Annotated in this window: 57 protein-coding genes, 1 tRNA gene and 2 pseudogenes (1 of these 60 cut by a window edge); 28 read left to right on the top strand and 32 right to left on the bottom strand. The window is 69.0% G+C overall.

What is annotated here, in order from left to right; all coding sequences use genetic code 11:
* On the bottom strand, positions 1-412 hold the start of the coding sequence (locus ACW5F0_RS07805; protein ID WP_456965500.1) for an NAD(P)/FAD-dependent oxidoreductase. It extends 857 nt beyond the left edge of the window; the window shows 412 of its 1,269 coding nt (coding positions 1-412); its start codon is at positions 410-412; its stop codon lies off the left edge, out of view.
* 54 nt (positions 413-466) lie between these two features.
* Between ACW5F0_RS07805 and ACW5F0_RS07800 the strand changes: the two genes are divergently transcribed.
* On the top strand, positions 467-1,288 hold the full coding sequence (locus tag ACW5F0_RS07800) for an NYN domain-containing protein (protein WP_456965501.1): 822 nt from the start codon (positions 467-469) through the stop codon (positions 1,286-1,288).
* A gap of 135 nt (positions 1,289-1,423) precedes the next feature.
* Here the strand turns inward: ACW5F0_RS07800 and ACW5F0_RS07795 are convergent, their stop codons facing one another.
* Positions 1,424-3,646, bottom strand: coding sequence for a primosomal protein N' (locus ACW5F0_RS07795; protein ID WP_456999458.1), 2,223 nt, complete (start codon positions 3,644-3,646; stop codon positions 1,424-1,426).
* A 439-nt stretch (positions 3,647-4,085) separates the two neighbouring features.
* On the opposite strand from ACW5F0_RS07795, the gene ACW5F0_RS07790 reads away from it, so the two are divergent.
* The 5 genes from ACW5F0_RS07790 (at position 4,086) to ACW5F0_RS07770 (ending at position 10,501) form a co-directional block, all read left to right on the top strand.
* Complete coding sequence (locus ACW5F0_RS07790) at positions 4,086-5,549, top strand: DUF3106 domain-containing protein (RefSeq protein WP_456965503.1); 1,464 nt, start codon at positions 4,086-4,088, stop codon at positions 5,547-5,549.
* Positions 5,550-5,553: 4 nt separating this feature from the next.
* Entirely contained in the window at positions 5,554-6,918 is a 1,365-nt protein-coding gene (locus ACW5F0_RS07785; protein WP_456999456.1) for an MATE family efflux transporter, read from the top strand.
* 75 nt (positions 6,919-6,993) lie between these two features.
* Positions 6,994-8,889: a signal peptide peptidase SppA gene (gene sppA / locus ACW5F0_RS07780; RefSeq protein ID WP_456965505.1), complete on the top strand. Its 1,896-nt coding sequence runs from the start codon at positions 6,994-6,996 to the stop codon at positions 8,887-8,889.
* A gap of 5 nt (positions 8,890-8,894) precedes the next feature.
* Entirely contained in the window at positions 8,895-9,671 is a 777-nt protein-coding gene (locus ACW5F0_RS07775; protein ID WP_456965506.1) for an SDR family oxidoreductase, read from the top strand.
* Positions 9,672-9,745: 74 nt separating this feature from the next.
* Positions 9,746-10,501: a UPF0149 family protein gene (locus ACW5F0_RS07770; protein WP_456965507.1), complete on the top strand. Its 756-nt coding sequence runs from the start codon at positions 9,746-9,748 to the stop codon at positions 10,499-10,501.
* Between the two features lie 25 nt (positions 10,502-10,526).
* Here ACW5F0_RS07770 and ACW5F0_RS07765 read toward each other — a convergent pair whose 3' ends face one another.
* The 11 genes from ACW5F0_RS07765 to ACW5F0_RS07715 form a co-directional block, all read right to left on the bottom strand.
* Complete coding sequence (locus ACW5F0_RS07765) at positions 10,527-10,907, bottom strand: YchJ family protein (RefSeq protein WP_456965508.1); 381 nt, start codon at positions 10,905-10,907, stop codon at positions 10,527-10,529.
* Between the two features lie 21 nt (positions 10,908-10,928).
* Positions 10,929-11,336 (bottom strand): hypothetical protein, encoded by a 408-nt coding sequence (locus ACW5F0_RS07760; RefSeq protein ID WP_456999455.1) that lies wholly within the window; start codon positions 11,334-11,336, stop codon positions 10,929-10,931.
* Complete coding sequence (locus ACW5F0_RS07755; protein WP_456999453.1) at positions 11,333-12,151, bottom strand: S1 family peptidase; 819 nt, start codon at positions 12,149-12,151, stop codon at positions 11,333-11,335. The genes ACW5F0_RS07760 and ACW5F0_RS07755 overlap by 4 nt, the downstream gene beginning before the upstream one ends.
* Positions 12,152-12,176: 25 nt before the next feature.
* Complete coding sequence (locus ACW5F0_RS07750; RefSeq protein ID WP_456999452.1) at positions 12,177-12,812, bottom strand: DUF6624 domain-containing protein; 636 nt, start codon at positions 12,810-12,812, stop codon at positions 12,177-12,179.
* Between the two features lie 27 nt (positions 12,813-12,839).
* Positions 12,840-13,448, bottom strand: a complete 609-nt coding sequence (locus tag ACW5F0_RS07745; protein WP_456999451.1) for a DUF1294 domain-containing protein — start codon at positions 13,446-13,448, stop codon at positions 12,840-12,842.
* Between the two features lie 2 nt (positions 13,449-13,450).
* On the bottom strand, positions 13,451-13,708 hold the full coding sequence (locus ACW5F0_RS07740) for a hypothetical protein (RefSeq protein ID WP_456999450.1): 258 nt from the start codon (positions 13,706-13,708) through the stop codon (positions 13,451-13,453).
* Positions 13,709-13,766: 58 nt separating this feature from the next.
* Positions 13,767-14,255 carry an AAA family ATPase gene (locus ACW5F0_RS07735; protein WP_456965513.1) on the bottom strand — a complete coding sequence of 163 codons (489 nt, stop codon included), beginning with the start codon at positions 14,253-14,255 and terminating at the stop codon, positions 13,767-13,769.
* A 145-nt stretch (positions 14,256-14,400) separates the two neighbouring features.
* Positions 14,401-14,634, bottom strand: coding sequence for a hypothetical protein (locus ACW5F0_RS07730; RefSeq protein ID WP_456965514.1), 234 nt, complete (start codon positions 14,632-14,634; stop codon positions 14,401-14,403).
* A 111-nt stretch (positions 14,635-14,745) separates the two neighbouring features.
* Positions 14,746-15,042 carry a hypothetical protein gene (locus ACW5F0_RS07725; protein WP_456965515.1) on the bottom strand — a complete coding sequence of 99 codons (297 nt, stop codon included), beginning with the start codon at positions 15,040-15,042 and terminating at the stop codon, positions 14,746-14,748.
* Positions 15,043-15,192: 150 nt separating this feature from the next.
* Positions 15,193-16,275, bottom strand: a complete 1,083-nt coding sequence (locus tag ACW5F0_RS07720) for a glycerophosphodiester phosphodiesterase (protein ID WP_456965740.1) — start codon at positions 16,273-16,275, stop codon at positions 15,193-15,195.
* Between the two features lie 121 nt (positions 16,276-16,396).
* On the bottom strand, positions 16,397-16,897 hold the full coding sequence (locus tag ACW5F0_RS07715) for a hotdog fold domain-containing protein (protein ID WP_456999449.1): 501 nt from the start codon (positions 16,895-16,897) through the stop codon (positions 16,397-16,399).
* Positions 16,898-17,069: 172 nt separating this feature from the next.
* On the opposite strand from ACW5F0_RS07715, the pseudogene ACW5F0_RS07710 reads away from it, so the two are divergent.
* Both ACW5F0_RS07710 and ACW5F0_RS07705 read left to right on the top strand, forming a co-directional pair.
* Positions 17,070-17,441 (top strand): annotated as a pseudogene (locus ACW5F0_RS07710) (endonuclease/exonuclease/phosphatase family protein); the annotation flags it as partial.
* Between the two features lie 44 nt (positions 17,442-17,485).
* Complete coding sequence (locus ACW5F0_RS07705) at positions 17,486-17,773, top strand: hypothetical protein (RefSeq protein ID WP_456999448.1); 288 nt, start codon at positions 17,486-17,488, stop codon at positions 17,771-17,773.
* 6 nt (positions 17,774-17,779) lie between these two features.
* Here the strand turns inward: ACW5F0_RS07705 and ACW5F0_RS07700 are convergent, their stop codons facing one another.
* A complete protein-coding gene (locus tag ACW5F0_RS07700; RefSeq protein WP_456965518.1) occupies positions 17,780-19,381 on the bottom strand; it encodes an SDR family NAD(P)-dependent oxidoreductase in 1,602 nt (533 codons plus the stop codon).
* 154 nt (positions 19,382-19,535) lie between these two features.
* Here ACW5F0_RS07700 and ACW5F0_RS07695 point away from each other — a divergent pair, with 154 nt between their 5' ends.
* The 7 genes from ACW5F0_RS07695 to ACW5F0_RS07665 all read left to right on the top strand — a co-directional run bounded on the left by ACW5F0_RS07695 (position 19,536) and on the right by ACW5F0_RS07665 (position 24,050).
* Positions 19,536-20,090, top strand: a complete 555-nt coding sequence (locus tag ACW5F0_RS07695; protein WP_456999446.1) for a DUF6630 family protein — start codon at positions 19,536-19,538, stop codon at positions 20,088-20,090.
* Between the two features lie 47 nt (positions 20,091-20,137).
* On the top strand, positions 20,138-21,166 hold the full coding sequence (locus ACW5F0_RS07690; protein ID WP_456999445.1) for an ABC transporter substrate-binding protein: 1,029 nt from the start codon (positions 20,138-20,140) through the stop codon (positions 21,164-21,166).
* The gene (locus ACW5F0_RS07685) at positions 21,163-21,777 is read left to right on the top strand and encodes an SCO family protein (protein ID WP_456999443.1); all 615 of its coding nucleotides are present in this window, start codon (positions 21,163-21,165) and stop codon (positions 21,775-21,777) included. Before ACW5F0_RS07690 ends, ACW5F0_RS07685 begins: the two co-directional genes overlap by 4 nt.
* Positions 21,778-21,814: 37 nt before the next feature.
* Positions 21,815-22,270: a cupredoxin domain-containing protein gene (locus ACW5F0_RS07680; RefSeq protein ID WP_456999442.1), complete on the top strand. Its 456-nt coding sequence runs from the start codon at positions 21,815-21,817 to the stop codon at positions 22,268-22,270.
* Complete coding sequence (locus tag ACW5F0_RS07675) at positions 22,267-23,022, top strand: ABC transporter permease (protein WP_456965523.1); 756 nt, start codon at positions 22,267-22,269, stop codon at positions 23,020-23,022. Before ACW5F0_RS07680 ends, ACW5F0_RS07675 begins: the two co-directional genes overlap by 4 nt.
* The gene (locus ACW5F0_RS07670; RefSeq protein ID WP_456999441.1) at positions 23,012-23,782 is read left to right on the top strand and encodes an ABC transporter ATP-binding protein; all 771 of its coding nucleotides are present in this window, start codon (positions 23,012-23,014) and stop codon (positions 23,780-23,782) included. Before ACW5F0_RS07675 ends, ACW5F0_RS07670 begins: the two co-directional genes overlap by 11 nt.
* Positions 23,783-23,885: 103 nt before the next feature.
* Entirely contained in the window at positions 23,886-24,050 is a 165-nt protein-coding gene (locus ACW5F0_RS07665; protein ID WP_456999440.1) for a hypothetical protein, read from the top strand.
* Between the two features lie 81 nt (positions 24,051-24,131).
* Here the strand turns inward: ACW5F0_RS07665 and ACW5F0_RS07660 are convergent, their stop codons facing one another.
* The 9 genes from ACW5F0_RS07660 to ACW5F0_RS07620 form a co-directional block, all read right to left on the bottom strand.
* Entirely contained in the window at positions 24,132-25,403 is a 1,272-nt protein-coding gene (locus ACW5F0_RS07660) for a hypothetical protein (protein ID WP_456999439.1), read from the bottom strand.
* 210 nt (positions 25,404-25,613) lie between these two features.
* Positions 25,614-26,276 carry a DUF4124 domain-containing protein gene (locus ACW5F0_RS07655; RefSeq protein WP_456965526.1) on the bottom strand — a complete coding sequence of 221 codons (663 nt, stop codon included), beginning with the start codon at positions 26,274-26,276 and terminating at the stop codon, positions 25,614-25,616.
* Positions 26,276-27,019, bottom strand: coding sequence for a DUF4124 domain-containing protein (locus ACW5F0_RS07650; protein WP_456999496.1), 744 nt, complete (start codon positions 27,017-27,019; stop codon positions 26,276-26,278). The genes ACW5F0_RS07655 and ACW5F0_RS07650 overlap by 1 nt, the downstream gene beginning before the upstream one ends.
* A 110-nt stretch (positions 27,020-27,129) precedes the next feature.
* On the bottom strand, positions 27,130-27,777 hold the full coding sequence (locus ACW5F0_RS07645) for a DUF1579 domain-containing protein (protein WP_456999438.1): 648 nt from the start codon (positions 27,775-27,777) through the stop codon (positions 27,130-27,132).
* Positions 27,778-27,874: 97 nt separating this feature from the next.
* Complete coding sequence (locus ACW5F0_RS07640; RefSeq protein ID WP_456999436.1) at positions 27,875-28,438, bottom strand: Sua5/YciO/YrdC/YwlC family protein; 564 nt, start codon at positions 28,436-28,438, stop codon at positions 27,875-27,877.
* 94 nt (positions 28,439-28,532) lie between these two features.
* Positions 28,533-31,052: a DNA topoisomerase I gene (locus tag ACW5F0_RS07635; RefSeq protein ID WP_456999435.1), complete on the bottom strand. Its 2,520-nt coding sequence runs from the start codon at positions 31,050-31,052 to the stop codon at positions 28,533-28,535.
* Positions 31,053-31,202: 150 nt separating this feature from the next.
* Entirely contained in the window at positions 31,203-31,676 is a 474-nt protein-coding gene (locus ACW5F0_RS07630) for a DUF494 family protein (protein ID WP_456965530.1), read from the bottom strand.
* 28 nt (positions 31,677-31,704) lie between these two features.
* The gene (gene dprA, locus ACW5F0_RS07625) at positions 31,705-32,853 is read right to left on the bottom strand and encodes a DNA-processing protein DprA (RefSeq protein ID WP_456965531.1); all 1,149 of its coding nucleotides are present in this window, start codon (positions 32,851-32,853) and stop codon (positions 31,705-31,707) included.
* A gap of 75 nt (positions 32,854-32,928) precedes the next feature.
* The gene (locus ACW5F0_RS07620; RefSeq protein ID WP_456999434.1) at positions 32,929-34,044 is read right to left on the bottom strand and encodes a LysM peptidoglycan-binding domain-containing protein; all 1,116 of its coding nucleotides are present in this window, start codon (positions 34,042-34,044) and stop codon (positions 32,929-32,931) included.
* Positions 34,045-34,242: 198 nt separating this feature from the next.
* Here ACW5F0_RS07620 and def point away from each other — a divergent pair, with 198 nt between their 5' ends.
* The 3 genes from def to rsmB are packed head-to-tail and all read left to right on the top strand — an operon-like array spanning position 34,243 to position 37,001.
* Entirely contained in the window at positions 34,243-34,755 is a 513-nt protein-coding gene (def, locus tag ACW5F0_RS07615; protein ID WP_456965533.1) for a peptide deformylase, read from the top strand.
* Between the two features lie 39 nt (positions 34,756-34,794).
* Positions 34,795-35,712: a methionyl-tRNA formyltransferase gene (gene fmt, locus ACW5F0_RS07610; RefSeq protein WP_456999433.1), complete on the top strand. Its 918-nt coding sequence runs from the start codon at positions 34,795-34,797 to the stop codon at positions 35,710-35,712.
* Positions 35,709-37,001, top strand: a complete 1,293-nt coding sequence (gene rsmB / locus ACW5F0_RS07605) for a 16S rRNA (cytosine(967)-C(5))-methyltransferase RsmB (protein WP_456965535.1) — start codon at positions 35,709-35,711, stop codon at positions 36,999-37,001. Before fmt ends, rsmB begins: the two co-directional genes overlap by 4 nt.
* A gap of 23 nt (positions 37,002-37,024) precedes the next feature.
* Here the strand turns inward: rsmB and ACW5F0_RS07600 are convergent, their stop codons facing one another.
* A complete protein-coding gene (locus ACW5F0_RS07600) occupies positions 37,025-37,798 on the bottom strand; it encodes an FkbM family methyltransferase (RefSeq protein ID WP_456965536.1) in 774 nt (257 codons plus the stop codon).
* A gap of 177 nt (positions 37,799-37,975) precedes the next feature.
* On the opposite strand from ACW5F0_RS07600, the gene ACW5F0_RS07595 reads away from it, so the two are divergent.
* From ACW5F0_RS07595 to ACW5F0_RS07585, 3 genes are read left to right on the top strand one after another with little or no spacing between them, the layout of a single operon-like run.
* The gene (locus tag ACW5F0_RS07595; RefSeq protein WP_456965537.1) at positions 37,976-38,800 is read left to right on the top strand and encodes a glycosyltransferase family 25 protein; all 825 of its coding nucleotides are present in this window, start codon (positions 37,976-37,978) and stop codon (positions 38,798-38,800) included.
* Positions 38,801-38,831: 31 nt separating this feature from the next.
* Positions 38,832-39,647 carry a glycosyltransferase family 2 protein gene (locus ACW5F0_RS07590; protein ID WP_456999432.1) on the top strand — a complete coding sequence of 272 codons (816 nt, stop codon included), beginning with the start codon at positions 38,832-38,834 and terminating at the stop codon, positions 39,645-39,647.
* Positions 39,648-39,682: 35 nt separating this feature from the next.
* Complete coding sequence (locus tag ACW5F0_RS07585) at positions 39,683-40,720, top strand: CDP-glycerol glycerophosphotransferase family protein (RefSeq protein ID WP_456999431.1); 1,038 nt, start codon at positions 39,683-39,685, stop codon at positions 40,718-40,720.
* On the opposite strand, the pseudogene ACW5F0_RS07580 reads toward ACW5F0_RS07585, so the two are convergent.
* The 4 genes and pseudogenes from ACW5F0_RS07580 to ACW5F0_RS07565 all read right to left on the bottom strand — a co-directional run.
* Positions 40,674-41,303: pseudogene (locus tag ACW5F0_RS07580) on the bottom strand (glycosyltransferase family 2 protein); the annotation flags it as partial. The gene ACW5F0_RS07585 and the pseudogene ACW5F0_RS07580 overlap by 47 nt on opposite strands.
* A 130-nt stretch (positions 41,304-41,433) precedes the next feature.
* Positions 41,434-42,927, bottom strand: a complete 1,494-nt coding sequence (locus ACW5F0_RS07575) for a PH domain-containing protein (protein WP_456999430.1) — start codon at positions 42,925-42,927, stop codon at positions 41,434-41,436.
* A complete protein-coding gene (locus tag ACW5F0_RS07570; RefSeq protein ID WP_456999495.1) occupies positions 42,914-43,369 on the bottom strand; it encodes a PH domain-containing protein in 456 nt (151 codons plus the stop codon). Before ACW5F0_RS07570 ends, ACW5F0_RS07575 begins: the two co-directional genes overlap by 14 nt.
* A gap of 158 nt (positions 43,370-43,527) precedes the next feature.
* Positions 43,528-44,454 carry a lauroyl acyltransferase gene (locus tag ACW5F0_RS07565; protein WP_456965541.1) on the bottom strand — a complete coding sequence of 309 codons (927 nt, stop codon included), beginning with the start codon at positions 44,452-44,454 and terminating at the stop codon, positions 43,528-43,530.
* Between the two features lie 45 nt (positions 44,455-44,499).
* Here ACW5F0_RS07565 and dtd point away from each other — a divergent pair, with 45 nt between their 5' ends.
* The 3 genes from dtd to ACW5F0_RS07550 all read left to right on the top strand — a co-directional run bounded on the left by dtd (position 44,500) and on the right by ACW5F0_RS07550 (position 47,048).
* Complete coding sequence (dtd, locus tag ACW5F0_RS07560; RefSeq protein ID WP_456965542.1) at positions 44,500-44,940, top strand: D-aminoacyl-tRNA deacylase; 441 nt, start codon at positions 44,500-44,502, stop codon at positions 44,938-44,940.
* Between the two features lie 54 nt (positions 44,941-44,994).
* Positions 44,995-46,887 (top strand): RNA polymerase sigma factor RpoD, encoded by a 1,893-nt coding sequence (gene rpoD, locus ACW5F0_RS07555; RefSeq protein WP_456965543.1) that lies wholly within the window; start codon positions 44,995-44,997, stop codon positions 46,885-46,887.
* 85 nt (positions 46,888-46,972) lie between these two features.
* Positions 46,973-47,048: transfer RNA gene (locus ACW5F0_RS07550), tRNA-Ile, on the top strand.
* A gap of 139 nt (positions 47,049-47,187) precedes the next feature.
* Here the strand turns inward: ACW5F0_RS07550 and ACW5F0_RS07545 are convergent.
* The 3 genes from ACW5F0_RS07545 to ACW5F0_RS07535 form a co-directional block, all read right to left on the bottom strand.
* Positions 47,188-48,270: a peptidoglycan-binding domain-containing protein gene (locus ACW5F0_RS07545; RefSeq protein ID WP_456965578.1), complete on the bottom strand. Its 1,083-nt coding sequence runs from the start codon at positions 48,268-48,270 to the stop codon at positions 47,188-47,190.
* A complete protein-coding gene (locus ACW5F0_RS07540; protein ID WP_456999429.1) occupies positions 48,221-48,415 on the bottom strand; it encodes a hypothetical protein in 195 nt (64 codons plus the stop codon). Before ACW5F0_RS07540 ends, ACW5F0_RS07545 begins: the two co-directional genes overlap by 50 nt.
* 62 nt (positions 48,416-48,477) lie before the next feature.
* On the bottom strand, positions 48,478-49,491 hold the full coding sequence (locus tag ACW5F0_RS07535) for an XAC2610-related protein (RefSeq protein WP_456999428.1): 1,014 nt from the start codon (positions 49,489-49,491) through the stop codon (positions 48,478-48,480).
* Between the two features lie 56 nt (positions 49,492-49,547).
* On the opposite strand from ACW5F0_RS07535, the gene ACW5F0_RS07530 reads away from it, so the two are divergent.
* Entirely contained in the window at positions 49,548-49,925 is a 378-nt protein-coding gene (locus tag ACW5F0_RS07530) for a hypothetical protein (RefSeq protein WP_456965581.1), read from the top strand.
* 131 nt (positions 49,926-50,056) lie between these two features.
* On the opposite strand, the gene ACW5F0_RS07525 is transcribed toward ACW5F0_RS07530, so the two are convergent.
* Positions 50,057-50,398: a YnfA family protein gene (locus ACW5F0_RS07525; protein WP_456965582.1), complete on the bottom strand. Its 342-nt coding sequence runs from the start codon at positions 50,396-50,398 to the stop codon at positions 50,057-50,059.
* 200 nt (positions 50,399-50,598) lie between these two features.
* Between ACW5F0_RS07525 and fabA the strand changes: the two genes are divergently transcribed.
* The 3 genes from fabA to ACW5F0_RS07510 all read left to right on the top strand — a co-directional run bounded on the left by fabA (position 50,599) and on the right by ACW5F0_RS07510 (position 53,574).
* Positions 50,599-51,114 carry a bifunctional 3-hydroxydecanoyl-ACP dehydratase/trans-2-decenoyl-ACP isomerase gene (gene fabA / locus ACW5F0_RS07520; protein ID WP_456965583.1) on the top strand — a complete coding sequence of 172 codons (516 nt, stop codon included), beginning with the start codon at positions 50,599-50,601 and terminating at the stop codon, positions 51,112-51,114.
* The gene (gene fabB, locus ACW5F0_RS07515) at positions 51,114-52,322 is read left to right on the top strand and encodes a beta-ketoacyl-ACP synthase I (protein WP_456965584.1); all 1,209 of its coding nucleotides are present in this window, start codon (positions 51,114-51,116) and stop codon (positions 52,320-52,322) included. Before fabA ends, fabB begins: the two co-directional genes overlap by 1 nt.
* Before the next feature lie 139 nt (positions 52,323-52,461).
* The gene (locus ACW5F0_RS07510; protein WP_456999426.1) at positions 52,462-53,574 is read left to right on the top strand and encodes an alkene reductase; all 1,113 of its coding nucleotides are present in this window, start codon (positions 52,462-52,464) and stop codon (positions 53,572-53,574) included.
* Positions 53,575-53,687 lie beyond the last annotated feature (113 nt).

The following is a 53,687-nucleotide window of genomic DNA, read 5'->3' as shown; positions in this document are numbered from 1 at the left end:
GACGGATGTCCAGCGCGTCCCCCAACGTCTTCAGGCCGGGCGCGTGCGCGGCCCACGCGTCGTTGCCGAAATAGGCGTGGGTGGCGCCGGCGGCCAGCAGCAGGTAGTCGTAGGCAAGGTGGCTGCCGTCGGCCAGGTGCACGCAGCGGGCCTGCGCATCGACCGTGGTCACGTCCGCGAGCCGGACTTCGACGTTGGGTTGCCGCCGCAGGATGTGGCGCAGCGGCGCGGCGATGTCGGGGGCCGACAGACCCGCGGTCGCCACCTGGTAGAGCAGGGGCTGGAACAGGTGGTGGTTGCTGCGGTCGACCAGGGTGATGCGCACGCGCTCGCGGGCCAGTGCACGCGTGGCCCAGAGGCCGGCGAAGCCACCGCCGACCACCACCACCCGTGGAAAGGACGAAGCATCCATTGCGCTATTGTGCTCGCAACGCGCCCGGTTCGGCGCACCGCCAGAGCCTACGCAATGCCCGATGACGAGAAACGCATCGCACTCCTGATCGACGCCGACAACGCGCCGGCGTCGAAGATCGAAGTGATCCTTGCCGAGATCGCGCGCCATGGCGTGGCCAACGTGCGCCGCGCCTATGGCAACTGGAAAAGCCAGCACCTGGTGGGTTGGGAAAAGTGCCTGCACACCTGGGCCATCCGCCCGATCCAGCAGTTCGCCTACACCAGCGGCAAGAATGCGTCGGACATGGCGATGGTGATCGATGCCATGGACCTGCTGTACGCGCGCAACCTCGACGGCTTCGCCATCGTGTCGTCGGATGCCGACTTCACGCCGCTGGTGATGCGCCTGCGCAACGACGGCGTGGCGGTGTACGGCTTCGGCCAGGAGAAGACGCCGGAGCCGTTCGTGCGCGCCTGCTCCACCTTCCTGTACCTGGAGAAGCTCGGCGAACCCGACGACGACAACGGTGACGCCAGCCCCGCGCCGTCGCCGGCGCAGCTGCAGCACGATGCCGACCTGGTGCGCCTGCTGCGCGGCGCGGTCGACGCCACCCAGGGCGAGGACGGTTGGTCGAAGCTGGGCGCGGTCGGCAGCCACGTCGGCAACCAGGGCTCGTTCGACTCGCGCAACCACGGCTACCGCAAACTGAGCGATCTGATCGAAGCGATCGGTCTGTTCGAAGTGCGCCGCCAGGGGCAGGTGATCGAGGTCCGCAACCGCAGCGCGCGCGGGCGCAAGCAGCCAGCGCCCAGCGCGACCCCGGCGCCCAAGGCGGCGAAAGCCATCGGCGCGGCCAAGGCCCCTAGGCCTCCCAAGACCCCACCCAAACCCTGACCCACCCGCCGGAACAGCCCCCCTTTCCTTGTGGGAGCGGCTATAGCCGCGATACCGACTCCGCAGGATGTTGGGGCAATCGCCGCTATAGCGGCCTCCCACATAAGATCTGCTCCCACAGGATCGGATCACGCCTCAATAGAGGTCGATGGGATCCACGTCCAGCGACCAGCGCACGCGCCGCGCCACCGGCAGCGCGTGCAGTCCAGCGATGACCGCATCGAGCACCACGTGCAGCGCCCGCCGCTCCGGCGATGACAGCACCAGTTGGACGCGGTGCATGCCCGCGCGCCGCGGCATCGGCGCCGGCACGGGGCCCGCGAGCATCAGCGCGCGTGACTGCGCCAGCGGCAATGCATCACGTGCCTGGCCGAACGCGGCGGCGGCGGCCTGCAGGAAGGCTTCGGGCAGTCCCGGCTTCTGCGCCTCGGCGCGCAGCATGGCCATGTGCGCGAACGGCGGGAACGCGGCGGCTTCGCGCTGGCCGAGTTCGGCGTCGGCGAAGGCGCGATAGCCGCCGTGCACCAACACCTCCAGCAGCGGATGCCCGGGATGGTGCGTCTGCAGCAGCACTTCGCCCGGACGCTCGGCGCGGCCCGCGCGCCCGGACACCTGCACCAGCAGCTGGGCGAGCTTCTCGCTGGCGCGGAAGTCGGCCGAGAACAGGCCTTCGTCGATGCCGACCACGCACACCAGCACCAGCTTCGGCAGGTCGTGTCCCTTGGCCAGCATCTGCGTGCCGACCAAAATGCCCGGCCCGTCATCGAGCTTCGCCAGTTCGCGCGCAAGGCCATCGCGGCGTCGCGTGCTGGCGCTGTCGATGCGCAGCACCGGCACATCGCCGAAGCGCGCGGCCAGCAGTTCCTCGATGCGCTCGGTGCCCACGCCCTGCGGCTGCAGCGCCAGGCTCGCGCAGTCGGGGCAGGCCATCGGCACCGGCCGCCGTGAGCCGCAGTGGTGGCACTGCAGGCGACGGCCGCCGGCGTGCACGGTCATCGGTGTCGCGCGCTCGGGTGCGCTGCAGCGTTGACAGGCGGCACCCCAGCCGCAGTCGTGGCACAGCAGCACCGGCGCGTAGCCGCGGCGGTTCTTGAACACCAGCACCTGGCCACCGCCGTCGAGCGCGCTGCGGATGCCCGCAAGCAGCTCTTCGGACAGCCCGGCCTGCAGTGGTCGCTTGCGCACATCGAGCACGCGCACCCGCGGTGGCTTCGCTTCGCCCGCACGCGTCCGCAGGCGCAGGTGCGCATGGCGGCCGGCGCGGGCGTTGTGCAGCGTCTCCAGCGACGGCGTGGCGCTGCCCAGCAGCACCGGGACGTCCAGCGCCTTGCCGCGCACCAGGGCGACGTCGCGGGCGTGGTAGCGGATGCCGTCCTGCTGCTTGTAGCTGCCGTCGTGCTCTTCGTCGACGACGATCAGGCCGGCATTGGGCAGCGGCGCGAACACCGCCGAGCGCGTGCCCACCACCACCTGCGCCTCGCCGCGCCAGGCGGCGGCCCAGGTGCGCGCGCGCTCGCCATCGTTGAGGCCGGAATGCAGCGCGTGTACGGGTACGCCCAGGCGCGTGCGGAAGCGGGCCAGCATCTGCGGCGTGAGCCCGATCTCGGGCACAAGCACCAGCGCCTGGCGGCCGTGGGCGAGGCAGCGTTCGATGATGGCCTGCAGGTAGACCTCGGTCTTGCCGCTGCCGGTCACGCCTTCCAGCAGCATCGGAGCGAAGCCGGCCGCCGCGCGCAGCGCCTCGAGCGCCGCGGCCTGTTCGTCCGTGGGCACGGGGCCGGGCTGCACGGGTACAGGCGATCCCGGTCCGTCCACCACCACGCGCTCGACCAGTCCGCGCTCTTCCAGGCTGCGCGCCGCCGTGCGCCAGCCATCGATCGCGTCGTCGAGCAGGTCGTCGGCCTGCGGTCCGCCACGCAGCGCCTCGGCCAGGCGCCGGGGGCGCCCGCCTGCGCGCAGTCCCTCGATCGCCGCCATGCCGGCGGCGGTGAGCGCGCGTCCCCAGGTGGCGGTGTCGGGCAGCGGCTCGCCGCGACGCAGCGCCGCCGGCAGGGCCGTGGCCAGCACCTCGCCCAGCGGCGCGTGCAGGTAGCGCGCCAGCCATCGGGACGTCGCCAGCAGCTCGCCGTGGATGAGCGGCTCCGGATCCAGCCAGGCCAGGGCGTCGCGCAGCGCCGGGGCGTCGTCGGCCACCGGCCCGACTGCGGCGACCACCCCCACGAGTTCGCGCGGGCCGAAGGGCACGCGTACGCGCCGGCCGACGTCGTCGGGCGAGGCTTCGCCGCCCTCCGGGGCGAGGTAGTCGAACAGGCGTGGCAGCGGCAGCGGCAGGGCGATGCGCAGGACATTTGCGGGCATCGCGGCAGTCTAGCGACTCGCTCGGCGGCCTTTGATGCCGGTTGCAGGCCATAGCTGCCTTGCAAACTACAATAAGGCTGCAAGTTGCGGACACATAAAGGAATTTTGTTTATCCACACAAGCTGTGGATAAGTCTGTGCATGGTGTCCGCGGGGCATGCCTGAAAGCGCATGGGAACAGCGTTCAGGCTGCGTTGGCGAAAAATTCACCATTCCTGCAAAGGTCAGTCGATTCAACAACTTGCCCGTGAAACATGGCGGTCCCGATGCTCCACGTGGGCGTGAAGGCTGGATCAATGACATTTGCGTGACTGCTGTGAACAACCTTTTGCAGTGCGGAATGCGCACTGAGGGCGTCCGGACCGCAAAGTGTGCGCCCCGTCAAGGGCGGCGGTCCCGGCGGGCGCGGCTATGATGGCGCCCTGCATGCGTCCGGCCCCATGACCCCACGACACCCGACAGAACCTGCCGAGGCCGCCGCGCCGACCGCCCTGGGCGCCTTCCTTCGCGGCGTCGAGCGCCGCGGCCTGGTGTTCGCGCGGCTGCTCGCGGGGTCCCGCGAGGCCGGTGACGACGCCCTGGCCTGGGCGCTGCAGCGCTTCGCCGACGAGGCCGGCAAGACCGCATTCGGTGAATGGCCGCGCCGCTTCTGGTCGCTGCTGTTGGCCGCGCCGAGCCTGCGGCTCACGCCCGCGGCGCCAGGCTGGGAGCCGGGGTTCGAATGGCTGTCGCGGATCGGCCACGGCCCGCGGGCCGCGCTGCTGCTGCGCCTGGTCGCGGGGCTGGCGGAATCCGATGCCGCGAGCGTCCTCGGCATCGCGCGGCCCACGTACCGCCTTGGCCTGCAGCGTGCGCTGCCGCACCGCGCCGACGGCAGCGCCGACGTCGACGCCTGGCACGCGCTTGGCCGGGCGGCGCAGGACATGCAACGTGCGCTGCCGCCGGGCTCCCTGGCGCTGTCCCTGCGGGCCGAAGGTGGCGTGGACGGCGCCGCGGCCACGCCCCCCGCGCGGCGTGGGCCGTTGGGACGCGGCGTCCGGGCCGCCTTGTGGCTGGTGGCCTTGGCCACCCTCGGCGGCCTGGTCGCCACCTTCGTTGCCATCGACCGCCTGCCCGCCGGCCTGGACGCGGCGCCCGGCCACATCCTGTCCGAACCGCTGCCCATGGCCGAGCCGCCGGCCGGTCGCTATGCGGATGAGGACGCGCTGACCCTGCATCCCGACCTCGGCCTGCTGCTGGACGCCGACGACCAGGAGGCCGCGGCGGCGGACCCCGCATTCCACGCCTGGCTGGTGGCGGAAAGCGAAGCCGAGGCGCGGGCCGAAGCCGAAGCCGTGTCCGCCAGCCCCACGACCACGTCCGTCCCCGCCGCTGCGCGTCCCGAGCCCCGGCCCCAGCCGGCCGGCGACCGGCTTGCCGCGCTCGAACCTGCAGCCCGCGCGCGGCTGGCACAGCGGCGCGACCAGTGGGACGCGCTGCCGCATGCCGAGCGTGGCGAACGCCGTGAGCGCTGGCTGGCCTGGAACGACTTTTCCGCCGCGGAGCGCGCGCAGCTGCGGGACGTCGCTGCCGCCTTCGCGCTTCGCAGCGCCGACGAGCGCGCCGCGCTGCGCGCCCGCTTCGACGCCATGGATGCCAGCGATCGCCACGGTTGGCTGCTCGGCCCCGATCTCGGCGCCGACTATCCGCGGCTGCACCCCCTGATCGCCCAGGTGCCGCTGGACGCACGCACGGCGCTGCTCGAGGCCCTGCGCGGGCTCGAGCCCCAGGCCCGTGACGACCTCGCCGTGTTGGCCGCGCGTACCGCTCCGCAGGCGCGCGCGGAACTCCGCATCGAGCTGCTGGCCACGCCCGCCGCGCAGCGAGCGCGCTGGCTGCGACGCACCGTAGCGCCCGTCCAGTAAACCAATGGCCACCCAAACCGAACCACTCCCCTTGGGCGGCGAAGTCCGCGCCACGGCGGTGCTTGCCACCCCGTTGGTGTTCGGCCACCTCGCCACCGGCATGATCGGTTTCGTCGACAGCGTGATCGCCGGGCGCCACGGCACCACCACGCTGGCCGCGGTGTCGGTGGGCACGGCCATGTTCTGGCTGCCGATGATGATCCCGATGGGCACGCTGATGGCGCTGCCGCCGTCGGTGTCCCAGCTTGCCGGCGCCGGCCGCCGCGGCGAGATCGCACCGCTGTTCCGGCAGTCGCTGTGGCTGGCGCTGGGCCTGGGCCTGCTGCTGTTCGCGCTCCTGAGCCTTGCGCCGATGGTCCTGGCACCGATGGGCATCGCCGAAGGCATCCGCCCGGGCGCGCGCGACTTCCTGCACGGCATCCGCTGGGGCGTACCTGCGCTGACGCTGTACTACGCCATGCGCTATCTGAGCGACGGCCTGCACTGGACGCTGCCGACCATGCTGCTCGGCTTCGGCGGACTGCTGCTGCTGGTGCCGCTGGGCTGGGCCTTCGCCTTCGGCCGCTTCGGCCTGCCCGAGATGGGTGCCGGAGGCTTGGGCCTGGCCTCGTCGCTGATGATGTGGGCGCAGGCGATCGCCTTCGCGATCTACCTGTCGCGTGCGAAGCGCTTCGCGTCGCTGGGCCTGTTCGCGCGCTTCGACCCGCCGCGGTGGGCATCGATCCGCGATCTGTTGCGCACCGGCCTGCCGATCGGGGTCACGGTGGCGATGGAAGGCGGGCTGTTCGTGGTCACGGCGCTGCTGATCGGCCGCCTGGGCCAGATCGAGGCCGCGGCCCACCAGGTGGCGATCAACGTCGCCAGCCTGTGCTTCATGATTCCGTTCGGCGTGGCGGAGGCCACTACGGTCCGCGTGGGCCATGCGCTGGGCGCCGGTGCCGGGCGCGAGGGCGTGCGCCGGGCCATGGTCGCCGGGCTGGCGCTGGTGCTGTGCACCCAGGCGCTGTCGGCGCTGGTGCTGGTGGCCGGCCACGGCGTGATCGCGTCGATCTACACCACCGACCAGGCGGTGGCGGCGCTTGCGGGATCGCTGCTGCTGTTCGCGGCGGTGTTCCAGTTCCCCGATGGCGTCCAGGTGCTGTCGGCCGGCGCGCTGCGCGGACTCAAGGATACGCGGGTGCCGATGCTGCTGGCCGCGTTCGCGTACTGGGGCGTGGGCATGGCCCTGGGCGCCACCCTGGGGCTGGGCATGGGCATGGGGCCGCGCGGCATGTGGATCGGCCTGATCGCCGGACTTTCGGTCGCGGCGGTGCTGATGGCCTGGCGCTTCCTGCGCACGTCCGGGCGGCTGCCCCGAACGGGGCAGTGACCAAAGGCGGGTGACTCGGGCGGCCGGCAGCGGTGATACTGCCGGCAACGCATCACACTTCTGCGAGCTGCCTCCATGTCCGACCCGCAAGACACCCCCCGGCGCCGCCGCGGTCCCATCGCCCGCGTGCTGGTTGGCGCCTGGGACTCCGTCAACTTCGCCCGCCGCCTGGTGTTCAACCTGCTGTTCCTGCTGGTCGTGGCGGTGGTGCTGATCGCGCTGTTCAGCGCCGAGCGCGCCAAGCCGGTGCTGGACCGCACGACGCTGGTGATCGCGCCGGAAGGCGCCCTGGTTGAGCAGTTCAGCGTCGACCCGGTCAGCCGTGCGATCGCCAAGATCACCGGCAGCGACACGCCCGAAGTGCGCCTGCGCGACCTGCTGCGCGTGATCGAGAAGGCCGCCGAAGACGACCGCATCGAACGCGTGCTGCTGCGCACCGACCGCATGGCGTTCTCCGGCTACGCATCGATGCGCGAGCTTGGCGACGCCATCGGCACGCTGCGCGAGGCGGGCAAGGAAGTGATTGCCTATGGCGACTACTTCGGCCAGGCCCAGTACCTGCTGGCCGCGCATGCCGACGAGGTCTACATGGATCCCTACGGCGGCCTGGTGCTCGAGGGCCTCGGCCGCTATCGCCAGTACTACCGCGAGGGCCTGCAGGACAAGCTCGGCGTCGACATCCACCTGTTCAAGGTCGGCGAGTTCAAGTCCGCGGCCGAGCCCTATGTGCTCGACCAGGCCTCGCCCGAGGCCAAGGAAGCCGACCTGTACTGGATGAACGACATCTGGCAGCGCTTCCTGGGTGACATCGCCAAGGCGCGCGGGCTCGATGCCGCGACCCTGGCCGCGAACGTGGACGCCTTGCCCGATGGCGTCACTGCCGCCGGCGGCGACCTCGCGAAGCTGGCCGTGGACCAGAAGCTGGTCGACGGCCTGAAGACGCTGGAAGAAGTGCAGCAGCTGCTGGCCGAGCGCGGTGAAGCCGACGAAGACAGCGACAGCGGCGTGCGCGACATCGCCTACGACGCCTACCTCAAGCACGTCACCAGCCCGATGGCCGCCGCCGACGCACGTCCGCAGGTCGCGGTGGTCGTGGCCGAAGGCGCGATCATGGGCGGCAAGCAGAACCCGGGCAGCGTCGGCGGCGAGTCGACCTCGGCCCTGCTGCGCGCCGCGCGCGACGACGAAGCGGTCAAGGCCGTGGTGCTGCGCGTGGACTCGCCGGGCGGCGAAGTCTTCGCCTCCGAGCAGATCCGCCGCGAGGTGGTGGCGCTGCAGGCCGCCGGCAAGCCGGTGGTGGTGTCGATGGGTGACCTGGCCGCATCCGGCGGCTACTGGATCAGCATGGACGCCGACGCGATCTACGCCGACCCGTCGACGATCACCGGCTCCATCGGCATCTTCGGCATGTTCCCGACCATCCCGCGCACGCTGGAGAAGATCGGCGTGCGCACCGACGGCGTCGGCACCACGCGCTTCGCCGGTGCCTTCGATCCCACGCGTCCGCTGCAGCCCGAGGTGGGCACGGTGATCCAGAGCGTGATCGACAAGGGCTACCGCGATTTCACCGGCAAGGTGGCGACTGCGCGCGGTCGCAGTGTCGAAGAGATCGACCTCGTGGCCCGCGGCCGCGTGTGGAGCGGCGCGCAGGCGAAGGAGCGCGGCCTGGTGGACGAGTTCGGCGGCCTGCGCGACGCGCTTGCCAACGCCGCATCGCGCGCCGAGCTGGGCGAGGACGACAGCTGGGGCGTGAAGTACATCGAAAAGCAGCTCACCCCGTTCGAGAACTTCGTGGCCGGCATGGCCGAGAGCCGCGTCGGCGCCGCGATGCTGGCGCGCAGCGATGTTGCCCAGGGTCTGCTGCTCAAGGCCGTGCCCGGCGTTGCCGGCGACCTGCGCTTCATCGAACAGGCGCTCGCACGCGGCGGCCACCCGGTGAAGGCCGTCGCCCACTGCTTCTGCATGCCGTGAGCAGCATGGACCGGTCGCGCTGGAGCCTGGACGGACAGCTGGCCCTGGTCACCGGCGGCAGCGCCGGCATTGGCCGCGCGATCGCCGCCGAGCTGCTCGGCTTCGGCGCGCGCGTGCTGATCGCCGCGCGCGACGGCAATGCGCTCGAAGCTGCGCGCGAAGAGCTGCTCGAGCTGCATCCCGAAGGTGACGTCCGCGCGCTGATCGCCGATGTCGCCGACGACGAACAGCGCCGCGAACTGCTGGACTGGGTCGAAGACCAGGGCGAAGGCCTCAACATCCTGGTCAACAACGCCGGCGGCAACCTCAGCAAGCCATCCATCGACTACACCGAGGACGAATGGCGCGAAGTCTTCGAGGTCAACCTGTTCAGCGCCTTCGAGCTCAGCCGCTACGCCTATCCGCTGCTGACCCAGCACGCTGCCAGCAGCATCGTGAACGTGGGCAGCGTGTCCGGCGCCACCCACGTGCGCACCGGCGCGCCCTATGGCATGAGCAAGGCCGCGCTGCACCAGATGACCCGCAACCTCGCCTGCGAATGGGCCGAGGACGGCGTGCGCGTGAACTGCGTCGCGCCCTGGTACATCCGCACCCGCCGCACCTCGCCGTCGCTGGCCGATCCGGATTACCTGGATGACGTGCTGCTGCGCACGCCCATGGGGCGCATCGGCGAACCGGAAGAAGTCGCCGCCGCGGTGGCGTTCCTGTGCCTGCCTGCGGCGGGCTATGTCACCGGCGAATGCATCGCCGTGGATGGCGGGTTCCTGCGCTACGGGTTCTGAGGCTGCGGGCTGGAAATCCCCCGCGTGGGGATCGACGGACTACCATGCGCGCACCTTACCGCCCGGCTGAAGCAATGCCCGCCCCGATCACGCCTGCCTACCTCGACGACGACCAGATCGAGCGTCTTGCCGCGCTGCTGGAACAGCGCGCCGTCCCGTTCAAGGGATTCAACCTGGAGGCGCTGGACGGCTTTCTGTCCGCGCTGGTGGTGGGGCCGTCGCTGGTGCCGCCCAGCGAGTGGCAGCCCGTGGTCTGGGGCGGCAAGCCGCTGCGCTGGGACACGGAGGACGAAGCCGCGCAGGTACAGGCCCTGCTGATGGGCCACTGGAACATGTGCAGCGCGCGCGTGCGCCATGACGGCGACAACCTGCCCGACCACCTGTCGCCGCTGATGTGGCTGCCCGAAGACCCGGAGCTGACCGGCGAAGAGGCCCTGCGCGAGGACGAACTCGACGTCGGCCACGACTGGGCGCTGGGCTTCTTCGCCGCCGTCGGCCTGCGCGAGCAGGAGTGGGACCGGTGGCTGGACGACAACGAGTGGATGGATGACATCTTCAACCTGTTCGACCGCCTGGTCACCGGCGAAGTCATGGACGCCGGGGATCCCACCGCAGCGGCGACCCCGATCAGCTACCGCGAGCGCCTGGAGATCATCGTCGGCCTGCCGGGGATGCTGGCCGACCTCAACCACCACCGCGTGGAAGCACTGACCCCGCGTGATCCGATCCGCCGCGAAGCGGCACCGGAGCGCAACGGGCCGTGCCCGTGCGGCAGCGGCAGGAAGTACAAGAAGTGCTGCGGCAAGCCAGACGGCGCGGCGGACGCCTGAATCCCGCCGCGCCCATCCGCCGTCTTCAGTCCACGTCCCCGTCCCGGTACAGCCACCGCCCGTCCACGCGTTCGAACCGGCTGAGCTCCCGCATCCGGACCGCCGGCGCGCCGCCCAGCCTGTAGCGGGCGACAAACGCCACCACCGCAGTGCCGTCGCCGGCATCGGCGTGGCGCTTCACGTCCAGGCCGAGCCACTTCAGGCCGGGCGTGTCGTCCAGGTTCAGTGCGACGGGCCGCGTATCCGGGTGCCAGGTGGCGAGCAGGTAGTCACGCAGGCCGAGCACGTAGGCGCTGTAGCGCGAGCGCATCAGGGCTTCGGCGCTCGCGGCCGGCGCGCCTTCGTGCAGCGGCTGGCAGCAGGCGGCGTAGGTGGAGAGCGGGTTGCAGGGGCAGGGTTGGTGCATGGCGGGTTTGAGTGTGACCCCTCAGCGGCAGGTGGTGTTGCCGTAAGCATCCGTGCTGCAGCGCTTGGTGGTGCCGTCGCTGTTGCGGTACGTCGTGTTGCCGTAGGCATCGGTCGTGGCACGGGTCGTCGAGCCGTCGCTGTGGCGATACGTGGTGTTCCCATAGGAGTCGGATGTTGCGCGCGTGCTTGAGCCATCGCTGCTGCGAAACGTCGTGTTGCCATAAGGGTCCGATGTGGCGCGGGTTGTCGGGCCGTTGCTGCGACGGTAGGTCGTGTTGCCGTACGGATCGGTGGAGGCACGGGTCGTGGTTCCATCGCTGCTGCGGCAGGTGGTGTTGCCATGCGGGTCGGTGGAGCATCGCGTCTGCGCGAAAGCGCTGGAATGGGCTGCGAGCAGTCCGACAAGCACTACCGTAAGGATCCTCATGTCTTCCCCTCCCCAGAGATCACGCCTTCGATCCAGTCAATGTAATGGCTGAGGCGGACACTGCAGCTGGCCTGACCATAGCGTCCGGGCCGGGCAGTCCGGACATCGCCCGGCAAGAGCTTCCAGGCGAACAGGCCTGCCAGCAGCCATTCGCCTTCGGCCTGGATGAGCGCGGGGCTGCCGCTGTCTCCGTTCCCGCCTGTGCCCTCAAGGGGCAGGGCCGACGATGGCTCATCGAACACATGGCAGAGCCAGCGCTCGTGCGCGCTGGTGATCGTGTTGAACGCGCGGCGGAGTTCCGTGCGATTGGGACCTTTGGGGTCGTGCCCGTTGGCTCCCGTGCCCGTCGCGCCTTTTCCGACGATCTTGACGATCTGGTTTGGCTCGTCGCTGTCCTTGTAGAGCGCGACGGGGGCAACATCCGTGACGGGCTGTGTCAGCTTGAGCAGTGCGATGTCGTCGGACGAGGCGAGCAGTACCAGTATCAGCACTGCTTCTCCAGTGGCCATTGCCTGATCGATCAGCTCATGTGGCGGCGCTCTGTACCCGGGATGCGTCACGACCCGCTCGACGTCCCTTGGTCTCCCGCCAACAACCACCTGCATGTGCCCGGAGTGCCAGGGAAGCACATGCGCGGCCGTGATCACCCACTGCGGAGCAATCAGTACGCCGTGGCCCTCGCCGGGCATGTCAACCAGCGCCGGGAAACCGGATGCCGGAATCCGATACTCGGAGTCATCAACGTCATCCCGAATCACGATGGCGCCGGCAGTTGCTGGCACCAGGAATAGCATGAGCAACAACAGTCGGGTCATGCGTGATGCCATGCAATTGGATTCGCTATGGGGCATCGGTGCAATCCCGTGGCGCGAACAGGATCCCGCCAGGCCATTCGATTGATGCGCCTTCATTGTTGCTCGCGATTTGCTGTGCCCAGCAATAGAAAGATGGCAGGCCGATCTCAGCCCGTCTCTCGTCGAGCTGGCTGGAATTCACGATGTCGTAGAACCGTATTACATCTCCTGGAAGAACCTGGAACTGCATTCCATACACCTGCGGCTGATCGTTCAGCCGACGATTCCTGTCGACCAGGAGCGCGAGATCGCGCGCCTCGGCCTCGCCCCGGTGCACGGCAAGCTCGAGCTGCTGTGCAGCAAGCGCTTGGTACTGCGGATCCATGTCTGCGTGTTGGGTCAGCCGCCATGCTGCCTTCGCGGCCTGCTCGCCCACTTCGGACCGCTTGGGCCAACCGCAGTTGGCCACCACTGTCCTCATGTAACGGGTGTTCTCGCGGTCGACGTCCAAGGCGCGCTCCAAGGCTTCCTTCGACTCGCGTTCGGCAAGGAAAGCCCTTCGTGCCGCCTGATCTGTTTCATTTCGCTGCAGCAAATCATCCCTGAGCGCGTCGGGCGTGCAATCCTGGGCAAGCGCGAGACCAGGCCATAGAGACAAAACTGCCAGTAGCAGACGAAACATCGCGTGCCCCCAGAGCCAGATGAGTTGTCAGCCGCTGATACGCCCGACCAAGTCCGCAAGAAGACCGGACTTGTGAAGCCAGGTCACCGCGGCCAGGTTGAAGATGACCGTAGCCCAGAAGGCGAGCTGGAACGACGGCTTCACGGTCTTGTGGCGGAACTGTTGCTGGGCGATCAGCGCGCCGGGCCACCCTCCAAGGAGGTCTGCAAGGTGGAGGCTGGCTTCCGGGGTGCGTTGCGCATCGCTCTGGGCCGCGATCTTGTCGGACCTGTACATGAAGTACGACGAGACGCTCAACGCGAGGTACGCGACCATCAACAGCGCCGGGAAAAGGTCGATGGCAGCAGCGGCCACGCCGCCCGTCAACGCGCACACACCAATAGCCGCCCTTGGAATCCGGGAAGGGGCGCGCGGCACTTCGATCCTCTGGCCGGCGTGACGGACCTGCCGTGCGTTGGTCCGCCCTCGCGGGTCAACCTTGGGGAGGTAGGAGATCATGTCGCCGACAACGGGCCGGCGCGAACCCCGCTGGAACTCGTTGATATGGACGAACGCGCGAGTACCGCCGCCATGGGGCACTACGAAGCCGAAACCCTTGTCGTCGTTCCAGTCAGTGACGCGGCCCGCAAGTCGCATGGTCAGCCCTCAACCCGATCAAAGCTGCCAGATGCCGCATTCCTCGCAAAGACCGAACCTGATGGCTCTTCCAGGAGGTCAGGCACGGTGTCGTCTCGATTCAGTACCGCGCCAGTCGGGCTACAGGGAAGTATTTTGCTGTCCGCTTCATGTAGCCCCGCAACCTTTGCGTGAAGCGCCCTGCGGATATCCATGTCTTCGTCCTGACCCGTAGCTGGAAGAGCGTTGAGCAGCATGGAGAAAAGCGCGATCGACTTCATTGGCGCCCTTTGATACCTGAGCCAACCCGCCCGGTGCGGTCTCGGCTTGAAGGCATTGTCAGGCCGCGACCGCGCCGCTGCTGAGGCGCTCGCTCTTGGGGCCTGCGAAAGAGTCAAAGATCCGACGGTGAGCATGGTAAGACCATTGATCTTGCCGCACATAATAGTCCGCCACCCAAGCTTGCAGGTTCTCCAGCATCTGGTCTTGAGCTGCTCTCGAGGCGTACTTGTGGGGCTCCCACGGACGCTTGCGGTTGTGCTCCAGGCACGTTTCAAGCCCGGGATTGAGGAAGACAAGCTCGGTGCAGTGGGCCGACGCGGCCAGCACCAGCTCGCCGTAGCAGCCCTCGATGACCCAGTTGGGGTGTTCGGATAAAAACGCAACCAACGAGGCCTCGATTGCGTGAGCAGGCCGCTGGACAGCAATCTTGCCAGGCTCCCAGACGATGGAGTCGAGGTCGAGATGAGCCAAGCAGTGTTCTGAAGCCAGTTGCCTGGCAAATGTGCTCTTCCCAGAACCCGAGTTGCCGAAGACGAGAACTTTCATAGCGGCCTAACAAGAAGTACCCGGCATTTCCAAGAAGTAGTATTGCTCACACCGCAACATGGCCGCCCTCCTGCTCAAGCGCCCTCCCCAGCGCCACCAGCTTCGGCAACCGCTCTTCCATGGGCCGCACGCAGGATACGTCAACTCAGCGCATGGGCTCAGGAGGCGGATGACCGGGATCGCGCAGCGGTGGCGGTGCGGTGGGGTCGGCCGGGCGGTCCGGCATCGGGTCGATGGGGCGGTCGGGCACGGGGTCGGTCGGCTGGGGCGGTGCAGGGTCGTGGGGCTGGTCGGGCACCGGGTCCCTGGGCTGGTCGGGCACGGGGTCGCGGGCGGGATGCGGGGCTTGCCCGGGGATGTCACGCGGGTCGGGGGTCATGGGGCGCTCCAGGTGCGGGGTGCGCCATGATCCTGGCGGTCGCGGGATGGCATCCGCGTGAATAATGCGGGAGCGGCCATAGCCGCTCCCACATCGGTCCCGGCGCGCCGGTCAGGGTTCGTCGATCGCTTCCAGGATGATGCCGCGCTCGGCCAGCACCTTCGCGGCCTCTTTGTCACCGGCGACCCGGTGCTTCAGCGACCGGCAGCGCTCGATGCCGGCCAGGGTGAGGCGGTAGTCGCCGTCGTCGTCGTCGACCAGGCCGGCTTCGACGAGCCGTTCGAGCATGTCGTCCGCGCGCGAATCAAGGCGCTGGCCCTGGTCGATCCTGATCAGGCATTCGAGGAGGTCCAGCTCCTGCTGGCCGATATCCCCGACGTTCATCGCGTAGCGTTTGTCACTTGCCATGGGCGTGTTCTCGAGTGCCCGGAGAAAGGCGATTCTAGGCCTGTCGGGCGGATCAACGCCAATCCGCGAGCTCATGTAGCTGCCTGATGTGGGAGCGGCTATAGCCGCGATCCATTGCGCCGATCACGGCTATAGCCGCTCCCACAGCTCCTACGGGGCTGGCTGGTCCTCTGCCGGCTGCCTGTCCACAGCCCGCCGGCCGATCGCGACGTCGTCGGTGAAGAAACCGTCGATGCCGGCATCGAGCAGGGCGCGGATGTGAGCGATGGCCCCGTCGTCGCTGCGGCTGCGCGGATCTTCGCCCTGCCACAGGCTTCGCGGCAGGAAGTGGTTCTCTGGGCGGAACGTGTAGGGCATGACCTGCAGTCCGGCGGCGTGCGCGGCGCCGACCAGCGGCGTGGCCTGGCCCAGGCGCCCGTCGTCATCCACCGGGATGACGTAGCCCAGGTGCGGTCCGAGGATGTCGGCGTAGGTGGCGATCCCGCGCAGGCCGTCGACGGTGAGCATCTCGAGATAGGTCGGGCCGCCGGCCGCGGCAAGATCGGCGGGTGCCGAGTCCGGCGCGCCGAGCAGCTGCAGCAGGCGGATGTTGTTCCTGTCCTTGCCGAGTTTCCCGCGCAGCGCGCGCAGGTTGCCCACTTCGAACGACTGGATCACCACCGGCGCGCTGCGGGTGTAGGGATGCGCGGCCAGCGCGTCGAGCAGGCGATCTTCCAGCGCCAGTCCGCGCGCGCGGAAGTGGGTGGAGTGCTTGAGCTCGGGGATCAGCCCGATCACGCGGCCGCGCGCCGCGGACTCGCGCACCACGAGAGCGACGATCTCTGCGAACGTCGGTACCGGGTACAGGCCATCGTGCGCGGTACTGCGCAGCTGTGGGATGCGCTCGCGGGCACGCAGCGTGCGCAATTCCTCGAGGCTGAAGTCCTCCACGAACCAGCCCTCGATCGCCTGGCCGTCGACGTCGCGCGTGGTCTTGCGGTCGGCGAAGGCGGGGTGTGCGGCAACATCGGTTGTGCCGCCGATCTCGTTCTCGTGCCGCGCCACCAGCACGCCGTCGCGGGTGGCGACGAGGTCGGGCTCGATATAGTCCGCACCTTCCTCGATTGCGCGTGCGTAGGCGGCGAGCGTGTGTTCGGGCAGCGCCGCGCTCGCGCCGCGGTGAGCGATCACCAGCGCCTTCGCGGCAGGCGATGGCGGGTCCTTGAGAAGTGTCTCGGCGGCGTGTACGGGCATGGTGGCCAGGGCGAAGGCGAGAGCGATCCAACGGATCATGGCGGACTCCAGCGGCGGGATGCCAACGTGCATCATCAGCGCTGGGATTGACACCGGGATGACGCGCCGCCGGCGTTCGCGTTCACGCTTGCGCACGCGGCCGCGGCGAGACCCACATCGCGATGCTGGCGCGGAACACGGTGTCGCCGCCGGCGTTGCGCACATCCACCACCACCGGCAGTTCGTACCCCTCGGTGCCGGACGTGATCAGCGCGGCCGGCTGGGCCACGGCATGCATCGTGCCCACGGCCTTCTTCACGTATTCGACCGTCATGCCCTTCGGGATCCAGCGCATGTCGGGCGGCAGGCTGGCCTCCAGCATGACGCCGCCAGCCAGTTCGGCCAGGTTGCACAGGGCGATGGCGTGCACGCTGCCGATATGGTTGTGCACGCGGCGGCGGTCCGGGATCGCGACCTCGCAGCGGCCCTGGGCGACCATGAGAAACCGCGGCGCAATGGTCCCGAAATAGGGCGCACGGAAACAGACGGCGCGCGCGAACAGCCACCGGCCCATGGGCAGGCGTGACATGCGCTCGAACAGGGCGACCAGGCGCGAACGGTGGGTCGGGGACACTTGGGTCATGACAGACCTGCTCGGTGGCGGGAGAGGCGCTCGCCAGCGGCGGCGCCGTCGAGGTCACTACGCCGCAGTTTCAACCATGTGGGCGCCAATGGCATCGCACCTCCCGCCTCGTTGACTCCCGCATCATCCGCGCCAGCGATACTCGGAACGCGGACCCGGGCACGCGGGGAGAGGGCGACACGCGCGATTGCCGCACCTGGTGGCGTGGCTGGACAAGAAGCAGCCCGACATCATCGCCCTGCAGGAGCTGAAGGCGGTGGACGAGGCCTTCCCCGCCGCCGAGCTTGAAGCGGCCGGCTACGGGGCGATCTGGCAAGGCCAGCGGGCCTGGAACGGCGCGGCCCTGCTCGCGCGCGGCGCGGTGCCGGTGGAAAGCCGCCGCGGGCTGCCGGGGGATCCCGGGGATACGCAGAGCCGCTACATCGAAGCCGCCATCTACGGCGTCATCGTCGCCGGCATCTACCTGCCCAACGGCAATCCGCAGCCGGGGCCGAAGTTCGACTACAAGCTCAAGTGGATGCAGCGCCTGCGGCGCCATGCTGCGCACCGGGCATCGGGTACGACGTGCCTTGGCGCGAAGTCGAAGCCATGCTGCTGATGGCGGTGGCGCGCACCGAAGGGCTCAAGGCGGAGCCGAAGCCCTTCGTGCTGCAGGTATCGCTTGGGGACTTCGCGGCCAACTACGAGGTCAATGCCTATTGCGACGATGCGCTGCGCATGCTGTTGCTGTACTCCGCGCTGCACGCGAGCATCCAGGACGTGTTCAACGAGCACGGCGTACAGATCATGTCGCCCGCGTACACGCAGCTTCTGCCGGCGTCTTCGGCGGACCAGGCGGCGTCGAAGCCGGAGCCCGTGGCTCGCCCGGCGAGCTGAGTTTTGCTACCAGTCCGTCGGCTTGTAATCCTTCAGGAACTGTCCCCAGACATGCTCGCCTGTGTTCAGCCCGGCGATGATCGGGTCGACGATGCGCGCGGCGCCATCGACGATGTCGAGCGGTGGGTGGAAGCGCTCCTCGATCGTCTTGCGCGCGGCGATCTCCACCGGATCCTCGTCGGTCACCCAGCCGGTATCGACGGAATTCATGTGGATGCCGTCGCCGTGGTAATCGGCGGCCGAGGTGCGCGTCATCATGTTGAGCGCGGCCTTGGCCATGTTGGTGTGCGGGTGCCGGGTGGTCTTGAAATTGCGGTAGAACTGCCCCTCGACTGCCGACACGTTGACGATGTGGCGGTCGCGCGTCGGCGCGCTGCCGTCCGGTGTGCGCAGCATCAGTGGCTTCAGGCGCGCATTGATCAGGAACGGCGCGATCGCGTTGACCAGCTGCACTTCAAGCAGCTCCACCGACGGCACTTCGTCCATCAGCAGGCGCCAGGAGTTGCGGCCGCGCAGGTCGACCTGCTGCAGGTCCTGGTCAAGCCTGCCTTCCGGGAACAGGTGCGACTGGCCAAGCAGTTCCTCGGCCAGCAGCGGCACCTGCGACAGCTCGGCGGCGCGGGTGAGGCCGGCGGCGGCTTCGTGGCGCAGGTCGCGGCCGGCGAGTGCGGTCTTGTCGCCCTCGGGCAGGAGCGCATCCGCGCGCAGGCCTTCGTAGCGGCCGAGCAGGCGCTGCAGGTGTTCGGGCGCGTCGCGCAGGGCCGCGGTTTCCGCCGCCATCATGTGGGTGTAGAAGCCCGGCGGGCGGCGCACCGTCTGGCAGGCGTTGTTGATGATGAAATCGAGGCGGTCGTGGGTGGCGAGCAGCTCGCTGCAGAACGCTTCCACGCTCGGCGTGTGGCGCAGGTCGAGGCCGAAGATCTCCAGGCGGTCGTGCCAGTCGGCGAAGTCCGGCTCCTGCGCGTAACGCGCGGCGGAGTCGCGCGGGAAGCGCGTGGTCACGATCAGCCGCGCGCCGCAGCGCAGCAGCTTCAGACCGGCCTGGTAACCGATCTTGACCCGGCCGCCGGTCAGCAGCGCGACGCGACCGGTGAGGTCGGTGAGCTCGGTGCGCTTGGCGAAGTTGAACTCCGCGCACTCGGGGCAGAGCTGGTCGTAGAAATGGTGGATGCGCGTGTACTTCTGCTTGCACACGTAGCAGTGCTGCGGCTCGAGTGCCTCGTGGTGCGGCGGCACGTCGGCGTCGAGGTCGTGGGGCGTGAAACCGGTGGGCGGGAAATAGTTGGGCGTGGTGAACACCGGCTGCCGGCGCAGGGTGCGGATGCCGGTGGCGTCGAGGATCGCGTCGTCGCGCTCGTTCCTGGCCTGCACGCGGCTGCGCTTCTCCTGCTTGCGGCGCTGGCGACGGGTCACGGCGTCGATCGGCGCGCCAAGCGCGGCCGCGGCGCGGTGCAGGCGCTCGCGCGTGGCGTCGTCGAGGTCGGCGAGCAGCGCATGGTCGGCCGCGACGGCTTCAAGGGTGTCGGTGGCCTGCTTCAGGCGCTGCTCGAAGCAATCGCCGGACAGGTCGGGGCGGGCCGCAGGGGCGGCCGGGGGAGGCGTGGTCATCCACATAGTTTGAGGGCTTGGGGCCGCGAGCGACAGCGCGCCCGGCGCCGGGCACCGTGTGGGCGCCCGCGGACGGACGCCGGGGCGGCCATCTGCACCTGCGCCTGCACCGCCGCGCCGTATCCTGTGCACCCCAGCCGCCGACCACGCCGACATGCACACCCCAGACTCTGAATTCGACCCCGACGACAACTTCAGCGGCATGGATCCGGAATCCGCGATCGAGGAAGAGGCCGGCACCGAGGCACTGGTCTGGCAGCTCCTGCTGCGCATCAATCCCGGTGACGAGGAGACCGCGCTGCGGCAGTTCGATGCCTACCGCGAGGCCACCGTGGATGCCGGCGACGAAGAGTTCGAGCCGGCCTGGGTGCTGAAGGACATCATCGACTGGACGTCCGGCTTCCAGGTCCATGACGATGACGCCGCCGCGTTCATCGAAAGCATCACCGAGCTTGTCGCGCGCTGGAACCTCGAGCTCGACTGGGGCGTCGACGATCCCACCGACGACGAGTTCCTGGACGAGGCCAGCGTCCACGACCTGCTCAAGGTCGCCCATGACGCCCTGCGCGCCTACGGCTACACCCTTTGGACCTGGGACACCGGCACCGACACCATCGCGGGCTGGATCACCCTGAGCCGCGACGACGAAGCCATGCGCGTGATCGCGCCGGAGCTGGGCATCACCCTGCGCACCGGCGGCCAGGCCTAGCGGGCCGCCCGCTACAATCCGCTACGCCCCCGCCCGAACGGCCTTCGATGACGAATGCGCTCCAGTTCCAGCGCCGCCAGGTGCTCAAGGCCATGATGGCCGCGGCCGTGCCCGGCGTGCTGGCGTCGTGCGCCGATGGCGGATCGTCAGACGCCCTGGTGGTCGGCGGACTGCCGGTGACCTGCAACCTCACCCTGCCGGTCGCCTGCGTGGCGCACGCGAAGGCAATGCAGGCGTCCGGCATGCCGCGGACCGCGATCGAGTTCAGCAAGTTCAGCGGCTGGCCGGAGGTCAAGGAGTCACTGATGACCGGGCGGATCCAGGCCGCCTACATGCTGGCGCCGCTGGTGATGGACCTGGCCGACAGCAACATCCCGGTGAAGATCGTGTCGCTCGGGCACCGCTCGGGCGCGGTGATCATGGTGCGCACGGACTCCCCGTACCGCACGTTCCGGGAGCTTGCCGGCAAGCAGATCGCCATTCCCAGCCGTTTTGCCGTGGATTTCCTGTTCCTGCGCAAGATGCTCGAACAGGAGGGGATGACGCCCGACGACATCCGCATCGTCGAGATGCCGCCGCCGGACATGCCCGCTGCGCTGTACGCGGACGCGGTCGATGCCTATTGCACGGGGGAGCCCTTCGGCGCCGCCGCGCAGCATGCAGGCTACGGACGCCCGCTGCGCATGACGCGCGACGAATGGCGCAACTACATCTGCTGCGTGCTGGCGGTGCGCGAAGAGCTGATCGAGTCGAACCGGCCGCTGGTGCAGGAGCTGGTGGACTACGTCCAGGCGGCGGGTGTCTGGCTCGACCAGGACCAGGCGAATCGCGAGAAGGCGGTGGAGATCGCCGCGCGACGCGAGTACTTCAACCAGGACCCGTCCATCATCCGCTTCGTGATGGAGAATCCGACCGACCGGGTGACCTATGGCGACCTGCGCATGATCCGCAGTGAATTCGAAGAGTTGATGCAGTTGTCAATCGAAGCCGGCACCATCAAGCATCCGATCGCCTATGAGACGTACATGGACGAAAGCTTTTCACGGGCCACGCGCCCGGTGGCGATCGAGGTATGAGCCGCGTGGGCGATCTGTCGAAGTGGCTGCGGAAGCCCATGCTCGGCTGCGCGGCGATCGTCGCGCTGGCGTGCACGGCATTCGCCGGCGCGGCCGATGCCGCGGTGCTCAAGGCCGGCGCGTTCGAGCCGCCCGCCGCGGCGCCCGGACTCGACCTGGCGGCCTCGAACGGCGGCACGCTTTCGCTTGCGGACTACCGCGGCCGCGTTGTGCTCATCGCCTTCGGGTTCACCGCGTGCCCGGAGGTCTGCCCGACCACGCTTGCCGTGCTGGCGCAGGCCAGGAAGCGGCTTGGGCCGCAGGGGAAGGACGTGCAGGTGGTCTTCGTCACCGTCGACCCGGAGCGTGACGACGCGGAGCGCATGCGTGGCTATCTGCGCGCCTTCGATCCCGGTTTCGTCGGCGGTACCGGCACCCCGGCGCAGCTGGCCGCCGTGCGGGCGCGCTACGGCGTCATGGCCCAGCGCCAGGTCGTGGGCGACAGCTACACGGTCGGCCATTCGTCTTCGGTGTACCTCGTCGATCGCGAGGGCCTGCTGCGCGGGATGATGCCGTACGGCCGCCCGGCGGGGGACTTCGTCCACGACATTCGCGCGCTGCTTGCCGAATGACGCGTCCGCCACCGGCCCCGCGCGCCGGGGTGTCGCCATGAGCCGCGGCGTGCGACGGGCCGCGGCGCTGGGCGTGGCGGCGGTGCTCGCATCGGCCGTCGCGTGGGCGGCGTTCGCGCCGGTGGCCGGGCCGCCGACCCGGGAGAAGGCCTTCATCATTCCCGAGAGCACCTGGGAACGCAGGATGGCCGGAGAGGAGCTGGACATCCTGCCGCAGCGCATCCGGCTCACCCTTGGCGTCAACGACGTGCTGCGCTTGGAGAACCGGGACACCGTGCCGCAGACCTTCGGGCCGGCGCTGCTGATGCCCGGGCAGACGTTCCGCCTGCCCTTCGACCGCGCCTCCGAATACCAGTTCGCCTGTACCGCGCACTCGAGCGGCCAGATGGACGTCATCGTCGACCCGTTCCCGGCGACGCCCTGGGCGCGGCTGCGCTGGCGGCTGCACCAGGCCGCCGACCGGCTCGGCACGCAAAGGCATCAACCGACATGAGGTTGCGACAGTCGCTGCCCGGCGTCGTCGTCATCGTGCTGCTGCTGGCCGCGTGGTGGGCCACGGTGGCCTGGACGCACAGCGTGATCTTCCCGACGCCGTGGAAGGTGATGTCGGGCACCCTCGAGCTGGTGCGCGACGGCACCCTGTGGTGGCACATCGCCGCTTCGCTCGGCCGCGTCGGCGCCGGTTTCGCGCTGGCTGTCGCCGTGGGCGTGCCGCTGGGGCTGTGGATGGGCTGGAAGCGCGGGGCCCACGACGCTCTCAATCCGCTGTTCCAGATCCTGCGGCCGATTTCCCCGATTGCCTGGATCCCGATCTCCATCCTGTGGTTCGGCATCGGCAACGCGTCGCCGATCTACCTGATCTTCATTTCGTCGGTGTTCCCGCTGGTGCTGCAGACCGTCGCCGGCGTGCATACGATCGAGAAGCGCTACCTGCGCGCCGCCGAAAACTTTGGCGTATCGAGGCGGAAGCTGTTCGCCCAGGTCGTGATCCCGGCGACGCTGCCGCAGGTCATCGTCGGCATGCGCATCGGCCTGGGCGTGGCCTGGCTGGTGGTGGTCGCGGCGGAGATGATCGCGCTGCGTTCCGGCCTGGGCTACCTGATCATGGATTCGCGCAACGCCGGCAACCGCTACGACCTGGTGATCGCCGCGATGATCATCATCGGCCTGATCGGCCTGCTGCTGGATGGACTGATGCGCCAGCTGGAAGAAGCGAAGATCGTGCGGTGGCGCTATGCCCACTAAGATCCGGGTGTCCGGCCTGCGGAAAAGCTTCGCGACCGACACCGGCCGGCTGCCGGTGGTCGACGACGTCACCCTGCAGGTGGCCGACGGCGAATTCATCGCGATCGTGGGGCCGTCGGGCTGCGGCAAGTCCACCTTGATGCGGATGATCGCGGGCTTCATCCCCGCCGACGAAGGACACGTCGAGATCGATGGCGTCGTGCAGCAGCGGCCCGGCCCTCAGGGCATCCTCATCTCGCAGCACGGCTCCGTGTTCCCGTGGCTGACGGTGCGGCAGAACCTCATGTTCGGGCTGGGTGACGCGCTCGGCGGCGTGGAGAAGGCCGCCATCGCGGACCACTACGCACGTATCGTCGGCCTGGAAGGATTCGAGGGCAGCTATCCGCATGAGCTTTCGGGCGGCATGCTCAAGCGGGTCGAGATCGCGCGCGCGCTCGCGGTGAAGCCGGCGGTCCTGTACATGGACGAGCCGTTCTCGGCGCTGGACGCGCTGACCAGCCTGCGCATGCGCAACGAACTGCTGAAGATCCTCGCGCAGGAGCGGCATACCGCGCTGCTGATCACGCACGACGTGGAGGAGGCGATCCATCTTGCCGATCGCGTGCTGGTGCTGTCGCCGCGGCCGACCCGGATCCAGGCGACCTTCGAAGTGGACCTGCCGCATCCGCGCAGGCTGACCAGTCCCGAGGTGCAGGAGCTGCGGACGGCGATCCTGCGGGAGCTCGGCGTGCCAGCGGGGGAAGAGGGCGACGGGGCCTGATCGGGCATTGACGTCCGCCTCATGCGGGCAGCCCCAAGTTCGCGGGTTGGGTGAAGGTGCTGTCGGAGTTCATCGACCATCACGCGGAGAGGAGGAGAAGGAGATGTTCGCCTCCGCGCGTGAACTGTTCACGCCGCAGGAGCTGGCTGAGTTCGACGAACAGTACGAGGAATGGAAGACATCGTTCGTTGCAGCCGGTGTCACCGCCCACGCCAGGATCAAGACCGGGCTGAAGTCGGTGATGCGCAATCCGAAGGCGCCGGGTTAGGCGTCGCCGCCCGATCCGGGCCATCGATGCGCGCTCCTGCAGCGGGTGCGTAACCCCGTGCAGGAGCGCGCGGCCCTGGCGTCAGGGCACCTGCTTTGCGCTCACAGTGTGCGGCGTCCCGCTGCTGCCATCGGCGCGGATCTCCACCACCGAGACAACGACGTCCACGTCGGGAGCGTTCTCCATCTCGCGGATGGTCGGCAGCGTCACCGCCCTGATCCTCCAGGTACCGTCGGCGTTCGTCTTGGCCGTGAAGGTGCCCAGGTCGTCTCCGGCGCCACTGCGCGGCGGAACAGGCTTGCCGCCGGGTCGCGAGCGCGAGGCGATCGTGCGCTTCACGTTGATGCGGAGGTTGCTGCCCGGTGCCGCCGTGCCGCTGACCTCCATGGTGCCGCTGACGCGGCTGCCTGCTGCAGGCGCGGTGACCGTGGCTACAGGGCGCGTCAACACCTCCCTGGTTTCCGCGATCCTTGCTTCGTCACGCGCGCTCATCGTGACGCCCGCCGGAATCTGCGCATCCACCGATGCCCTGGCGGCTTCCTGCGGCGTCGGCGCGCGCTTGGTGGGAACCTCCACCGGCACGTCGCGGATGGTCGCGTTCGACGCCAGCGAGTCGCTTTCCCGATGGATCTCCGTCGCCGTGATGCGATTCCGGGCGTTCACGTAGTTGTCCCGTGTCCGGCCGCTTGCTGCCCGTGCCTGCCACGCTCCGTTGCTGCCGACGGTGACCGTGGTGCTGGCGCTGTTGCTCTTGAGCTCATAGCCCGGGCGGGTATCCAGGGCGTACAAGAGCTCGGTGGCCACCCGCACGCGGTTGCCCGGCGTACCCGTGCCATTGATGACGAACTGCTTGTCGGCGGGAAGGATCGTGCTCGAGGTCGGTGTCTGGATCACCGGTGCCGGCGGCGCGGTCGGCAGCGGCTCGGGCTGCGACTGCGGGAACACCTCAACGACCGTCGCCGCGGATGGGTCCTTGATGATGTGATGCTGCTCGGGTCGTCTGTCCCAGTGTAGGACCGCGGAGATTTCGTAGCGCACATCCTCCCAGCCCCGCTGCATCCTCGGCAGGTCAAAGGTCGCCTGCCACTGGCCGTTGGACACCGTGGCTCCCTTGGTGAGGTGCTGCCCCCCATCGATGCGTCTGCCATTGCGGACATGGAACACGCGCACCGTGACCGTTGCCTTGGTGAACGAGGGCGCGCCACCCCGCACCGTGACCTTGGACGGATCCGCCAGCCGCGAGCCGGCCGCGGGTGACGTCACTGTGGGCGCGGGCGGCACACTCGCAGTGTTGCTATTGGTGTTGGCGAGCGCGGTGGGCGCGGCTACCAGCAACGCCAGCAACGCGGTCAACGCACGGAACCGGAAGCAGCGTGTCGACTTCGGCTGTTCACTCATGTTTTGTTTTCCTGCTGGGCATGATGAAAGCCTTAAGACGACCGATGGCGGCGCGAACGGACATTGGCCGTCACCGGTCCCTGGACCGGCAGCCGTGTCGTCTGCACGTATTCGTGGCCCGCACGCCCCGGGCGGAGGTGCGCCTGCCCCGTTGGAATGCGCGCGTCAGCGCTGCCCCGGGATGCCGCAGCTGGTGTCGGACAGGATCGTCGCCACGCGTGCGAACTCCTCCTGCAGTGGCGCCTTGCCGTCGCCGCGCGCGTAGCGCCAGCTCGACTCGATCTCCCGGCTGCGCTGGCGCCAGCCGTCGCAGGCCTCGCCGTCTGGAATGCGTTCGCAGCGGTCGTACTGCCATTCACAGGCAGCGCCCGCGGCGAGGGCCGGATCGCCGTTGATGCCGACCGTCTGCATCGCGACGCAGCGCGGCTTGGGCTCGGCGTCTTCGCTGATGTAGCGATCATTGCCGGGCGTGTGGCAACGGAAGATCGGTGGTGGCGGCAGGCGGTCCGCATCGGTGATGCGCGCGGGCCGTGGGGCGTCGGGACGATCGGGCGCGGCAGGCGTGGCCTCGGGTTCGGGCTCAGGAACCGGTGCCTGCGGTGGTGGCGCCTGCGGAACGTAGACGGGCATGGGTGGCGGTGGCTGGACCACGCTGCGCTCCTGCCGGCTGCCGGCAGGGCAGGGTTCGTCGTTCTGCACGGTGAGCGCACCGCTGGCGTCGGTGCAGCGGTAGATCACGACCTGCGGCGTGGCGGCGATGGGGGTGGCGAACGCAGCGGCGGCGAGCAGTGCCGCCAGGCCCAGGCGGCATCGGGTGGATCGGAGCATCAATACGTCCTGCAGTCGCGGTCGATGCGGGCGTTGAGCCCGCGCTCTTCGATGCGCAGGGTATCGCGCTCGCGCTGTTGGGCGTTGAAGAAGCGGCGGCGGAGGTCTTCGCGCCGGTCGCGCAGGCGGGAGCAGGTCTCGGCCTGGGGCAACACGTGGCATGCGTCGCGCTCCCAGCTGCCGGCGCCGCCCGGCCAACCGTAGCCGCCATGGGGCGGGCGCGGGCGGGGACCGACGCTGCCCGGGTCGGGACGAGGTGGATCAGGTGGAATGCTGATGCGGCTGACCGGCGGTGCGCTCAGGCCACTCCCTGCAGGGGTCGTCTGGCCACGGCTGCCGATGTCGCCGCGGCCGCCGGGACGCCCGGGCCGCCCGCCATGCCCGGGATGTCCGGCGCCGATGCCACCGACGGGCCAACCCTCGGTCCACCGCGGCACCCATCGGGGTTCGCCGTCACCGCTGTCGCTCTGGTAGGTGCTGCCGTCCGGGCGCACGCATTCGTACAGCGGCTGCGGCGGCTGGGCGACCACGTAGCGCACTTCGGGTTTGGCGGACGCGGGTGTCGCGGCCGGCGCGGACATGACCGGCGCCGGCGTGCCGTCCACCGGCCGGGCCATGCTGCGTGTCTCCTGGCGATCGCCGTCGGCGCAGGGCAGGTTGCCGATGCTCACCGTGCCGCTCGCGTCGACGCAGCGGTAGATGGTGACGTCATCCTGCGCACTGAGCGGCGCGGCCACCGGCACGGACAAGACAGCCAGGAGACCGGAGATTGCGACTATGGAGCGGGCACGGCGCACGCGGCCATCTTGCGCTGAAGCTGTTGCCGATGAAAGCCGGTTGCGTCCGACGACGCTCATTTCACCCGCGTGTACTCCAGCTGCATCGTGCGCACCTCCTTGCCGTCCTTGGGCTCGAACATCTCCATCACGTGATGATCGGCGTCGATGACACGGACGGTCTCGCGCACCGGGATCATGGTGCCCGGGTGCATCGGGTCGGCCATCTCCCCGGTAAACGTGTACGTGCGGGTGGCCTCGTCGTAGTCGCCATCGGTGAGCATGTGCGAGGTCGACATGTTGTCGGTCCAGCTCGACGTGTAGCGCTCGCGGACGTTGTCGTAGCCGCTCATGCCCGTGCCTTCGAACGGCGCACCCATGAACGTGCCCTTGAAGTCCTGGCGCAGCTGGCGGCCGCCGAGCACCGGGCTGATGGTGGCGGTGCCGCGCTGGCTGACCGGTGGCGCGTCAGGCTCCATCCAGATCGACATGGCGACGTCCCAGCTGCCAGCGAAGTGTTCGGCGAGCTGCGCGTGCTCGGCCCCGGGGGTCGCGGCCCTTGTCCAGGCGTCCATCATCGCCTGCTGCTCGGCCGACATGGTTCCCTGCCGGGCCTGGGCGGTTCCCGTCTGCGGCGCGGGCTCCGCGGCCAGGGCGATCGGCATGGCGCAGGCCAGCGCGATGGCCAGGCAACGGCGGGCGTGGATGCGGGTGGCGGTGTTCATGAGCGCTCCTCCCTTGGTCCGGCGGATGCCGGCGGTCGGATCGTATGCCCGCGCGTGCCCCGCCGCATGTCGCGCTGCGGCAGCCGGTCGCCCGGCCTCAGTCGCGCAGCCCGGCGCCGCTGCGGGCGTCGCGGATCGGGGTCGGGCGGTCGAGTCCGCCGGTCTCTCCGGCCAGCACCGCATCCACTGCGTCGAACAGCGCCGCGTCGGCCTGCGCCAGCGTGCGCGGCGGCGGGGCGCCGGCCGGGTTGGCGCTTGTCGACACCAGCACGCCGCCGAAGGCGCGACAGAGTTCGACCACCAACGGGTGCGCGCTGACGCGGACCGCGATCCCGGCATGGTCACCGGTGATCCATCGCGGCACCTGCGCGGTCGCAGGCACGACCCAGGTGTGCGGGCCAGGCCAGGACGCCAGGACTTCATCACGCCCCGCGTCCGACAGCGACTTCCAGTCGACAAGGCCTTCAAGCTGGCCCACGTCGGCGGCGATCAGGATCAGGCCTTTGCCGACCTCGCGCCGCTTGAGCGACAGCAGCCGCATGACTGCGGCCTCATCGAAGGGATCGCAGCCCAGGCCCCAGACCGCCTCGGTCGGATACGCGATGACGCCGCCGTGGCGGACGGCGACGACGGCGGCTTCAACGTGGGGTGACGGCTTCATCGGGCAAGCGGGCTCACGGCGCGACGTGGCGCGGACCGACCGGCCCGCGCCGACAGCTTATCCCGCGTCCATGCGCCCGGACCCGGATGCGCGATCAGAACGGAGCGTCGTCGGACAGCTCCGCTTTCCTGGCCACGGTTCTCTTGGCCGGCGCCTTCTTTGCAGCGGTCTTCTTGGCGACCTTCTTGGTCGCGGTCTTCTTGGTGGCTGTCTTCTTCGCAGCCTTCTTGGCCGGCGCCTTCTTGGTTGCGGCCTTCTTCACCGCAGCCTTCTTCGCCGGCACCTTCTTCGCCGCCGCCTTCTTGCCGAAGCCCTTGCGCATCGGCTTGCCGGTGTCTTCCATCAGCGTGATGACTTCCTCGAGCGTCAGCGACGCGGGCTCGCGATCCTTCGGGATCTTGCCGTTGAGCTTGCCGTCGCTCAGGTATGGGCCATAGCGGCCGTTGAGCACCTGGATGTCGCTGCCGTCGAATTCCTTGATGATCCGGTTGCGCGCGATCTCTTCCTTCTCTTCGATCAGGAACACCGCGCGCTCGAGGTCGATCGTGTACGGATCGTCTTCTTTCTTCAGCGACGCATACACGCTGCCACGCTTGGCGAACGGCCCGAAGCGGCCGACGCCCACGCTGACTTCCTCACCCTTGTCTTCGCCCAGCTTGCGCGGCAGGCGGAAGAGGTCGATGGCCTGTTCCAGCGTGATGGTGTGCATGCTCTGGCCGGGACGCAGCGACGCGAAACGCGGCTTCTCTTCTTCGTCCTCGGCGGTGCTGCCAATCGCCGCGTACGGCCCGTAGCGGCCCAGGCGCACGCTGACCGGCTTGCCGGACTTGGGATCCGTGCCCAGCTCGCGGGCGCCGGTGGCCTGGCTGCGGTCGACGCTCTCGGTCTTCTCGTCCACCAGTTCCTTGAACGGGCCCCAGAACTTCTCCATCAACGGCACCCATTCCTCTTCGCCGCGGCTGACCGCGTCGAGCTCGTCCTCGAGCTTGGCGGTGAAGTCGTAGTCGACGTAGCGGGTGAAGTGCCCGCTGAGGAAGTTGGACACCGCGCGGCCGACGTCGCTGGGGCGGAAGGCGCGGCCTTCCATCTCGACGTACTTGCGGAACTGCAGGGTCTGGATGATCGAGGCGTAGGTCGACGGGCGGCCGATGCCGTATTCCTCGAGCGTCTTCACCAGCGACGCTTCGGTGAAGCGCGGCGGCGGCTGGGTGAAGTGCTGGTCGGCGTGGATGCGATCGACCGGAATGCGATCGCCCAGCTTCATCGCCGGCAGCTTGCGGCCTTCGTCCTCGTCGTCCTTGCCCTTGTTGTCCTTGCCTTCTTCGTAGACGGCCAGGAAGCCGGGGTCGACGACGGTGGTGCCGCTGGCGCGCAAGCCATGCTCGCTGCCGGCGGCGAGATCCACCGACACGGTATTGAGGATCGCCGGCACCATCTGCGAGGCCACCGCGCGCTTCCACACCAGTTCGTACAGGCGACGCTCGTCGTCGGAGAGGAAGCGGGCAACCTGCGCCGGCGTGCGCAGCGCCGAGGTCGGGCGCACGGCCTCATGGGCCTCCTGCGCGTTCTTCGACTTGGTCTGGTAGAAATTCGGCTTGTCGGGCAGCGCCCTGGTGCCGAAATCACGCGCGATCACGTCGCGGATCTCGCCCAGCGCCTCGGTCGACAGGCTGACGGAGTCGGTACGCATGTAGCTGATCAGGCCGACGGTGCCTTCGTCGCCGATGGCCACGCCTTCGTACAGCTTCTGCGCCACCTGCATGGTGCGGCGCGTGGTGAACCCGAGCTTGCGCGAGGCCTCCTGCTGCAGCGTGGACGTGGTGAACGGCGGCGCCGGGCGGCGCTTGCGCTCCTTGCTGGCGACGTCGGTGACATGCAGCGCGCCTTGTGCCGCGGCCACGATGCGGCTGCGTGCGTCCTCGGCGGTGTCGCCCTCGGTGATGGTGAACTGCTCGAACTTCTTGCCGTCGAGCTTGGTGAGCTTGGCGCTGAATGCCTGTGTCGGGTGCGCGCACTCGGCCTCGATGGTCCAGTACTCGCGGGCGATGAAGGCTTCGATCTCCTCCTCGCGCTCGACGATCATGCGCAGCGCCGGCGACTGCACGCGGCCGGCGGACAGCCCGCGCTGCACCTTGCGCCACAGCACCGGCGACAGGTTGAAGCCGACCAGGTAGTCCAGCGCGCGCCGCGCCTGCTGGGCGTCGACCAGGTCGCCGGCGATCGCGCGCGGCTTCAGCATCGCTTCCTTGATCGCCCGCGGGGTGATCTCGGTGAACACCACCCGGTGCAGCTCCTTGCCCTCGAGCAGGCCGCGCTCGCGCAGGATCTCGGCGATGTGCCAGCTGATGGCCTCGCCCTCGCGGTCCGGGTCGGTCGCGAGGTAGATGCCTTCGGCGGACTTGGCCGCCTTGGCGATCGCCTCGACGTGCTTCTCGTTCTTTTCGATCAGGTCGTAGCGCATCCGGAAGCCGTCCGCCGGATCGACCGCACCCTCCTTGGGGATCAGGTCGCGCACGTGGCCGTAGCTGGCGAGGACGTGGAAGTCCTTGCCGAGGTACTTGTTGATCGTCTTGGCCTTGGCGGGCGACTCGACGATGAGGAGATGCTTGGCCATTGCGGCTGGGGCTCCGGGGACGGCGGACGCCGCGCCTTGGTGGGGTATGTGTAGACGGCAACGCCCGGGACGGAGGCCCCGGGCGCGCGACGGACGCTCTTTATAGTGGAATCACGGCCGCAATGGGACTGTCAAGCGGCTTTGCGTGGATCAGTGCACCGTTTCCGGCTCGTCCACGAACATCTGGGTTTCCATCCAGGCGTAGGCCGCCTCGGCCCCGGGCTGGTTGAACAGCACCATCAGCACGACCCACTTGAGGTCGTCGAGGTCGAGTTCGTCCTGGTCGAGCGCCATCGCGCGATCGACCACGAGCTCGCGGCGGTCGGCGTCGATCACGCCGTGCTGCTCCAGGAACATCAGGAAACCCCGGCTTTCGACGTCCAGCTTGGCTTCCTCGCGCTGGGAAAACAGGCGCGTGGGTCCGTCCGCGCGCGGCGCGGCGTCCACCGGGCGCTGGGCGGCGAGGGCGTCGAGCCAGTCGAAGGCCTTGCTGGTTTCGGCAGGGCTGAATCCGGCCTGGAGCAGGCCGCTCTGCAGGGAATCGCGGTCGCGGACGGGGTCCGCGTCTTCGGTGAAGTAGTGTTCGAACAGATAGAGCAGGACGTCCAGGATGCTCTCTTTCATTTCCCCCCGGCCTGCGCCCGGGGGCGCGTTACTGAGACTTTCGGGAATACCGGCCGTGCTCGACCGCGACACGACCCTCCAGCTCCATGAGCAGCAGCATGCTGCCTAGTTCCGCGGCCGTCAATCCGGTGCGCGAGACCAGGTCATCCATACCTGTGGGGTCGTGGCCCAGCGCGTGCCACAAGCGCTGGTGGTCGGAGCCTGCGGGCAGGCCGGCGGTGCCGGCCACCCCGTCGGCGGTCCCGGGCACTTCAATGGGGGCGGCCAGACGCCCGCGCAAGTCATCGCCCAGGCTGGTCGCCACCGGGGCCAGCGCCTGAACGACTTCGGCCGGCGTCTCCACCAGTCCGGCGCCGTCGCGGATCAGGCGGTGGCAGCCGCGGGCCTTGGGGTTGTGGATCGAGCCCGGGATGGCGAAGACCTCCCGTCCCGCCTCGCCGGCCAGGCGGGCGGTGATCGCGGCGCCGGAGCGCAGCGCCGCCTCGACCACCACCACGCCCAGCGACAGGCCCATCAGGATCCGGTTACGGCTGGGAAACGCGCCGCTGCTGTACGCCATGCCGGGCGGCACCTCGCTGACCACCGTGCCCGTGGCTGCGATGCGCCCGTAGAGCGCGATGTTCCGCTGCGGGTAGGGCCGGTCGATGGCGGTGCCGAGCACGGCCATGGTGCGTCCGGCCGGCGCCGCCAGCGCGCCCTCGTGGGCGGCGGTATCGATGCCGGCGGCCATGCCGCTGGTGACCGCCAGGCCCGAGACGGCGAAGGCGCGAGCGAAGTCGAAGGCGTTCCTGAGGCCGCCCGCGCTGGCCGCGCGGCTGCCGACCACGGCCACGGACGGGTGCCAGAGAAGGTCGGGATCGCCCAGCACCCAGATCGCCAGGGGTGCATTGCCGAGGCGGGCCAGCAGCGAGGGATAGTCCGGCTGGTGCAGGCCGATGACCCGGTGGCCGGGCGCGGCCTGGAGCCAGCGCCGCCATCGCGCGATATCGTCACTGGCGCTGCGGGCGGACAGGGCGCCCTGCTGGGCGGCGTCCAGGCCGGCGGCGCGCCAGGCCGTGCGCCCGGCCGTGAGCGCCGCCGTGGCGCTGCCATGGCTCTTGAGCAGCCTGCGCCGGGGTTCGCTGCGCCCGCCCGCGGCGAGCAGCCGCAGGAGCGCCAGGGTGTCTTCGCTGTCCATGGCCCAGCGTGGCCCGGAAACGGCGACGGCGCCCTGGGGCGCCGTCGCATGTTGCAGTCGGTAAAGGCCGCGGCCTCAGTAAGGCGCGTCCGGATGCTTCAGGTGGTAGCCCACGCGCGTCGGCTTGACGCTGTCCATGACCAGGCCGTAGCTCATGCGGTCGAAGGTGCGGAACACCATGACGTGGCCGGCGAACTCGTCGGGCAGGCGCACCTTGTTCTCGAAGAACACGGTGGCCTCGTCGCGGTGCAGGCCCTTCTCGACGCGGTCGACGACGTTGCTGCCTTCGCGCCAGATCGAGAACACGGTGCCGTTGTCCACGCCCTCGCGGGCGCCGACCGACAGCGCGATCACGTCGCGTGGGCCGCCGGAGGTGAGCATGTCGGTCACCGCCAGCACGCGCGCCTTGCCGTAGTCGGTCTGGACCTTCGGCGGGTGCGGGAAGAACTGCAGGTCGTAGGCCTGGGCGTCCACCGGCACCACGCGGTCGCCGATGCGGACCTCGCGGCCCTCCTCGTCGAGCAGCAGGGTGCTGGCCTGGATGCCGCCCACTTCGCCGCGGGTCACGGTGCCGGCGGTGACGCGCATCAGCTCGTAGCCCAGCGACTCCTGGCCCTTGTCGGGCATGACGACGTTGGCCCAGAACTTGCCGAAGTCGACGCTGCGACGGCCGGTGGCGTCGAGCTCGTCCTTGCCGAAGGTGTCGCAGCACCAGCCCGAACGCAGCAGGTGGGTGTAGCGCACCGTGGGGCGCAGCACCGCGTAGCGTGCACCGGCGGTGGCGCCTTCCAGGCCGCGCACATAGACGACCTGTCCGCGGCTGGCGCGCATGCGGTCGTCTTCCAGGCCCACCACGTAGGGCATGTGGTCGAAGTCGTCGACCACGCGCAGGTCCTTGAGGAAGGGCTCGACCTCGGACAGGGGAACGGCGTTGATCGCGGCCGCCTCGGTCCGCGGGCCGGGGGTCACGCCGACGCGGTTGAGATAGGCCAGGCTGATCACGTCGCCCGGGTAGATGAGGTGCGGATTCGCGATCTGCGGGTTGGCCTGCCAGATCTCCGGCCACAGCCAGGGCTTCTCGAGGAAGCGGCCCGAAATATCCCAAAGCGTATCGCCGCGCTGGACGACATACGTATCCGGGTGGTCGCCGCGCAGGCCCTGAGCCGCCGCGTACGTCGCCACCGTGAGCATTGCTACCGCAACACCCGTGCGTAGCGCTTGAGAAAGGCGCTGAAGCTTACCGGCCATCTACCTGCTCCCCTTGGAGATTTCCCCGTATAGCGGCCGCACTATGCCTACAGGAACCGATCCGGCGCAAGCCTGCGGACGCTACAATTGACCCCCGTGCCGCACGGTTGTGACGGCTGCCACCCTTTACCACACGCCCGCATGTCCCTGATCACGATCCTCGAGCACCCCCATCCGAACCTGCGCAAGGTCGCCGCCGAGCGCGAAGCGGCCGGCATCGCCGACCCTGCGTTCCAGCGCCTGCTCGACGACATGTTCGAGACCATGTACGAAGCACCGGGCATTGGTCTTGCAGCCACGCAGGTCGACGTCCACGAGCGCTTCATGATCGTCGACGTCACCGAAGGCCGCGAGCAGCCGCTGGTGTTCATCAACCCGGTGATCCGTGAGCGTTCGGCCGAGTTGCGCGTGCACCAGGAAGGCTGCCTGTCGATCCCGGGGATCTTCGCCGACGTCACCCGTGCCGACGGCATCGAGGTCGAAGCGCTCGATCGCCACGGCAAGCCGTTCACCATGGCCGTCGATGGCCTGCTCGCCACCTGCGTGCAGCACGAGGTCGATCACCTGGACGGCAAGCTCTTCATCGACTACCTGTCGCCGCTCAAGCGCGACCGGGCGATGAAGAAGTACGAAAAGATGCGGCGGCATGACTGAGCGCCGCCACGCGGGGACTGCGGGCGCGGGGCCTGCGCGATGAAGATCGTGTTCGCGGGGACGCCCGAATTCGCGGTGCGTTCGCTGCGCGCCGCCTGCGGCAAGGCCGAGGTGGTGGCGGTGTACACCCAGCCCGACCGTCCGGCCGGTCGCGGCCGCGGGCTGCAGGCCTCGCCGGTGAAGCGCGAAGCGCTGGCGCGCGGCATTCCCGTGCTGCAGCCCGAAAGCCTGAAGACGCAGCTGGCGCGCGATGCGCTGCGCGCGCTGAAGCCCGACCTGATGGTGGTGGTGGCCTATGGGCTGCTGTTGCCGCAGAAGATCCTCGACATCCCCGCCGAAGGCTGCTGGAACGTTCACGCCTCGCTGCTGCCGCGGTGGCGCGGTGCGGCGCCGATCCAGCGCGCGATCGAAGCCGGCGATGCCGAAACCGGCGTCTGCCTGATGCGGATGGAGAAGGGCCTCGACACCGGCCCGGTGCTGCTGTCGCAGTCGCTGTCGATCGGCGATGCCGAAACCGGCGGCGAGCTGCACGACCGTCTCGCGGAACTCGGCGCCCAGGTGCTGTCCGACGGCCTCGGCCTGCTGCGTGCCGGCATCCGTCCGGTGCCGCAGCCGCAGCCGGAGGCGGGCGTGACCTACGCGCACAAGCTGGACAAGGCCGAAGCCAAGCTCGACTGGGCGCTGCCTGCCGAAGCGCTTGCGCGCAAGGTCCGCGCCTTCAATCCCTGGCCGGTGGCGGAAGCGCAGCTGGCCGGCGAGCGCGTGCGCATCCACGGCGCGATCGCGGTCGATGCGGCTGCGGTCGCAGCGCCCGGTACCGTGCTTGCGGCGGGACGCGAGGGTATCGACGTGGCCTGCGGCAGCGGCGCGCTGCGCATCCGCGTGCTGCAGCGTGACGGCGGCAAGGCGATCACCGCGGCCGACTACATCAACGCCCGCCGCGACCTGGCGCCATGAGCGGTGCCGCGTCGCGCGCCGCCGCCGCGCGCGTGCTCGACGCGGTCCTCAACCGCGGCCGCTCGCTGAAGGCCGAACTCGCCCAGGCGCTGCCCGCGCTCCCCGACACCCGCGACCGCGCACTGGTCGAGGCGATCTGCTTCGCCGCGCTGCGCCAGCACGCACGCGCCGACGCCGCGCTGGCGGCATGGATCCCGAAGCCGCTGGGCCACCGTGATGGCGACCTGCGCGCCTTGCTGCACGCCGGCTTTGCCCAGCTCGATCCGCTGGGGCTCGCGCCACATGCCGCGCTCGCCGCCACCGTGGATGCCGCGCGGGTGATCGGCCGCGCCCATCAGGCCAAGCTGGTCAACGCCCTGCTGCGCCGCGCCCAGCGCGAAGGCCTGCCGGTGCTGGCCGCCGAAGCCGCGTGGCCGGCATGGCTGCGCGAGCGCGTGCGCGGCGACTGGCCGGACGACGCCGACGCGATCTTCGCCGCCAGCGCGCAGCCGGCGCCCACCTGGCTGCGCGTGAACCGCCAGCGCGGCGACCGCGATACAAGTCTGGCGCGCCTGCAGGAGGCCGGCATCGACGCGGCCGCCGTGGACGGCATGGCCGACGCGCTGCGCATCGAAGGCTCGCTGCCCGTCGCCACGCTGCCCGGCTTCGCCGAGGGCGTGCTGTCGGTGCAGGACGGCGCTGCGCAGCGGGTCGCCGACATGCTCGCCCCAGCCGCGGGTGCGCGCGTGCTCGACGCATGCGTCGCGCCGGGCGGCAAGTCCGCACACCTGATGGAACGTGATCCGGCGCTGCGCCTGGTCGCCCTCGACATCGACCCCGCGCGTCTCGTCCGTGTCCGCGAAGGCTGGGCGCGCATCGGCGTCGGTAGCGGTGCCGAGCTGCGCGCCGCCGACGCCTCCGACACCGCCGGCTGGTGGGATGGCGCGCCGTTCGACGCGGTGCTGCTCGATGCGCCATGTTCGGCGACCGGCATCGTGCGCCGGCAACCGGACGTGTTGCTGCATCGCCGCCCCGAAGACCTGGCTTCGCTGATCGTCTTGCAGTCGCGATTGCTGGACGCGTGCTGGAAGGTGCTGAAACCCGGCGGCGTGCTGGTGTACGCGACCTGTTCGATCCTGAAGGACGAAAACGAACGACAGGTCGCGGCCTTTCTCGCCCGCACGCCCGATGCGCACGCGGACCCGCTCGACGATCGCCATGGCCATGCCGCCGGTCCCGGGCGGCAACGCCTGCCGGGCGAACAGGGCATGGATGGCTTCTTCTACGCCCGGTTGACGGGCGCCGGCTGAATTCGGCGCGTGGCAGGCCAGGGTCAGGCGAGACGCGTTATCGGGAAGCCGCACCTGGATAGATAGACGTTTTCCCCTTGGCTCCATTCGTGGTCGAATCCGTTCGAGCCAACGTAGAAGCTGCGATTGCAGCCAGGCTTCATGCGCTCATGGAGCTCGACGATGATCGAGTCGACCGAGTCGATCCAGGCGGAAGTGTCGGAGAAGACTTCCTTTTCCGCGCCTTCGATGTCCACCTTCAGGATGTTCACTCTCTCGAGGCCGTAATCCTCGATGATCCTATCGACGGTAAGGGCCTTGACCGCGTGGCACACGTTGTCCGGCGATTCCCCTGACGACTGCTTCCCGTCGGTCATGAAGCCCCATTTTCCGAGCCCCGGATCGACCAGGTTTATTTCCTCGTTCCTGTTCCACAGCGCGGCCTGGAGGGGAATGATGTTCGGATAGGGGGATGTATTTTCCTTCAGGAGCTCGAAATTGCTCTTCTCGGGTTCGATGGCGATGATCTTCGCGTCAGGGTACTTATTCGCGAAATAAACCGATGCCAGGCCTATGTTGGCGCCCGCGTCGATGATTACCTCGGGCGCCCTCTCCGTATGGAAGGCGTATTCCTTGTCGATGAAGACCTGCCGGTACGTCGGCACGTCCGACGAGGGGATGCGCAGCAGAATCGGGTGTTTGAGGTGGCTCTTCTTCAGCTTCAGCTTCACGACCGAGTTCGTGGCGCCGGCTCTTGCGGCAGCCAGAATTCCCGGAAGCCCCGCGGCCGTGAGATACATCCTGATTTTCCGCAGCATGGTTTTTCCTGTCGTGGGGTCTTCGCTTCTGGAGCGCCAAAGAGACTTTCAGCGCCTGGTTTCCCTCATGGGATTCCGTGTCTTCCTTTCACCCGCTTGGCCAGGATGCGCGGTCACGCATGGTGCGGGTATGCTGCATGCTCGTGGTCGATCCGTCTGGCTTTACGCGCGCATTGAGTGGCGGCGAATGTACAACAAGTGGAGCGATTCCCTGGGATTCGAGTGCCGTCATTGGTGCAGGACGCACGTCGCGTGACGGATTTGGCGCTGCATGTGGTCAATTTGCCGCGCTCGACCGAGCGCCGCGCATCGATGGAAGCGCAGGCTGCCGCGCTGGGATTGTCGCTGACGTTCTTCGAGGCCGTGAATGGCGGCGATTCCCATCCCCTGTTCGCGCGGGTTCATGCCGGCAAGCGGCAGGCCCGCAAGGGCAGGCCGTTCCGGCCGGGCGAAATAGGCTGCTGGGCCAGCCATTACCTGCTCTGGCAACAGTGCGTCGCAAGCGGAAAGCCGATGATCGTTTTCGAAGACGACATCCTTCTGGGCCCGCGCTTTCCGGAACTGCTGCATGCCTTGCCTCTCGTACCCGCGGAGGTCGGGTATTTCCGCCTGCACGCGGCGAACCGGGCCAGCGTGCCCTGGCGACGCTTCGGGGGCTTCGTCCTGCATCGTTACTGGCGCAGCCCGATGTGCACGTTCGGCTACTACCTGACCCCGGCGGCGGCGGAGCGATTCCTGCGCCATGCCACGGAGTGGGTGCTGCCGGTCGACGATTACATGGACCTGGCGTGGCTGCACGGCGTGGAGTGCCTGGGCCTCAAGCCCGGCGTGGTGTCCGGCGGCGACGTATTCGATTCGACCATCCGGGTCGATGGCAGGAAGAAGGCCGGCGTGGGCGTGACGGGCTGGGTGACGCGCGAGGCCTACCGCGCCTGGCTGAGCCTGCGCTGGTTCCTGCACAACCTGCCTGCGCGCCTGCGCCGGAGCGCACCGCCGGACTGAGGCCGGTGCAGGAGTGATCTAGAATGGCGGCATGCCCGTGCTGCCTCTTTCCCTGGTCGTCATCACCCACAACGAATCGGCGAACATCGCGCGCTGCCTCGACAGCGTGCCCTTCGCTGCGGAAAAACTGATCATCGACAGCGGCAGCGATGACGACACGATCGCCATCGCCCGCGCCCACGGTGCCCGCGTGGTGCACCAGGACTGGCTCGGCTTCGGCGCGCAGCGCAACTTCGCGACCACCCAGGCCGCGCATCCGTGGATCCTGGTGCTCGACGCCGACGAATACCTCAGCCCGGAGCTGGCGGTGGAGCTCGCCGCCCGGCTGCCGCAGGTGATCGAGGGCGATGCCGCAGTGGGCATCCTCCGGCGCCGCACGCTGTACATGGGCGCACCGATGCGCTGGTACCGGCCGATGGTCGGCGAGCGCCTCGCGCGGCTATACCACCGCGAGCGCGCGCGCTGGAGCGATGCGCGCGTGCATGAATCGCTGCGCTGGGAAGGCCGCGCCGAAACCTTCGACGCCGCCTTCGAGCACCTCCACAACCCGACCCTGCCGCACAAGCAGCTGAAAGTGCTGCGCTACGCCGAGCTGAAATGCCGCGACTGGCTCGAGCGCGGCCGGGCGGTGCGCGTGTGGATGGCGCCGCTGGTGTACATCGCCTCGTTCGCCAAGGAGGCGCTGCTGCGGCTGGCCGTGCTCGACGGCTGGCGCGGGCTGGTGGTGGCGCACACCGCGGCGAGCTACGCGGTCTACAAGCGCATCCGCTACTACGAGATGGTGCGCAACCCCGATTCCGTCGAACAGGCGCGCGTGGTGCTGCAGCGCCACGGCCTCGACCGCTGACGCGGCGCCAGGCGCCACACCCAGGATCCGACCCGATGACCGAGCCGCGCCACTACCTGCTGTATGGCTCCGAGCGCTATGCGCTGGCGATCCTGCGCCCTCTGCAGGACGCCATCCGCGCACGCGGCGACCACGCCGCCTGGTTCTTCGACGGGCCGGGCGCCGAGGACCTGGTGGAGGGCGAAGTGCTGCTCGACGTCGCCGGCGTGCGCCGCTGGCGGCCGGAGGCGGTGTTCACGCCCGGCAACCACCTGCCGCACTTCTTCCCGGGCGTGAAGGTGGAGGTCTTCCACGGCTTCGATGCCGGCAAGCCGCGGCACATCTACATCCGCGGGTTCTTCGACCTGTACTGCACCACCGGCCCGCGCGACACCGGCAGCTTCCAGGCGCTGGCCGACGCGCAGGGCCACTTCAGCGTGGCCGAGACCGGCTGGACCAAGATCGATCCGTTCATGCGCGAAATCGCCGGCGCGCTGCCGCCGGTGCGCGACGTGCCGGTCATCCTGTACCACTCCACGTTCTCGCCGTCGTGGAGCGCCGCCGAGACGCTGTACGACGAGGTCAAGCGCCTGTCACGCGACGGACGCTGGCGCTGGATCATCACCTTCCACCCCAAGATGGCCGCGGAGACGGTGGCGAAGTTCAAGGCGCTGGAGAACGAACACCTGGTGTTCGCCGAAAACGACAACATCCTCGAGCTGTTCCCGCAGGTCGACATGATGTGTTCGGACACCTCGTCCGCGCTCAGCGAATTCCTGCTCACCGGCAAGCCGGTGGTGACGTTCAAGAACCGCCGCCCGGGGCCGCAGCTGATCGACATCGACGACGTGGCCGCGTTCGAGCCGGCGATCGAGCGCGCGCTGTCGCGGCCTCCGGAGCTGATGGTGGCGATCCGCGAATTCGCCGACGCCATCCACCCGTACCGCGACGGCCGCAGCAGCGAACGCGTGCTCGCGGCGGTCGATGCGTTCATCGCAGCCGGCGGGCGCAACCGGCGGCCCAAGCCGCGCAACTGGTGGCGCAAGCTCAAGCTTCGCCGCCGGATCGGTTACTGGGGCCCGGCGCGCTGGTGACGCCGCGCTGCAGCAGCCACAGGCGCACGGTCTTCTGGCGCGCGGTGTCGGCGGTGACGTAGGCGTACACCAGTCCCGCCCAGCCGTCGCGAAAGCCCCCGTGCAGCAGGTAACCCCGCCAGAAGCGCCAGGCCGGCGCCAGCACCAGCTTGGCCAGCGTGGCTCGCTTGCCGCGGGCGTGGGCGTGTTCGGCCATCATCTGCGCGTACTGGCGGCCCTTGGCGAGCTGGTGTTCGAACGACCGGAACGGAAGGTGCAGCAGGTCGCCGGACAGGGTGAGGACCGGGCCGTCCACGCTCGCGCTCTCGTGGACCTCGCGATCGCCGCGCCAACCGCCGCGGCGGCGGTCGAACAGGCGCAGCTTGCGGTCGGGATAGGCGTTGCCGTGGCGCAGGAAGCGGCCGAAGTACTCCGAGCAGCGCGCGAACCGGTACCCCGCGGCGCGGTCCAGCCCGGCCAAGTGCGCGGTTTCGATTGATGCCCGCAGGTCGTCGCCGATGCGTTCGTCGGCATCCACGCACAGCACCCAGTTGTGGGTCGCTTGCTCCACCGCGAACTGCTTCTGGCTTCGGAAGCCGTCGAACGTGCTGGCCGTGAACGGATTCGACCAGCGCATGGGCTACGGCGGCCAGGAGCGCGAGTTCGGGATCCGGTCAGGCGGTGTCGACGCGATGCCGCTGGCCGACGTGGCCTGAGCGGGCCCGGCGGGCCTCCTACCAGCGCAGCGGAAGTCGGGCCAGGTCGGCCGCCAGCCGCGCGTGCAACGCGCGCGCCTCGGCCTCGGGCAGGAACCGCAGCCGCAGCGGAGTACCCGAGGCGCGCGCGCCGGCGGTGTCCAGCCACAGCGTGGCCATGCCGAAGCGGCGGTCCAGCGGCGATTGCCGCAGCTCCAGCGCCTGCAGCTTGTCGATCTCGGCAAAGCGCCAGTGGCGTGACCACCAGCCTTCGCGCACCGCGACCAGCCGCGCGTCGCAGGCGAATCCGGCGCGGCGCGCATGCTGGCGCGCGGCGAACACCGCCCACGGCGCCCAGGCCAGCGCCATCAATCCCCAGGGGCCGAAGCGCCAGTACGCGGCGGCGGCGGCCAGTGCGGCCAGCAGCAGCCCGGGCAGCATCAGCCGCTGCCAGGCGCGCGGATGCAGCGGCTGCCAGGCATCCGGCGGCCAGGCGATGCCGGGCAGCACCTCGCGGACCAGCGCGTCGCAGGTGTCCGCCATCGCGATCGGCGCCAGCTCGCGCAGGCTGCGCTGGTCGCCTTCCTGCTGCTGGCCGACCGCGGTGTCGACATGCAGCGCGCGCCGCCGCATAAGCCGGTGCAGAAGGCTTTCGCGCAGCGTCCAGGCCTGGATCCGGCGCCGTGAGGCGCTGGTGCGCACGCGCGTCAGCAGGCCGCGTTCAACCGTCAGCCGGCGGCCGTGGGCCTGCAGCGTGAACCCGTGGAACTGCAGCACGGCCAGCAGCACCGACAGCAGCCGCAGCACCACCAGCGCCAGCAGTACGAAGCCCGCGACGGCGGCGGCCTGCCCGGCCCAGCCGGTCGCCAGGTGGCTGGCGTAGCCGAAGGCCTGTTCGCCGGCATCGCGCACCAGCCGCGCCATCGAGCGATCCGGGAACACTTGCCAGGAGAGCGCGAACGCGCCGGCCACCACCACCATGCCGCGGTTGCTGACCAGGCCCAGGCGCACAACTTCGGCGGTCGGCAGTGCCAGCAGGAGCCTGCTGTCGGGGATAGCATCGATCGACGCGTCCGCCAGCCCCGGCGCATGCGCGCGCGTGCCGCGGTCGCGGATCAGGCGCTCCAGCGCAAGCGCCTCGTCCATGCGCAGCACGCGCATCTCGGCTTCGGCCTTGCCGCCCGCCGCCGACTCCAGGCGCACCTCGGCCACGCCGAATACGCGGTGCAGCAGCGACTGGTGCAGGGCGACGTTGTGGATCCGCGCAAACGGGATCTGCCGGACCTTGCGCTCCAGAAGCCCCTCACGGACCACCAGGCGGTCGTCGTCAACGCGGTAGCGGTAGGTGAAGTACTGCCAGAGCGAGGCCATCGCCAGCACCGCCACGCCGATCAGCGGCCACAGCGCGTTGCCGTCGCCGCGGCCCACGAACACCAGCGCGAGCAGCGGGATGATGAACTGCTTGAGCTGCTGCACCAGCACGAACAGCCACGACCAGGGGTGCAGCCGCCGTTCGGCCTCAGGCGTCGACATCGCCGCCGTCCGCGAGGTGCTCGTCGTCGTCGTCGACCTGCTGCGCCAGGCGGTCGCGCAGGCGCTCGGCGTCGGCGGCGTCCAGGCCCTGCACGGCGACCGCGCTGTCGCGGGTGCCCGCGGTATGCACCACCAGCGTGGACAGCCCGAAGCGCCGCTCCAGCGGGCCGCGCTTGAGGTCGACGTGCTGCACGCGCGTGCGCGGCACCCGGGTCTCGGCGTGCCACAGGCGCCCGCGGCGCCAGCCGAAGCCGGTGTCGTCGAGCAGCCAGCGCGCGGTGCGGTATTGGCGGTGGGCCAGCCACAGGCCGTAGCCGGGCAGCAGCACCAGGCTGGCCAGCGCCAGGCCCAGGGCCAGGCCCTGGTGGTCGCGCAGCAGCAGCCCGATCGGCACCAGCGAGCCCAGCGCCAGCAGACCGAAGCCGAGGCCGTTGCCGAGCATGAACAGGGTCCGGGCGCGCCTGGGCAGCGGCTGCCAGCCGCCGTCTTCCGTTGCCAGCGCAGGAGGCGGCACGTGGTCGGTGCCGGACTCGCGGCCGGACTCGCGATCGGGCGCGGGACCGATGCCGGCCTTCGCGTCGGCCGTGGGGTCGGGGTCGTTCATCGCCGGCCGTGCTCCAGGTCGCGGTAGGGGTTGGTCTCGCCGCTGCCGGGCGGGCGCAGGGTGAAGCGCTTGTAGGTCCACTGGTACTGCGCAGGCGCGCGGCGCGCCATGTGTTCCACGCCGGCGTTGAGCGCCGCAACGGAGGCCTGGATGTCAGAGCCCGACAGCGCGGCCGGGGCGGCATCGAAGCGCAGCGCGAAGCCCAGGTCGTCGTCGATGCGCTCGCAGCTGGCGAACAGCACCGTCGCCCCGCTGCGTTCGGCCAACCGCGAGACCAGGGTCATGGTGAGCGCCTGGATGCCGAAGAACGGCGCGAACACGCCATCGCCGGCCTTCGGCTGCTGGTCCGGCAGGATCCCGACCACCCCGCCGGCCTTGAGCACCTTGTAGAGCTGGCGGATGCCAGGTCCCTCGGCGCGGACCTGGGTGATGCGGTCGGCATCGGTATCGGCGCGCACCCGGCGCAGGAAGGCTTCGCCGACCTTCGACTCCGGCGGCTTGTACAGGATCGCCAGCGGCGTGCGCGCGGCCAGCCACTGGTTGAGCAGCTCCCAGTTGCCGTGGTGGGGCGCGGCCACGATCACACCGCGACCGGCGGTAATGGCGGCATCGAACAGGCCTTCGCCGTGGGTCTCGCGGATGAGGCGCAGGTTTTCGCCATGCGGCCGGGTCCACAGGCGCAGGGTCTCGATGGCCTGGCGGCCGGTGGTGCGCATCACTTCGCGGTGCAGGGACTGGCGCGTGGCGTGGTCCAGCGCGGGCAGCGCGAGCTCCAGGTTGCGCAGCGCCACCACGCTCTCGCGCGTGCCCAAGCGGCGGGTCAGTCCGCCCAGGGCGTTGCCCAGCGCGCGCTGCAGCGCCCACGGCAGGCGCCCGACGGCGCTGGCCCCGCCGTGCAGCAGGCTTGCGAGGAACTCGGTCATCGCTAGAGTCTATCCGGCCGATCCCGATTCCGAGGCTGTCTCCAGATGCTCCTGCTGCTGCAACGCGTGACCCGGGCCAGCGTCGAGGTGGCCGGCGAGACCGTTGGTGCCATCGGCCCGGGCCTGCTGGTGCTGGCCGGCATCGAGCCCGGCGACGGCGCGGCCGATATCGCGAAGATGGCGCCCCGCCTGATGGCCTACCGGGTCTTCGCCGACGACGCCGGCCGCATGAACCGCTCGCTGGCTGACACCGGTGGCGCACTGCTGCTGGTGAGCCAGTTCACCCTGGCCGCCGACACCCGCTCCGGCCTCCGCCCGGGGTTCAGTACCGCCGCGCCGCCAGCCGAAGCTGAACGGACCTTTGACGCCCTGGTGGCCGAATGTCGACGACTTCACCCGCCGGGGGTGGAAATTGGCCGCTTCGGGGCCCATATGACGATAAGTCTGGTCAATGACGGTCCAGTCACCTTCCTGCTGCGGTCCTGAGCCCTCGCGCCGGATGGTATAATTACGGGTTCCCCTTTCTACGGTGAGCGCCACATGGCGATCGAGCGTCCAGCCCCGCAGTCCGACATCAAGCTCCTGATTTCCAAGGGGCTCGAGCAGGGCTATCTGACCTATGCCGAGGTCAACGATCACCTGCCCGACGATCTCGTCGACGCGGAGCAGATCGAAGACATCATCGGCATGATCAACAGCATGGGTATCCAGGTGCATGAAACCACCCCGGATGCCGAGACCCTGCTGCTGGCCGGCGAATCCAGCGGTGGCCGCGACGTCGACGACACCGCCGCCGAGGAAGCCGCCGCGACGCTGACCGCGCTCGACGGCGAGGGCGGCCGCACCACCGATCCCGTGCGCATGTACATGCGCGAGATGGGCACCGTGGAGCTGCTGACCCGCGAGGGCGAGATCGCGATCGCCAAGCGCATCGAGGAAGGCCTTAACCAGATGGGCGCCGCGCTGGCGACCTTCCCCTGGTCGGTCGAGCTGCTGCTCGAGGATTTCGAGCTGCACAAGGCCGGCAAGAAGCGCCTGGCCGAGATCGTGGTCGGGTTCACCGACGGCCTTGACGATCCCGAGCCACCGGTCGCCCCGCCCGCTCCCGCGCCCGCCGCCGAGCCCGCCAAGGCGGGTGCCGAAGGCGCCGATGAGGAAGCCGACGAAGACGCCGAAGACGACAAGGACGACGCCGCCGCCGAAGAGACCGGCCCCACCGGCCCGGACCCGGCCGAGGTCGCGCGCCGCATGGAGGAAATGGGTGCCGCGTACGCCAAGTTCCAGAAGACCGTGGCCAAGAACGGCCCGAGTGCCAAGCAGGCGCTGAAGCTCCGCGAGGAGATGGCCGCCACCTTCACCAGCTTCAAGCTGCCGCTGCCGCTGACCGACGTGCTGGTGCGCAAGCTGCGCGACGTGGCCGGCCAGATCAAGGACCACGAGCGCCGCATCCTGGACCTCTCCACCCGCGTCGCCAAGATGCCGCGCAAGGACTTCATCCGCGCCTGGGACGGCAACCAGACCAATCTCGAGTGGGTGGAGGACCTGCTCAAGCGCAAGCAGAAGTGGGCCAGCGGCCTGCGCGACGTCAAGGAACAGATCGTCGCCGAGCAGCAGGCCACGCTCGATATCGAGAAGGCCATGATGGTGACGCTCGCCGACCTGCGCGAGATCACCCGCACCATGGCCTACGGCGAAGCCAAGGCGCGCAAGGCCAAGAAGGAAATGGTCGAGGCCAACCTGCGCCTGGTCATCTCCATCGCCAAGAAGTACACCAACCGCGGCCTGCAGTTCCTCGACCTCATCCAGGAAGGCAACATCGGCCTGATGAAGGCGGTCGACAAGTTCGAATACCGCCGCGGCTACAAGTTCTCCACGTATGCGACCTGGTGGATCCGCCAGGCCATCACCCGCTCGATCGCCGACCAGGCGCGCACCATCCGCATCCCGGTGCACATGATCGAGACGATCAACAAGTTGAACCGCATCTCCCGCCAGATGCTCCAGCAGTTCGGCCGCGAGGCCACGCCGGAGGAGCTTGCGAAGGAGATGGACATGCCCGAGGACAAGATCCGCAAGGTCATGAAGATCGCCAAGGAGCCGATCTCCATGGAGACCCCGATCGGCGACGACGAGGACTCCCACCTGGGCGATTTCATCGAGGACACCAACGTGGAGTCCCCGGTGGACGCGACCACCAACACCAACCTCTCCGAGACCGTGCACGACGTGCTTGCCGGCCTCACCCCGCGGGAGGCGAAGGTGCTGCGCATGCGCTTCGGCATCGACATGAACACCGATCACACGCTGGAAGAGGTCGGCAAGCAGTTCGACGTCACCCGCGAGCGCATCCGCCAGATCGAAGCCAAGGCGCTGCGCAAGCTGCGGCACCCGAGCCGCTCCGAGCAGCTGCGGAGCTTCCTCGACATCGAGTGAGCCGGCAGTACAGGCACGTCATGGAGCCCCGCGAAAGCGGGGCTTCGTGTTTTTGGGCGTGGAGTTGCGATAATCCCGCTGCGAGGGGCCTATAGCTCAATGGTCAGAGCAGAGGACTCATAATCCTTTGGTTCCAGGTTCGAGTCCTGGTGGGCCCACCAACACTCAGCCCTTCGGCTGCCCCTTGTTCGTTAAATCAAAGTTTGTCCCACGCTGCACCTAACGCCGCACAGCCGACGAGAAGAACAAGCAGCAGGATCGAATGGTGGTATTCCTTTGATTCTGTCATGTGCATGCGAGTCACATTTGCATGACCGGTCCCGGCTGGGCCCTCTGCCGTTCTTCCAATTGCTGCTGTTCCAAGGCTTGTTGCTGGTCCAGCGATCGGTCGGCCAGATCGCTGTCGCCGGCCATGACGGCGGCGAGGTAACGGTCCACAAATGGGTCATTGAACGGGCCGGTCTGGGGCTGGAGCATGCCTTGGCGATCTTCCACCGGGCCGTTTCCTTCCTGTGCCGGTTCTTGTCGCGGCTGTTGTGCGTTCTGAGCTTCCTCCCTTCGGCGGATCACCTCGACAGCTTCGGGTAGGTCGCGCTCCACTGCGCGGGCATTGATCGCGTCGCGGGTCTGCTCATCCGCCAGTCCGCTCTCGGGGACGATGTTCTCGTCGCCTTGGAACCGACGAACGGCAGCTTGCGTATCCGCATCATAGCGACGGCTGATGCGCAGGAACTGCCCATCACTTCCACGGTAGCCGAGCCCACTCAGTTGCTCCTGCAGGTCGGCGACCGCATCGCCGCGGTCGCCGGGGTCGAGCACGCGGTCGTTCAGCGGTCCGTACAGGTCCATGATGGTCTTGAGCCGGAAATTCGGATCGGCTCGCAGCACCTCGCCCCGGATCTGGTCGAACAGGGCCTGATCCACCGTTCCGGTCCGCGGAGCGATACCTGCCATGTCCTGGTAGCTGAGCACCGCCCGCTCGGTCGAAGGCCCGAAGTCGCCGTCGGCAGACAAGGGCCGGCCCGCTGCATGGGTGATATTCAGTGCCGACAGGTATTGCTGCAACTCGAACGCGCGCGCGTTCGCGTCGCCTCGCTGCAGGGGTGCGTCGGCCTCGCGTGTCGCAGGCACCGGCGTCAGGTCGACGCCGTCGCGCTGGACCGAGGTCACCAGATCGGCGACATCCGGCTCCCGTGCGCGCGCCAGCGCGGCGATATCTGCGGCCCGGTCAGTTCCGTTGACGATCCTGCGGGCGTTTTGATAATCGGCATTGTCCGCCGTGATGTAATCGTCCAGGCCGCGTCCGGTAGTTTTGATAGTGGGTGAGATGTGCCTAACCGCGGCCGAAGTATTCCTCGCCGCTCCCATAGCCTTCTCGCTCACCGCCCTTGTAGCCTCTCACCGCTGCCTGCTTGCGGCCATAGTCTTCTTCGAGGCTGGTAAAGTTCCGGCTTTCGTGCTCCGCGGTCGCCAGGACGTAGGCGATCTGACGTTCGTCCGTGACCCCTTCTTCCAGACAGGTCTGCACGATCAGTCGGACCGTTTGCTCCCGGGTGATCGGGGAGGCCGCGCTGTATCCGTATCCATCACTCACCGCGCTTCTCTTTGCGATTCTGATTGCTCGCGGGCGTCATCAAGCTCCGGACCGTCCTTGCCGCAAGTACTGTAATTCGTGCTCTCCACGATCCTGGGAGCGCCGTATCGCACCTCTATCGTTCTCTCGCCGCGATCGCACGGTCCGCTGCGGTACCACGCGAACAGGCGGCCATCGACGATTCGCGACAAGGAATGGCCTTCCATCAGCTCCGCCAGCGCGGTGTTCTCGACCAGTCGTTGGGTCTTCGGGTCGTACAGGTAATAGGTGTACGAGGGGTCGCCATAGCTGCCGTCGGGACCACTCCAGACCATCAAGTCTTCGTGCTCGTCTGCATTGACGTCGGACAGCATGATCCCATGCCAGCTCTCGGCGAAGCCCGCGTGCGATGGTCCGCGGAACCCGGTCTCAGCTGGGTAGCGATCTGTAGGGAGTGCCCTTGGAAGCCAGACTTCCGGTAGCAACAGCGTCTGCCGGTGCAGCGTCGGAGTCGAGACGCTCAGCCGGGCGTTGCTGCAGATCAGTTTGCTTGGCAGGCGATCAGAACAGCCATCCGATTGCATGGTGATCACGGCATCGCCCAGTCGCATTTCCAGCGTGCCATTGGCGTCGGGCATATCCTCGGCCCAGTGCCCCGCTGTGGCGTTTGATAGCCGGCGGTTCAGTACGTCGTATCGCGCCATGATGCGTTCCAGCCGGCAGACCTGGCCGACGGGTGGGGCTCCGGCTGCCGGGCCACACAGCCGGTCGGTCTCCTGCTGCCAAGTGCGATGTTCAGCGTGCAGGACACCGCGCTGCGTTGAGTCGAGGTTGGCCGCCCATTCCTGATAGAGCGCGCCCATGCTCCGTTGCCGATAGGCCAGCTCCTCGTCCAGACAGAGCCCCCGTGCTTGAGAGTCGTCGCCTGCGGTCGCAACGCACTCCCGGAATTTGCGGCTACCCGATTCAAATGTGCTCCGAACCTGAATGCCGCACGATGGGGGTATGCCGTCTTCGCGCCGCAGCGACATGCCGGAGTGCATCGTGCCCGCCACGGCGCACCAAGGCGTCAGATCCGGAGATGTCCATGAATACTGCCAAGACCCTTCTTGCCCTCGGCTTCGCCACGGCCCTCGCGGCCTGCAGCAACACCGACCAGGCTGCCAATTCCGCCCAGGAAGCCGCCGAGTCGGCCACCGAAGCGCAGCAGGCCGCGCAGCACGCTGCGGCCACCGGTGACAGCGCTGCGGCCCACTCGGCCCAGGCCGCTGCCGATGCGGCCGACGCCGCAGCCGATGCCTCCGCGCAGATCGCGGGCCAGGTCGGCACCGGCGATGAAATGACCCGCCGCGACGACCTGTCCGACGCCGCCGAAAAGGCTGCCGACGCGGCCGAGCAGGCGCAGGACGCCGCCGAGGAAGCCAACGCGGCCGCCGACGGCGAGAACAACACCGACGGGATGTAATCCGTCACTTGACGAACCGTGCGACGGTCCAACGTCGCGGGATCGTGTCGCGTGGTCGTGGTCAGTCCTCGTCGTCTGGCCACGGCCGCGCGATTTTTCGTTGCAAGCCGCGCAATTCGCGCGGTCGTTCTTCAGGCGCGCCAGTGTCCGGCAATCATCACCAGCGCCCCGGCCAGGATCAGCCCGCCGCCGAGCAGGTCGATCCGATTGAGCGGCACCCGGTCCACCCAGACCAGCCAGGCCAGCGCGGTCGCAACGTAGATGCCGCCGTACGCGGCATAGATCCGGCCCGACGCGACCGGATGCAGGGTCAGCAACCAGGCAAACAGCGCCAGGCTGGCCGCGGCCGGCACCAGGAGCCACGGGCTGCCGCCGTCCTTGCGCCACAGCAGCACCACCCAGCAGCCGACGATCTCGGCCAGCGCGGTGACCGCGAACAGCGTGGCGACCTTGAAAACAAGCAGGGGACTCATCGGCTGCGGCGGCCCGCTGTCATGGCAATCCACGAGTATGTCATCGCCACCTCACCTGGCCGGCGCACCATACGCAAGCGCATTGGTCCGCGTCCGGGAAGTGCGCTCCGGGACGTTGACCTGCGTCAATGCGCCGCCCGCCAGTGTGGTAAAAATGACGGTCTTTTTCGGCCCTCCGGCCGTCCGTGAACAGGAGCCTCATGACCCGTCCTTCTTCGCTCGATCGCGAGCAGCTGCTGGCCTGTGGCCGCGGCGAAATGTTCGGCGAGGGCAATGCTCGCCTGCCGGCCCCGCCGATGCTGATGATGGACCGCATCACCCACATCTCCAGTGATGGCGGGGCCTACGGAAAGGGCGTGATCCAGGCCGAGCTCGACATCGATCCGGGCCTGTGGTTTTTCGAATGCCACTTCCTGGCCGACCCGGTGATGCCGGGTTGCCTCGGCCTTGACGCGATGTTCCAGCTCGCTGGCTTCTACTTGCCTTGGCTGGGCGAACCCGGCCGCGGCCGGGCATTGGGCTGCGGTGAACTCAAGTTCTCCGGCCAGGTACTGCCGAGCGCGAAGCGCGTGGGCTACGAAATCGACATCCGCCGGGTGATGCGCGGCAAGGTGCCGATGGTGATCGCCGATGGCCGCACGTTCGTCGACGACCGTGAGATCTACGTCGTGCGCAGCATGCGCGTGGGCCTGTTCAAGGACCTGGAGGACAACTGATGCGTCGCGTAGTCGTGACCGGCATGGGCATCGTCTCGTGCCTTGGAAACAAACTTGATGACGTCTCGCGCGCGCTGCGCGAGGGTCGCAGTGGCATCACCGCGGTGCCGAAGTACGCCGAGCTGGGCCTGCGCAGCCAGGTTGCCGGCGTGCCGGTGATCGACCTGGAGGCCGAGATCGACCGCAAGCGCAAGCGCTTCATGGGCGATGCCGCCGCGTATGCGTGGGTGGCGATGCGGGATGCGATCGCGCACGCGGGCCTGTCGCCCGACAAGGTCAGCGACCCGCGCGTGGGCGTGATCGCCGGCTCCGGCGGTGGCTCGGCGGAGTGGCAGGTCGCCACCGCCGACCTGCTGCGCGACAAGGGCGTGCGCAAGGTCGGGCCGTACATGGTGCCGCGCACGATGTGCTCGACGGTCTCGGCCACGCTGGCCACCGCATTCGGGATCCTCGGCCTGAGCTATTCGATCTCGGCCGCGTGCGCGACTTCGGCGCACTGCATCGGCGCGGCCGCGGACCTGATCCGGCACGGCGCGCAGGACGTGGTCTTTGCCGGCGGCGGCGAGGAAGAGCACTGGGCGATGAGCGTCATGTTCGATGCCATGGGCGCGCTGTCGTCCGGCTTCAACGACACGCCCGCGGTAGCCTCGCGTCCCTATGACGCCGGCCGCGACGGCTTCGTCATCGCCGGCGGCGGCGGCATGCTCGTGCTCGAGGAATACGAGCACGCGAAGGCGCGCGGCGCGACCATCCATGCCGAGTTGGTCGGCTATGGCGTGACGTCCGATGGCGCCGACATGGTCGCACCCAGCGGCGAAGGCGCGGTGCGCTGCATGAAGAACGCACTGGCATCCGTGCACGCGCCGGTGGACTACCTGAACACCCACGGCACATCGACCCCGCTGGGCGACATCGTCGAGCTCGAGGCGGTGCGCGCGGCGTTCGGCGACGCGATGCCGCCGCTGTCGTCGACCAAGGCCTTGACGGGGCATTCGCTCGGTGCGGCCAGCGTGCACGAGGCGATCTACAGCCTGCTGATGATGCGTGACGGCTTCATCGCCGGATCGGCGCACATCGACCAGCTCGACCCGCGCGCCGAGGGCTTCCCGGTCGTGCGCGAAAGCCGCGAGGCGAAGCTCGACACGGTGATGTCGAACAGCTTCGGCTTCGGTGGCACCAACGGCAGCCTGGTGTTCGCGCGCGTCTGATACGCAGCGTCGTGCCGCGGCCTTGAATGACGCCGCGGCACGGCGTGTCCGGGATCCATCGTTCCACTGCAGGACTCCCGCCAGCGGGGCCTGCGACGTAGATTGACCGCATACGTCACTGGAACACCGGACCCACTGCATGAGCACACTTTTCGACCGTCATGACCTGCGCGGCCTTGCGCTGCGCAACCGCATCGTCATGGCTCCCATGACCCGTTCTCGCGCGCCGAGCACCGTGCCCGACGCGCTCACCGCGACCTACTACGCGCAGCGCGCGGGCGCCGGGTTGATCGTCACCGAAGGCGCGCAGGTTTCGGAGCAGGCGCGCGGCTACCTGTTCACGCCGGGCCTGCATTCCAGGGCCCAGGTGGAGGGTTGGAAGGCGGTCACCTCCGCGGTGCACGACGCCGGCGGCGCGATTTTCGCGCAGCTGTGGCACGTGGGTCGCGTCGCGCACTGCTCGGTGCAGCCGGGTGAGCGCGCACCGGTGAGCTCGGTCGCGAAGGCCGCGGAAGGGGTGCAGGCCTTCGGTTATCGCGAGGACGGCACGCCCGGGCAGATACCGACCAGCACGCCGCGCGCGCTGGCCGCGGACGAACTGGCGGGCATCACCGCGGACTTCGCCGCCGCCGCGCGCAATGCGATCGAGGCGGGCTTCGACGGCGTCGAGATCCACGGCGCCAACGGCTACCTGTTCGAGCAGTTCATCAACGGCGGACTGAACGTGCGCGACGACCGTTACGGCGGCGCCGACATCGCCAATCGCCTGCGCTTCGTGCTCGAGACCGTCGACGCCGTCGCCGCGGCCGTGGGCAACCATCGCACGGGCATCCGCCTGTCGCCGTTCAACCGCGTGTTCGACATGCAGGCGTTCGATGGCGAAGCGGACACGGGGCTTGCGCTGGCCCGCGAGCTGGCCACGCGTGATCTCGCCTACGTGCACCTCAGCAACCGCGATGCGATCCTGGCCGGTGGCGGCGAGGACTTCCTCAAGGCTTACCGCGCGGCGTATGCCGGTGGAACGCTCGTCCTGGCGGGCAACTACACGCGCGAACTTGCCGAAGCAGACCTGGCCGCCGGGCTCACCGATCTGGTCGCCTTCGGTCGCCCGTTCATCGCCAATCCGGACCTGGTCGAGCGCCTGCGCAACGACTGGCCGCTGGCCGAGGCCGACAACGCCAGTTTCTATGGTGGCTCCGCGGCCGGCTACATCGACTACCCGGTGTACCAGGCGGCTGCCGAACCCGCCTGACCCGGCCCGGGCGGGGTGCCCGGCGGCTGCGGATGCGTAGTGCGATGATGCGGCGAAAGTGCCAAACCCGCTTGACGACAAAACCACCCGAAGACACCCCACTGCTGCACTAT

The organism is Luteimonas sp. A534 (assembly GCF_054072805.1).
This window is presented reverse-complemented; position numbering and strand designations above follow the sequence as displayed.

Bases quoted from the DNA above. Each gene is read 5' to 3' on its own strand.
- ACW5F0_RS07800 (WP_456965501.1), top strand. From the start codon at position 467: ATGCCCGATGACGAGAAACGCATCGCACTCCTGATCGACGCCGACAAC.
- ACW5F0_RS07795 (WP_456999458.1), bottom strand. From the start codon at position 3,646: ATGCCCGCAAATGTCCTGCGCATCGCCCTGCCGCTGCCGCTGCCACGC.
- ACW5F0_RS07790 (WP_456965503.1), top strand. From the start codon at position 4,086: ATGACCCCACGACACCCGACAGAACCTGCCGAGGCCGCCGCGCCGACC.
- ACW5F0_RS07785 (WP_456999456.1), top strand. From the start codon at position 5,554: ATGGCCACCCAAACCGAACCACTCCCCTTGGGCGGCGAAGTCCGCGCC.
- sppA (WP_456965505.1), top strand. From the start codon at position 6,994: ATGTCCGACCCGCAAGACACCCCCCGGCGCCGCCGCGGTCCCATCGCC.
- ACW5F0_RS07775 (WP_456965506.1), top strand. From the start codon at position 8,895: ATGGACCGGTCGCGCTGGAGCCTGGACGGACAGCTGGCCCTGGTCACC.
- ACW5F0_RS07770 (WP_456965507.1), top strand. From the start codon at position 9,746: ATGCCCGCCCCGATCACGCCTGCCTACCTCGACGACGACCAGATCGAG.
- ACW5F0_RS07765 (WP_456965508.1), bottom strand. From the start codon at position 10,907: ATGCACCAACCCTGCCCCTGCAACCCGCTCTCCACCTACGCCGCCTGC.
- ACW5F0_RS07760 (WP_456999455.1), bottom strand. From the start codon at position 11,336: ATGAGGATCCTTACGGTAGTGCTTGTCGGACTGCTCGCAGCCCATTCC.
- ACW5F0_RS07755 (WP_456999453.1), bottom strand. From the start codon at position 12,151: ATGACCCGACTGTTGTTGCTCATGCTATTCCTGGTGCCAGCAACTGCC.
- ACW5F0_RS07750 (WP_456999452.1), bottom strand. From the start codon at position 12,812: ATGTTTCGTCTGCTACTGGCAGTTTTGTCTCTATGGCCTGGTCTCGCG.
- ACW5F0_RS07745 (WP_456999451.1), bottom strand. From the start codon at position 13,448: ATGCGACTTGCGGGCCGCGTCACTGACTGGAACGACGACAAGGGTTTC.
- ACW5F0_RS07740 (WP_456999450.1), bottom strand. From the start codon at position 13,708: ATGAAGTCGATCGCGCTTTTCTCCATGCTGCTCAACGCTCTTCCAGCT.
- ACW5F0_RS07735 (WP_456965513.1), bottom strand. From the start codon at position 14,255: ATGAAAGTTCTCGTCTTCGGCAACTCGGGTTCTGGGAAGAGCACATTT.
- ACW5F0_RS07730 (WP_456965514.1), bottom strand. From the start codon at position 14,634: ATGACCCCCGACCCGCGTGACATCCCCGGGCAAGCCCCGCATCCCGCC.
- ACW5F0_RS07725 (WP_456965515.1), bottom strand. From the start codon at position 15,042: ATGGCAAGTGACAAACGCTACGCGATGAACGTCGGGGATATCGGCCAG.
- ACW5F0_RS07720 (WP_456965740.1), bottom strand. From the start codon at position 16,275: ATGCCCGTACACGCCGCCGAGACACTTCTCAAGGACCCGCCATCGCCT.
- ACW5F0_RS07715 (WP_456999449.1), bottom strand. From the start codon at position 16,897: ATGACCCAAGTGTCCCCGACCCACCGTTCGCGCCTGGTCGCCCTGTTC.
- ACW5F0_RS07705 (WP_456999448.1), top strand. From the start codon at position 17,486: ATGCTGCTGATGGCGGTGGCGCGCACCGAAGGGCTCAAGGCGGAGCCG.
- ACW5F0_RS07700 (WP_456965518.1), bottom strand. From the start codon at position 19,381: ATGACCACGCCTCCCCCGGCCGCCCCTGCGGCCCGCCCCGACCTGTCC.
- ACW5F0_RS07695 (WP_456999446.1), top strand. From the start codon at position 19,536: ATGCACACCCCAGACTCTGAATTCGACCCCGACGACAACTTCAGCGGC.
- ACW5F0_RS07690 (WP_456999445.1), top strand. From the start codon at position 20,138: ATGACGAATGCGCTCCAGTTCCAGCGCCGCCAGGTGCTCAAGGCCATG.
- ACW5F0_RS07685 (WP_456999443.1), top strand. From the start codon at position 21,163: ATGAGCCGCGTGGGCGATCTGTCGAAGTGGCTGCGGAAGCCCATGCTC.
- ACW5F0_RS07680 (WP_456999442.1), top strand. From the start codon at position 21,815: ATGAGCCGCGGCGTGCGACGGGCCGCGGCGCTGGGCGTGGCGGCGGTG.
- ACW5F0_RS07675 (WP_456965523.1), top strand. From the start codon at position 22,267: ATGAGGTTGCGACAGTCGCTGCCCGGCGTCGTCGTCATCGTGCTGCTG.
- ACW5F0_RS07670 (WP_456999441.1), top strand. From the start codon at position 23,012: ATGCCCACTAAGATCCGGGTGTCCGGCCTGCGGAAAAGCTTCGCGACC.
- ACW5F0_RS07665 (WP_456999440.1), top strand. From the start codon at position 23,886: ATGTTCGCCTCCGCGCGTGAACTGTTCACGCCGCAGGAGCTGGCTGAG.
- ACW5F0_RS07655 (WP_456965526.1), bottom strand. From the start codon at position 26,276: ATGCTCCGATCCACCCGATGCCGCCTGGGCCTGGCGGCACTGCTCGCC.
- ACW5F0_RS07645 (WP_456999438.1), bottom strand. From the start codon at position 27,777: ATGAACACCGCCACCCGCATCCACGCCCGCCGTTGCCTGGCCATCGCG.
- ACW5F0_RS07640 (WP_456999436.1), bottom strand. From the start codon at position 28,438: ATGAAGCCGTCACCCCACGTTGAAGCCGCCGTCGTCGCCGTCCGCCAC.
- ACW5F0_RS07635 (WP_456999435.1), bottom strand. From the start codon at position 31,052: ATGGCCAAGCATCTCCTCATCGTCGAGTCGCCCGCCAAGGCCAAGACG.
- ACW5F0_RS07630 (WP_456965530.1), bottom strand. From the start codon at position 31,676: ATGAAAGAGAGCATCCTGGACGTCCTGCTCTATCTGTTCGAACACTAC.
- dprA (WP_456965531.1), bottom strand. From the start codon at position 32,853: ATGGACAGCGAAGACACCCTGGCGCTCCTGCGGCTGCTCGCCGCGGGC.
- ACW5F0_RS07620 (WP_456999434.1), bottom strand. From the start codon at position 34,044: ATGCTCACGGTGGCGACGTACGCGGCGGCTCAGGGCCTGCGCGGCGAC.
- def (WP_456965533.1), top strand. From the start codon at position 34,243: ATGTCCCTGATCACGATCCTCGAGCACCCCCATCCGAACCTGCGCAAG.
- fmt (WP_456999433.1), top strand. From the start codon at position 34,795: ATGAAGATCGTGTTCGCGGGGACGCCCGAATTCGCGGTGCGTTCGCTG.
- rsmB (WP_456965535.1), top strand. From the start codon at position 35,709: ATGAGCGGTGCCGCGTCGCGCGCCGCCGCCGCGCGCGTGCTCGACGCG.
- ACW5F0_RS07600 (WP_456965536.1), bottom strand. From the start codon at position 37,798: ATGCTGCGGAAAATCAGGATGTATCTCACGGCCGCGGGGCTTCCGGGA.
- ACW5F0_RS07590 (WP_456999432.1), top strand. From the start codon at position 38,832: ATGCCCGTGCTGCCTCTTTCCCTGGTCGTCATCACCCACAACGAATCG.
- ACW5F0_RS07585 (WP_456999431.1), top strand. From the start codon at position 39,683: ATGACCGAGCCGCGCCACTACCTGCTGTATGGCTCCGAGCGCTATGCG.
- ACW5F0_RS07575 (WP_456999430.1), bottom strand. From the start codon at position 42,927: ATGTCGACGCCTGAGGCCGAACGGCGGCTGCACCCCTGGTCGTGGCTG.
- ACW5F0_RS07570 (WP_456999495.1), bottom strand. From the start codon at position 43,369: ATGCTCGGCAACGGCCTCGGCTTCGGTCTGCTGGCGCTGGGCTCGCTG.
- ACW5F0_RS07565 (WP_456965541.1), bottom strand. From the start codon at position 44,454: ATGACCGAGTTCCTCGCAAGCCTGCTGCACGGCGGGGCCAGCGCCGTC.
- dtd (WP_456965542.1), top strand. From the start codon at position 44,500: ATGCTCCTGCTGCTGCAACGCGTGACCCGGGCCAGCGTCGAGGTGGCC.
- rpoD (WP_456965543.1), top strand. From the start codon at position 44,995: ATGGCGATCGAGCGTCCAGCCCCGCAGTCCGACATCAAGCTCCTGATT.
- ACW5F0_RS07535 (WP_456999428.1), bottom strand. From the start codon at position 49,491: ATGTCGCTGCGGCGCGAAGACGGCATACCCCCATCGTGCGGCATTCAG.
- ACW5F0_RS07530 (WP_456965581.1), top strand. From the start codon at position 49,548: ATGAATACTGCCAAGACCCTTCTTGCCCTCGGCTTCGCCACGGCCCTC.
- ACW5F0_RS07525 (WP_456965582.1), bottom strand. From the start codon at position 50,398: ATGAGTCCCCTGCTTGTTTTCAAGGTCGCCACGCTGTTCGCGGTCACC.
- fabA (WP_456965583.1), top strand. From the start codon at position 50,599: ATGACCCGTCCTTCTTCGCTCGATCGCGAGCAGCTGCTGGCCTGTGGC.
- fabB (WP_456965584.1), top strand. From the start codon at position 51,114: ATGCGTCGCGTAGTCGTGACCGGCATGGGCATCGTCTCGTGCCTTGGA.
- ACW5F0_RS07510 (WP_456999426.1), top strand. From the start codon at position 52,462: ATGAGCACACTTTTCGACCGTCATGACCTGCGCGGCCTTGCGCTGCGC.